The organism is Acinetobacter sp. 1130196 (assembly GCF_000588095.1).
In the GTDB taxonomy this organism is placed as follows: domain Bacteria; phylum Pseudomonadota; class Gammaproteobacteria; order Pseudomonadales; family Moraxellaceae; genus Acinetobacter; species Acinetobacter nosocomialis.
The window spans coordinates 1-53330 of the sequence record NZ_JFWX01000028.1; the positions used below are offsets into that span (position 1 = coordinate 1).

The following is a 53330-nucleotide window of genomic DNA, read 5'->3' on the forward strand; positions in this document are numbered from 1 at the left end:
GAAATGTCTTTAAACGCTTTGCTATTTGCTGAGGAGACCATAAACAACGGATCGCTTCAACAATAAATTTCCAGAGGATTGAATCGATTTTGAGTTTTCTGTGACCACGTCTACGTCTAGCGAAGGTGTTATCAGAAGCATATCGAGCTTGATAAACGTCATTGATGCTATTTCTTTTAAGCTCACGATAGATCGTACTAGGATGTCTTTTAATGAGTTCAGCAAATTTTCTGGCTGAAAAGCCTTCTTTTCTTGACTCAAGCATTAATGCAGTACGATCTTCAAAGTTAAGATGATGGTATGACAATTTTATATACTCCATAAACCCTTTAAATTAATTAGGTGGTTTATGTCGCACTTCAAGTTTTACTCTGCCCTTGTTTAAGCAGCAGACAACTTTTTAAATCTTATTATTTTGCAATTTTTCAGCTCCCGATTCTGCCCGAACTTTTATTTAAAAAGATACCGAAATTAGGCCGTAAGTTTCTAAAGTCATCAGACATGACCGAACAGCAAATTGAAATATTCGAGACTGAGTTTATAAAAGAAAATAGGCTAACTACGGCGTTAAACTGGTATCGGGGCTTTTTTTGGGACAAGCCTGAAAATCCTTTTAAATCAATAGACGTCCCCACTCTTTTTATTTGGGGTAAGCATGATATTGCAGTAACAGAAAAAAGTGCCAAGTTAAATTCAGGCTATTTTAAAAATAATTATAAGGCTATTTTTATGGATGCCTCTCATTGGATTCCTTATCAAAATGCACCTGAACTCGTACAATACTTTTTAGAATCTATACATGATCAAGCATAATCTTATAAATAAAAAAACCTCTCTATAATGAGAGGTCTTTTTATTTAAAATTCTTTTTAAATCGAGAACGAAGAACCACAACCACAGGTTGTTGTCGCATTCGGGTTTTGCACAATAAAGCGTGAACCTTCAAGGCCTTCAACATAATCAACCACTGAGCCAACTAAATATTGATAGCTGAGCGAGTCAACCAGCATCTTTACATCGCCATTTACAAATTCAGCATCATCTTCATTTACGCTTTCGGCGAAATTGAAGCCGTATGAAAACCCTGAACACCCGCCTCCGGTTACATATACACGTAACATGAGATCGTCATTCCCTTCACTATCACGGAGTTGGCGTACCTTATTGGCAGCATTATCTGTCAAAACTAGAGCTTGGGCATTCATGATGATTGTTCCTCGGATTTTGCTGTGCCTTTCAAAATAAAAAAGACCCTATATTGAGTATAGCATAATCAATATAGGGTCTGTCTTCGAAGTTTAAAGCGAATCTTGAGTATTTTTATCAAGATTATTTGTAATTCTCATCTTGTAAGCCACATTCAAAGTTTTTCGCGTCTTGCTTACAACGGAATTGCCATAATAGTTTCATCATCCGTTTATCATAAACGCCGCGCTTTGTAAGGTTAATTCGTGATTCACGCATAAGCTTTTGATAGCCTGGTTTATCCGCAGCAGGTACATCCATCCAGTATTTTTGCGGAATATCCGCTTTCATTTTACCTAAGATAGTAAAGGCACGTGGTAACTGGCCTGCCACCCACTCTCTAGATTTTTGACCAAATCCAGTTGGGAATTTATCTGGACGGATAATAATATTTCCAGTCACCTGTAAGATTGGATAGTTAACGATTGCTCCTTTCGTACCTAAGCCTTTTTGTAGTTCTAAAGGTTTAAAAGCTGCTGCTGGGGCACCAATAATATCAACCTGATGATTATTAAATTTAGCTCCAAAGTTAGTCACATCAGCACTCACAGCCTGTGCCCCTACCTGCTGAACCATAATTTTTTGCGCTTCATCGTAATCTAGTACAGCAATTTTTTTACCCGCAGCTTTCGCCACTGTATTAATACTACGGTCGTTTACTAAAAGGTAAGCGTCCCCTACCGGAATAACACCAACGACTTCATAGCGCCCATTCACCATATATTTACTAAAGGTTGGACTCGCCAAACCTTGCATGACTTTAACAGCAAGTTTGAGATCGGGAATCGCACCAATAGCATCTAATGAACCTGTAAATGAGTTGAATTGACGCCCACGCATACCCGATACGCTAATGCCATCACACTTACCAGCTTTAAAATCTTCAGCAATCACTGCTTCGTTTTGATTTACTTTGAGTTCGATATCAGCTCCCCAGTTTTTCGCTGCAAGCTGATAATCTTTCATGAGTGCATAGACGTCACCATTTTTACCAACGAAGTCAAAAACACAAATAGTTTGTTTGGCTTCGGCTGCAAATGAAATTGTTGTGAGTCCCATCGCAAGTAAAAGCGTTTTGGAAAATCGCATATTCTTTTCCTTTCCTTGTAGATTTTTTGTTTTTAGCATCAAGAAATTTCACGCTGGTCGGCATGATTCTCATGAGATATGCTTCATCTAAAATTTGCGTTTAAGATATTTTTACGAGCAATTCTGTTTATATGAGCTCAATTAAAGAAAAATAGATATTTAAATATCGATAGTACTTCTTTGATCACTCACATCCTTGTTCAGTTTTTATACCTTCATATATCCAGATGAAGTTTTATCTTCAAATTAGATTAGCGACTTTTCAATTCACCACAATGGCTGAATTGACAGCCTATATAAAGCAAAAAAGCCTAGAACTAAGTCTAGGCTTTTAAGATCAATATGAATTATTCACCAGGCATTGAACATTCAAAGTTAGCTTTGTCTACAGAACAACGTGCTTTTTTCAATACAGACATCATACCAGCATCGTAAATACCACGTTTAGTTAAGTCCATACGGCCATCACGTAACATTTTTTGATACTTAAGTTTGTCTTCAGCACTTAGGTTCATTTTATATTTACCTGGAATTTGCGCTTCTAAACGGTTAATCATTGCAAAGTTTTTAGGTAATTGTTTCACGAACCAGTCACGAGACTTTTGGCCAAAGCCAGCAGGGAATTTATCAGCACGTAATACTAGGTCAGCAGTTACATGTAATACGGGGAAGTTCCACATTACACCATTTGCACCCAAACCTTTGTTTAATTCTAATGGTTTGTATGCATAAGCAGGCGCACCTACCATATCTACCTGACCATTGTTAAATTTAGCAGCAAAGTTTGAAATATCAGAAAGAACCGCCTGAGCACCTACACGCTGCACCATAATTTTTTGTGCATCGTCATAGCCTAACACGGCGAATTTTTTACCCGCAGCTTTTTCAACAGAGTTGATGTTTTTGTCACGTACGAAAATGAATGCTGAACCTAGCGGAGAGATACCAGCAACTTCGTATTTTTTACCACCAAGGTTAGTTGTCATTTTGGCAGCATTACGTGCATCTAATACATAAGTAATAGCACGTTGCGCGATTTGGTTATTAGGAACACCACCAAGCGAGTCGATTGATCCTGCGAATTTGTTATATTGGCGTGCACGCATAGCAGTCATTGCTACAGCATCACATTTACCAGCTTTGAAATCATTATCTGCAACAGCCTCGTCCTGACGAGGAACCAAGTTAATTTCAGTACCCCAGCCTTTTGCAGCTAGAGCCCATTCTTCCATCATTTTATATGAGTCGCCTGCTTTTCCTAAGAGGTCGAATACACACACGGTACTCGCTGCTTGCGCTGAAGCAGAAAAACCAACAACAGAAGCGGCAGCCATAGCAAGTACGATTTTTTTCATTTTCTTCATCCTTCCACGGAACAGATTTTTTGTTTGAAGTTTCCTTTCAAACACAGATATTAATCATGTTTTTTAGAAAAAAATAGAGCTTTTACTCAAATATTTTTATCTCATTGGATCATTGTTTGTGCTATTTAAATTATTTATCAAAATTAAAAACTACTAATTTTCCGTAAGTTACTTTTTATATTCACAATTTTCATACCCATATTCAGCTTTGAAATATGTGTAGCGATTTTGTGATTAAAAAACAAACTACTCACCATTGAGCGTACATTCAAAATTTGTTCGTTCAATGGTACATCGTGCACGTTTTAGTACACTCATCATGGTTGCGTCATATACTCCTTGCTTTGTAAGGCCAAGGCGACCTTCTCGTAATATTTTTTGATATTTCAGTTTATCTTCAACTGAAAAATTGATTTTAATTTTAGAGGGTACTCCAGCTTCCAACCGTTTCACCATCGCAAAATTTTGCGGTAATTGCTTAATGAACCAGTCACGAGACTTCATTCCAAAATTGGCTGGAAACCTATCACTTCTTGCAATTAAGTCCCCTGTAACGTTGACTACGGGAAAAGTAAACATTGCCCCATTTGTTCCAATACCTTTGCCTATTTCTAATGGTTTATACGCATAAGCAGGAGCGGCAATGGCATCGACTTGGCCATTATTAAATTTTTTCACAAAATCTGTAATTTCTGATGGGATAGGATGCGCACCTACACTTTCCACCATAATTTTTTGGGCTGCGTCATATTGTAAAATAGCAAATTTAGTACCGCGTACTTTTTCAATTGAGTTGAGGCTTTTATCTCTTACAAACAAATAAGCCAAACCAATCTGGACAATCCCCACCACCTCGTAGTTTGTTCCATTTTGTGCAGTTACCATACGATGTTTATTACGTTGGTCTAAAACGTAACTAATTGCCTTTTGAGCAATTGCATTACTTGTCACCCCACCAATAGCATCAATCGAACCTGCAAATTTATTGTAATTTCGCGCTCGCATTGAGGTCATATAAGCTGCGTCACATTTGCCCTCACGCAGTCTACGATCTACCAAAGCTTCGTCTTGAAATGGAATTAAAGTAATGTCGGCCTGCCAACTTTTCGCTGCCAGTGCCCACTCTTCCATCATTTTGTAGGATTCACCTGATTTTCCCAATAAATCGAATACACATACATTTTGCCCAGCATGTGCTGTTCCCATAGCACAGCAAAATACTGCACCAATTATCCCCAATCCTTTTTTCATTTGACTTTCCTTAGTCTAGTTTTATTAGGAGTTCATTTATCAACCAAGTTTTAAATTGTTTTTATTTTAGCCATATTTTTTAGAATGTGGTCTATCTCGTTAAAAATTTAGATATTTTCAGACGAATAGCTTTAATAAAGATAGGTTAAGCCATGCAATCTCAACATTTAGAAACTAAAACTCTGAAAGTTTTGTTTTCAGGTTCAGTTCTCTTTAAAATACAGCATCCCTAACTCACCTCGATAAGACAAGATGATTCAATTTGACCAAGTTTCTTTACGCCGCGGTGGACGTGTTCTCTTTCAAAAAGCGTCTATGCAATTACACCCAGGTTGGAAGATTGGTCTGACTGGGGTCAATGGTGCAGGTAAATCAACATTATTTGCAGCATTACTAGGCAGTTTAGGCGCAGATGAAGGTACTCTTACTCGCCCTTCGGTCTGGACAGTGGCGCATATGGCACAAGAAGTTAAAGCTCTAGACATGCCTGCCATCGATTTTGTTCTTTCTGGTGATGAAGAATATTGGGATATTCAAAATAAGCTTGCTCATCCAGATCAACTCACAGATTCAGACTTGGCTAAACTACATGGCCGCTTTGATGAAATTCACGGTTATTCAGCACCATCTAAAGCTGCCCAGCTTATGGCTGGGTTAGGGTTTTTTGAACATCAATTACGTTTAAACGTTGCTAGCTTTTCTGGTGGATGGCGTATGCGCTTAAACTTGGCGCGTACATTAATGAGTCGTTCTGATCTACTGTTACTAGATGAACCAACAAACCACTTAGATTTAGATGCAATTTTGTGGTTAGAAGACTGGCTTAAAGCCTATGAAGGTACCCTCATCCTCATTTCGCATGACCGCGACTTTTTAGATGCAATTACAGACCATATTCTCCATATTGAGAATCAGGAACTCACGCTTTACACCGGTAATTACTCCACATTTGAAACAACTCGAAGTGAACGTTTAGCACAACAACAGCAAGCTTTTGAAAAGCAACAAGAAACACGTGCTCACCTACAAAAATTTATTGACCGTTTCAAAGCAAAAGCAACTAAAGCTCGTCAGGCACAAAGTCGTATAAAACAACTTGAGCGTATGCAGCAACTCGCACCTGCTCATGTAGATACACCGTTTACTTTTAGTTTTCGTGAACCGACCAAAATGAGTTCACCGTTGCTGACGTTAGATAATGCCAGCATAGGTTATGGTGAAAAGCTAATTGCTGAAAAAATCAGATTACAAATTACACCAAATTCGCGTATTGGTTTACTTGGTATGAACGGCGCAGGTAAATCAACTTTGATTAAGAGCTTGGTCGGTGATTTACCACTTCTAGCAGGTGAACGTAAAGCTTCAGAGTTACTTAATATTGGTTACTTTGCACAGCACCAAATGGATGCTTTAGACGGCCATGCCAGCCCGATGCTTCAACTTGCCCGTTTGGCAGATAAACAAATTAGTGAAGCCACTTTACGTTCATTTCTGGGGAGTTTCGGGTTTAGTGGTGAACGCATGGATACACCATGTGAAAGCTTTTCTGGCGGTGAGCGCGCTCGTTTGGCCCTAGCACTGATTGTATGGCAGCGTCCAAATGTTTTAATTCTCGATGAGCCAACAAACCATTTAGATCTTGATATGCGTCATGCACTGAGCATGGCTTTACAAGATTTTGAAGGTGCTGTTGTTCTGGTTTCCCACGAACGTCAACTTATTGCCAGTGTGTGTGATGAGCTTCTTTTAGTACACGGCGGCAAATGTACCGAATTTGAAGGTGATTTGCAGGATTATGCTAAATGGCTACGTGAAGCGCGTCAGCAGCAGATCAATGCTCAGACTGCTATAGCAGCAAATAACTCATCTGCTGCTGCCCCTGCTCCAACTAAAGTTGATAAAGAAGCACAGCGTAAGGAAGCCGCACGCCGTCGCGAACAGACTCGTCCTATTCGTAAAAATATTGAAAAAGTTGAGTCACAAATTGAAAAACTTCAACCGCGACTTGCTGAAATTGAAGAAGCTTTAGCAGATAGCTCATTATATGAAGCGAATCGTAAAGATGATTTGCTTAAGCTGATGAATGAACAGACTGAGTTGAAGGCGAAGCTTGAACAACATGAAGAGCAACTTTTAGAACTCATGATGGAACTTGAGGAAATGGAAGCTTCTTTCGAAAACTAAGTTCTTACCAGTACTGGTATTTTTAAGTACCAGTACTGGCTTTTAGTTCAAATTAGAGCTTTATTTGCACTACTATATAAAAATTTGAATGACTTCTAATAATATTTCATTCAGCTGTTAAATTTTTGAGATAGATTCAAATTTGATAACATATAAAACTTAAGCTACATCTTAAGGGTTGCCATATACAGATAATTTAACTAAATTCTGTAACTTCGTTTTTACCCTTCTTGAGTAGGTATTTAATTCGGGATCAGACAAACTGAATGAATTTTATTGATTTTATTACTAATTTTGAACATTTTTTACCTATTTTAATTCAGGAGTATGGCGCATGGGTCTATGCCATACTCTTTTTGATCATTTTTTCTGAGACAGCTTTTGTTTTTATGTTCTTTTTACCAGGAGATAGTTTACTTCTAACTGTAGGGGCACTTTGCTCAGTAATTGAAATGATGCATCTGGGTTATATGATTACTTTGCTTACCATAGCTGCCACCCTAGGCTATATTGTGAACTACTCTATTGGGCGTCATTTTGGTAACCGTATTTTTGAAGCAAAATCACGTTTTATTAAGAAAGAGTATTTAAATAAAACCAACCGTTATTTCTTACAACACGGTGGCAAAACCATTCTTCTGGCACGCTTTATTCCTTTTGCACGCTCTTTTGCACCATTAGCTGCTGGCTCTAGCAATATGAGTTATGGAAAGTTTTTAATCTATAATGTCGCTGGAGCTATTTTGTGGATCTGCCTTTTGTTAACTGCTGGATATTTGTTTGGCCACGCACTCATTCAAGTTACAGACTTAGTAGAAAATTAATCTTTTTCAAGTTAATCCACTCAAATAAACCAAAAAAATAAAGGGAATGAATCAATCATTCCCTTTATTTTATTTAGATCAAAATGAATCTATCTAAATTTTTTATGGTTTTCATTACGAATATTAACCAGATTTATTGCTTCAGTTTTGGCTTGGTCTAATTGACCTTTATCAACCAATACAGTAACGCGATCAATTTCAGCAACCAACTGATCTAAACCCGCTTGATATTGCTTTACCTGTACATTTTCCGGCGGTAAACCTTCTAACTTATGAGGTAAAGATTTTTTTGAAGATAATGCAGCCTGACGCATAATCACAAGCTGCTGTTTTGCGTTATTGAGATCTTTCGCTTCAGCAAAGGCTTTTGTGCTCTTTGCTAAAGTTTTCATGTCAGCTTCCAAGTCAGCTGCAAATGCAGAATGACTCACTAAAGCTGCACATGAAATCAGCATACTTGCTATAAACTTTTGACTCATCATCTTCTCTCCTTAGACTGATTTAGAATCTAGCTATCAATTAAGCATCAATATCTGCATTTAATGCATTTTCTTCAATGAAGGCACGACGTGGTTCAACGTCATCACCCATTAAGCATGAGAACATACGATCGGCTTCGATTGCATCATCAATAGTCACCTGTAACATATTACGGTTTTCAGGGTCCATTGTGGTTTCCCAAAGCTGTTCAGCATTCATCTCACCCAGACCTTTATAGCGCTGGATCATCATACCGCGACGCGAATCTTGCAGAATGTGCTGCCATACCTGATGGAAGTTAACCACTTGAATACGACGATCACCCTTCTGTAAATATGCACCATCTTCAATTAAATTGAACCAACTCTTAGAGTTCTTCAATAAACGCGCATATTCTGCTGAGTTTAATAGGCCAGCATCAAGTAAGTAAGCATGTGGCAAGTTATGGACATATACAGTCACACGTGGCCAATAATGTGCTGTTTTCTCGCCTTGAGCATTTTCACGTTCGAAGGTTTCAAGCGTAATTTCAGGGCGCAAACTTGGCTGTAGTCTTTGTACAGCTTCGCGTACTTGATCTGCCCATTGCTGTACATAAGCCTGGTCATGGTTCTGATCAGCTTTAAAGGCATCTACTTCAAGTAATGCATCAAGTAAGCTTGCTGGATAACGCAACGTTAAACGTTGTAAGCTCTTTTGTGAAACTTGATAGTCTTGGATCACTTTTGCTAATGCTTCGCCTGTAATTGCAGGTGCTTCTGCACTAATATGCAAAGCAAGCTCATCAATTGCATTTGAAATTAAATAAGTTTCCAAAGCATCATTATCTTTAATATATTGCTCTTGCTTACCTTTTTTCAGTTTATACAAAGGTGGCTGTGCAATATAGATATGACCACGTTCAACTAACTCCGGCATTTGACGGAAGAAGAACGTTAATAACAATGTACGGATGTGCGAACCATCGACGTCGGCATCGGTCATAATAATAATTTTATGATAACGAAGCTTGTCAGGGTTATATTCTTCACGGCCAATACCACAGCCAAGTGCTGTAATTAATGTACCGACTTCCTGACTCGAAATCATTTTGTCAAAGCGGGCACGTTCAACGTTCAAGATTTTACCTTTCAAAGGTAAAATAGCTTGCATTTTACGGTTACGACCTTGCTTAGCACTACCACCCGCAGAGTCACCCTCGACAAGATATAATTCAGAAAGTGCCGGATCTTTTTCCTGACAGTCAGCCAATTTACCTGGCAAGCCTGCGATATCTAATGCACTCTTACGACGTGTCATTTCACGCGCTTTACGCGCAGCATCACGTGCACGAGCAGCGTCAATAATCTTACCAGCAATTGATTTTGCAGCTTGCGGGTTTTCTAGTAAGTAAGCAGAGAACTCTTTGTTCATTGCCTGCTCTACTGCTGGTTTTACCTCACTCGATACCAATTTTTCTTTCGTTTGAGAAGAGAATTTTGGATCAGGAACTTTAACCGAAATAATAGCAGTTAAACCTTCACGCGCATCATCACCAGTCACATTCACTTTTTCTTTCTTGAGAATGTTTTCATTTTCAAGGTATTGGTTTAAGCCACGCGTTAATGCCGCACGGAAACCTGCTAAGTGTGTACCACCATCTTTTTGTGGAATGTTGTTTGTGAAACAACGAACATTTTCTTGATAACTATCATTCCACTGCAATGCAACTTCTACAGCAATGCCGTTATCTGCATCAGCCGTGAAATGGAAAATTTCGTTCAGATGATTTTTACCTTCGTTAATGTATTTAACAAACTCAGATAAACCACCTTCATAGTCATAAACATGTTCAAGATTAATACGCTCATCACGTAAAACGATACGTACACCAGCATTTAAGAAAGAAAGTTCACGTAAGCGGCGCGCTAAAATTTCAACGTTAAAAATGGTTTGACTAAAAGTTTCTGCACTTGGCCAGAAGCGTACAATCGTACCTGTGTTATCCGTTTCACCAATCACACGTAATGGATATTGCGGATCACCATGATGGTATTCTTGTTCATGAATTTGGCCAGCACGATTAATAATTAAATGTAATTTACTAGACAGTGCGTTTACGACTGATACACCTACACCGTGCAAACCACCTGAAACTTTATAGCTGTTATCATCAAACTTACCGCCTGCATGCAGAATGGTAAGAATAACTTCTGCTGCAGATACACCTTCTTCAGGGTGAATATCAGTTGGAATACCACGGCCATTATCTGAAACACTCACCGATTCATCTTCGTGAATCGTGACAATAATTTCGTCACAGTGACCCGCTAAGGCTTCATCGATTGCGTTATCGACAACCTCGAATACCATATGGTGTAAACCGGTACCGTCGTCTGTATCCCCAATATACATGCCCGGACGTTTACGAACTGCATCTAATCCACGTAATACTTTAATACTAGAGGAATCATAAGCCTTTTCATTGGTTTGTTCTGTTTGAGAGGCTGATTGAGACTCTGAACTCATGGTTTCTCCCTAGCAAATATAGGTTTATTCAAAGATGGTTAACATCAAAAAATTATGGTGAAGCAAGACTAACTTGACCGGATTCAACACTGAATAATTGATATGAAATAGACAGATCACGTAAATGTTTTTTTACCGATGCATGATCTAAAGTTGTCATAAAAACCTGGCTACCAAGTTGGCTTAATCGTTCAATTAAACGTTGTTGTGCGGTTAAGTCTAATTCTGCTGTCAGATCATCTAATAATACCACAGTTTCCTTATTACTCGCATGCAACATTGCAATTTGTGACAGTTTTAAGGCAATAATCAGGAGTTTTTTCTGACCTCTTGATAAAACATCATCGGCGTGTCCAAAAGGTGTTTTTAAGCGCAAATCTGCCCGATGTGGACCATACTCTGTATAACGTCTTTCAATGTCTTTTTGATGCTGATTCAGCAAGTCTTGCATGAGCCCCTGCTCTGTATGAAAACCGGGGCTATATTCCAGCTCAATCTCTAAATCAGGCAGTAACTGTCTTAAATCATTTTGGAAATATACATTCCATTGTTCTACGATACTTAAACGCTGTGAGTGTAAAATTTCACCATAATCACTCAACATTTTGTTCCACGGCTCTAAGTCAGCCAAAGAAAGATTGCGTCTTGTTTTGAGTAAGGTATTTCGCTGTTTTAAAGCTCGAGAGTAATACTGCCAAGCAAAATAAAACTCAGGTTCCACGTGGAACATTAGCCAATCTAAAAGCTGACGTCTTGGCTTAGCACCATGGTCAATAATATCTGTACTTTGTGGATCAATATGCTGTAAAGGGAGTAATTTGGCGAGTTGACCTTGGGTTGCAACTGTATCTCCATTTACTTTCATCAACTGCTCGCCAGAAGCGAGTTTCTGCATACCAATTTTTTCAGTTGCTGACTGAGCAAACACAATCGCGTCGTCAGCCTCATATTGAATATAGTTTTTTAGGATATGTGTGCGGAATGAGCGACCTGTTGCAAGTAAATGGATCGCTTCCAAAATTGATGTTTTACCCGAACCGTTAGCGCCATAAAAAACATTAAACGGTTGCAAACCATGGAGTGCAACCGTTTTTAAATTACGCACGCGTTCTATGTTTAAGCGCGTAAGATGCATAGAATTAAACCAGTTTAGACACGCATCGGCATAACAACATAAGTCTGGTCAGGATGAGCAGGATCTTGTACTAATACTGATTGGTTCGCTTCAGTCATGCTCATATTTACATCATCGCCATCTAATACACCCAACACATCAAGTAAATATTGAGCATTAAATGACATTTCTAATGGCGTATTTTGATATTGGATTGCTAAATCCTCAATCGCTTCATCTTGTTCAGGGTTATTTGCACGAAGCTGTAAAGAATCCTGATTAAAGTTTAAGAACACACCACGTAATTTCTCATTACTTAAAATTGCGACACGTTGTAATGATTGTTTAAATACGTCATGACCAATCAAAACATGTTTATCACCACCACGTGGAATCACACGGCGGTAGTCTGGGAATTTCCCATCAATCAATTTTGTCGTAAAACGAACTGTAATATCACCTTGTTCTTTATCACGGCTTGGCGTATTAATCGTTACATTTAATAATTCACGACCAATAAGCAAAGTGAGTTGCTCATCTTCAATACTAAGTAAGCGTTGTAGTTCACCAACAGCTTTACGAGGCACAATTGCTTGTACTAATTGAGACGAACTAGAAGAGGCCAAAATTTCACATAGGGCAAGACGGTGGCCATCAGTTGTGACTGCACGCAATTGATTTTCATCAATTTCTAACAAAGTACCAGTTAAATAAAAACGTACATCTTGTACAGCCATTGCAAAAGCAGTTTTTTCAAATAAACGCTTTAGTTCACGTTGAGTCACCTGTACTTGCGTACCTTGGCTATTCTCAGTATTTAACAACGGGTAATCTTCTGCTGGTAAAGTACCTAATACAAAACGGCTATTACCAGACTTTAAAATACATCTTTGATCTTCAGTAATTTGTAAATCAATCAATGCAGCGGTAGGCAAAGATTTACAAATGTCCATTAACTTACGAGCAGGAACAGTCGTTTCACCTGCTTCAAGACACGCCCCTTCTGATAAAGCAGTGCTCGCCACCAGTTCAACTTCTAAATCCGAACCAGTAATGGTGAGTGCTTGACCATTAGTCTGAATTTTGACGTTTGAAAGAATATTCAAGGTATGACGACGTTCTACCGCACCGACAACATGCGATAAAACATTGAGTAAACTTTCTTTAGCGATTTTCAAACGCACGATTCATTCCTCTAGCAACTTGGAGCAAACATTTCATTTTTTAGCTGTGTACTATGCTGCACTTATGGAGACTTTGCAACAACGTCTTATGATTTCATTAACTCTGAAGAAGACGTAGTAAATTCTTATAATCTTCGTCAAAGATAGGATCTTCTTCCCGCAAACTGACCACTTTTTCACAAGCATGCATCACGGTACTATGGTCTCGCCCACCAAAAGCCATTCCAATTTCCGGAAAACTATCACCAGTCAACTCACGGGCAAGCCCCATTGCCAATTGGCGTGGTCGAGCATAAATTCGTGTCCGTTTTGGACCTACCAGTTCTTTTAGAGGAATACGGAAATATTCACTCACTACACGTTGGATATTTTCCACACTGATTGTACGAGCACGGATTGCCAATACATCTTTTAAAGACTCTCGCACAACATCAAGGTCGATTGGAGCACCTTTAAAACGTGAAATTGCGACAACTTTATTAAGAGCACCTTCAAGTTCACGTACGTTTGCTACCACTTGTTGTGCAATAAATAATGCGCAGTTTCTAGGCAAATCAACGCCACTATTCTCAGCTTTTTTAAGTAGAATTTCGATTCGGGTTTCAATATCTGGTGGCTCAACACCTACTGATAGTCCCCATGAAAAACGAGAAACCAATCGTGGATCAAGTTCTGTTAATTCTTTAGGATATCGATCAGACGTTAAAATAATTTGTTTAGATTCATCAAGTAAGGCGTTAAATGTATAAAAGAATTCAACAAGACTAGCTTCTTTACCAGCCAAAAGGTGAATATCATCCACTAATAACAAATCTAAAGAACGACAATTTTTCTTAAACTCTTCAACCTTTCCTTTTTGTAATGAACTCACAAAATCTTGTACAAAACTTTCCGAAGTCATATACATGACTCTCGCATTCGGCTTAGCTTGCAGTAAAGCATTACCAACCGCTTGCATTAAGTGAGTTTTACCAAGACCCGTTGGACCATATAAAAACAAAGGGTTATGTTGAGAAGCACCTAATTGTGTTAATACTTTTCTACAAGTTTCCGCTGCCATTTGGTTAGAACGGCCTTCAACAAATAACGAAAAAGTAAATTGTGGGTTTAATAGTTTCTTTTTTGAAGTTTTCGAACTAACTGCAGGGTTAGCAACAGGTTCTGGTTCTCTTTTAACCTTAGTAGGTTGTGAAACTGGTGCACTTTGTAAAGCAGCTGTAGTTGTTGCTGGTTGTTCATTAGAAGACAAAATACTACCAGGACGCGAATCGACCAAGATTTCAACCTGACGTACACGTCCCTCAGACAATTGTTCCGCCAATATAGATATTAACTCTAAATGATTCTCTTGAATATAACGTGTCCAATAAGGATTAGGGGCATATAGACGTAGGATACCCTCTACTTCTTCAGCTACTAAAGGGCGAATCCACATCGCAAAGACGTTATCAGAGAGCTCTTGTCGCAAGCGAGTTAAGCAGTCTGTCCAAAGCATGTGTATCCCCTATGTCTGCGTTTTAAATTCAAATCATTTAAAGATTAACCCTTCCTGATGAGAAGGGGTCGCCATTCTACCCAAGTTATCCACATCTGTCATGACGAATTCGGTTGATTTTGACTAAAAAGAAATCTCTTGTGAATAAATTTAAATTCAAAACCAATTGTGTATAACTTTTTGCACATCCTGTGGATAAATTATCACATAAACTTATCCACAATCCATAAAGATAATAAAAACAGAGTTATCAACAGTTCAAATATATGTTTTTTAAATTTAAAACCATCAAATCCACAGAAAAAGTCCACACTAATAAGAATAAATTTAAATTTTAAAATTTGAATTTATTTAATAGGGTCACTCCCAATTGTGGATAACTAAAAAATATGAATTTAAATTCAAATATACCAAATCCAAACTCATTCCACATCAAGGTTTGTTGATAAGTATGTAAATAAGAAGTGTATATCTTAAAAGTCATAATAAAAATAAACAATTACTTTGTGTATAACTTTTAAATGATAAAAATTGACTTAATATAAAGAGAGGATGAAGAACTAAAAATTTGACTTAAATACAAAACTTTCTCTGTTTATCATTGACAGAGTAAACATTGCACAATAAAATCGCGGACCTTTATAGAAAGATCATTTTTGGGAGTTTCGATATGAAACGTACTTTCCAACCATCTGAATTAAAGCGTAAACGCGTTCATGGTTTCCGTGCTCGTATGGCAACTAAAGCTGGTCGTCAAGTATTAGCTCGTCGTCGTGCAAAAGGTCGTCATAGCTTAACTGTTTAATTACTGTTACGCTGACCAGACTTGGGTGTGATGGCACTTTACAGTTTTAGCACAGATCGTCGTGTACGCTGTGCTGCAGATTATAAAAGTGTATTTGATGGTGCGCTTTTTAAAGTGCATCAACCCCATTTTTTATTTCTTGCAAAATTCACCGAACAGCCTAATAGCCGTTTGGGTATTGTTGTTGCTAAGAAAAAAGTGCGCCGTGCGCATGAAAGAAATCGAATAAAGCGTCTTGCTCGTGAGAGCTTTCGTCTAAATCAGCCGAAATTTGGGTTAGACATAGATGTTGTTGTAATGCCTAAAGTTGGTATAGAAACGATTACGAACGCTGAGCTATATCAACAATTAGATTTTGCTTGGCAAAAATTACAACGCTTGGCAAAAAAACATTCTAAAGTTGTCCCAACCTCGCAAAATTAAGAGATGACCAATGGTTCGTATTTTGCGTTGGTTCATTCGACTGTATCAAATTGCGATTAGTCCGCTTCTTGGACCCCGTTGTCGTTATATCCCAACTTGTTCCCAATATGCGATAGAAGCATTACAAACTCATGGTGCAATCAAAGGCGTTTGGCTATCTTCTAAACGTATTTGCAGATGTCATCCATGGGGAGGCTCCGGATATGATCCGGTACCGCCAAAAGCAATTCGTTTTATTTCGTTTCATCAAATAGATTCTCAAACGCATCATGTTGCTGTACCCTTTCGTGATCGTTTAATGAAGCAAAATCTCTCTAACCATTTGGGGTAATAGATATGCAACAATGGGCCAGGTTTGCAATTCTCGGGGCCATGTTTGTCACCGCATATTTGCTCATTTTGGCTTGGCAAAAAGATTATGGAAATGCTGCAACTGCACCGCAACAACAAGCGGCGGCTGTAAGTTCACATGAAATATCTGCTGATTTGCCAAATGCTAAAACTGCAACAGTGGCTTCCGATGTGCCACAAGCAAATATTGCGCAGTCACAAACCACAGATGCGACAGCACCTGTGAATCAACAGCTTATTTCAGTACAAACTGACCTTTATCATCTTTGGATTAATCCAAAAGGTGGTGATATTGTTCGTATTGAATTACTCTCTCACGACAAAAGCAAAGACAGTAATCAACCTTTTGTTATGCTTGAAAATGATGCCAAGCGTACATATGTTGCTCAGTCTGGCTTAATTGGTTTGAATGGACCAGATAGTAGTCGTGGTGGTCGTCCGTTATATGCGGTTGAAAAAACATCATATACTTTGGCTGATGCTAAGGGTGTGCAGGATCAAAAGGGACAGTCTGAAAAAGTTTTAAGCGTACCAATGGTATTTAAAACACCAGAAGGCGTTGAAATTATTAAAACTTTCACCTTTTCCCAAGGTCAATACCCGATTGTTGTAAGCCATCAAGTGATTAACCGTAGCCAACAAAACTGGCAAGGTCAGATGTTTGGACAGTTAAAGCGTGATAACTCTGAGGATCCTGGTAAGTCTTCTCAAGGTATTTTTACTCTAGGGACGTTCTTAGGGGGAGCTTGGGGTACGCCTGATTCACACTATAACAAGCTTAAGTTTGCTAATTTCTCAGAAGAAAAATTAAATGCTGATGCTAAAGGTGGGTGGGTTGCGATTGTTCAGCACTATTTTGTAAGTGCTTGGATTCCAGGAAACCTTAAACTGACTCAAGCAAATGGTCAGCCTTATGTTGCTAAGCTTGAATCACGTCAGTCTGCGGATCATATGAATATTATTGGCTTTACTTCGCCAGTAATTAATGTTCCAGCTGGCACTTCAATGGAAGTAGATGCAAAGCTTTATTCAGGTCCTAAAGTACAATCTGAATTAAAAGATTTAGCTGTCGGTCTGAACCAGACTGTGGACTATGGTTGGTTATGGCCAATTGCGAAGTTATTGTTCTTAGGTCTTCAATTCTTCCATAGCATTGTAGGCAACTGGGGATGGTCAATCATCTTACTTACCATTATGGTGAAGATGATCTTGTGGCCTTTATCTTCAAAAAGTTATCGTTCTATGGCGAAAATGCGTGTGATTGCACCAGAAATGCAACGCATGAAAGAAGAGTTCGGTGAAGACCGTATGCGCTTCTCGCAAGAAATGATGGCGCTTTATAAACGTGAACAAGTGAACCCATTGTCTGGTTGTTTGCCGTTATTGCTACAAATGCCAATTTTCCTTGCGTTGTACTGGGTACTCATGGAAAGTGTGGAATTACGTCATGCACCATGGTTAGGCTGGATTCAAGACTTATCTGCAATGGATCCTTGGTTCATCTTGCCGTTAATTATGGGTGCGACAATGTTTGCTCAGCAAATGTTGAACCCGCAACCAGCTGATCCAATGCAAGCGAAAGTATTCCGCATTATGCCGATTATGTTCACGGTATTTATGTTGTTCTTCCCTGCGGGTCTAGTGTTGTACTGGATTGTGAACAACAGTATTACTATTTTACAGCAATGGTTTATTAACAAGAGTGTTGAGAAAAGTCGTCTAAACAAGACTGAATCAGCATCTTAATCGTTGAACTTTTGCTGAATCAATCCGCTTAAGATGGTAATCTTAGGCGGATTTTTCTTTGGCTGTATTTTAGGTTTTTTAGGTGAATAATATGCAAAGTCAAACCACAATTGCTGCAATTGCAACGCCACCAGGGCGTGGTGGAGTGGGCGTGATTCGCTTATCTGGACCTAAGGCCTATGATATTGCTCAGAATCTGACACAAAAAAACTTGCCTGAAGCGCGTATGGCAGGTTTTCGTAAGTTTTATGATGCTGATGGAAGCATTATGGATGAAGGCATTGTCCTATGCTTTCCAAATCCGCATTCGTTTACTGGTGAAGATGTTGTCGAATTACAGGGGCACGGCGGTCCCATCATTCAAAATGCTCTCCTTGGCCGTTTATTTGAGCTAGGTGCAATTGCTGCGAAAGCTGGGGAATTCTCCATGCGAGCTTTTGAAAATGGCAAAATGGATTTGGTACAAGCGGAAGCTATTGCCGATTTAATTGATGCCACCTCTCAAGCTGCGGCTCGTTCGGCAGTTCGTTCTCTGCAAGGTGCATTTTCAACAAAAATTAATACAGTTTTAGAAAAACTGATTCATTTACGTTTGCACGTAGAAGCTGCGATTGATTTTCCAGAAGAAGAAATTGATTTTTTGGCTGATGGCAAAATTTTAGCTTTACTGGAAGATGTTAAACAGTCGGTGCATGCCGTTCAAACTTCTGCACGACAAGGACAATTACTCCGTGAAGGTCTACAGGTTGTTATTGCGGGTAAACCAAATGCCGGTAAATCGAGCTTGTTAAATGCGCTTGCTGGTGTAGAACGAGCGATTGTAACGGACATTGCTGGTACGACTCGTGATGTTTTGCATGAAAAAATTAGCTTAAATGGTTTACCAATTACCTTAACTGATACAGCAGGTCTTCGTGAAACTGGAGATGTGGTCGAGAAAGAAGGTATTCGCCGTGCAATCAAAGAAATTGAGCAGGCCGATTTGCTGTTATTGGTCTACGATTTAAATCAAGGTGATGACCCATTACAACTTGCTCAAGAATACTTTGCTGAACATATTGAACCGCGTCGTCTCATATTAATCGGCAATAAATGTGATTTAACTGGTCAATCTGCCGAAATAGGCGATTATCAAGGATTCCGTCATATTACAGTTTCAGCAAAACAAGAGATGGGTGTACAAGGCCTCGTAGATGCGATTACAGCGCATGCAGGCTTTCACCCTGAGGAAGATACATTTATTGCGAGAACTCGTCATTTAGACGCAATGAAGCGCACTCAGCTCTATTTGGCAGAGGCACGTGAGCAACTTGTTGTATTTAACGCTGGTGAACTCGTTGCTGAATCACTACGTCTTGCTCAAAATGCTTTAGGTGAAATTACTGGAGACTTTAGTGCCGATGATCTATTAGGCAAAATCTTCGGTTCTTTCTGCATTGGAAAATAATTTTAAATAATCTGGATGATACATATTGTTGTGTCATCCAGAACTTTCTTTTAGCCATATCTTTTTAAAACTTTTAAAAATTCTTCTAGCTCATTTTGATCGATTTCTGCACCTTTAAGCACATGATGATGTAAGTGCTGTTCCATTAATTCACTCATTAAACCGTTTATAGCACCTTTTATGGCTGCAACTTGCTGCAAAATATCGATACATGAAGATTCTGCTTGTTCTATCGCATTTTCAATGCTGTTGATTTGTCCTTTTAACCGTTTTACACGATTAAGAATTTTTTTATCCTGACCAATGTGACTCATCTGTTTTCTCTTGTAGAATTTAATATACTGGTAGGGAGTATATTGGGTTTAAATTTTATGCAGGATCATAGTGTATCACGTCATCATCAACATCAGTTTGATGAAGGAAATCCCTTAGCACAAAAACGGATTTTGATTGCAACCATTTTAACGGCGTCCATGATGGTACTGGAAGTATTTGGTGGATGGTTCTTCAATTCAATGGCACTATTGGCCGACGGTTGGCATATGAGTTCACATATGTTGGCCCTTGGTTTAGCTTACTTTGCCTATCGTGCAGCTCAATATTATTCAAAAGACCATCGTTTTAGTTTTGGGACGTGGAAGATTGAGATTTTAGCCGGCTATAGCAGCGCAATTTTGCTGATGGTTGTGGCTATTTTTATGGCTTTTCAGTCAGTTCAACGTTTATTTAACCCGGTGGAAATTTTTTATAATGAAGCTATTCCAATTGCAATTTTAGGTTTAGTTATTAACTTGATTTGTGCCTGGTTACTTCATGATGATGGTCACCATCACCATCACCATCACCATCACCATCACCATCACCATCACCATCACCATCAGCATGAGCATGAGCATGAGCATGAGCATCGGCCTCATCACCATGATTTGAACCAAAAAGCTGCATTTTTACATGTGGTTGCAGACGCTGTAACTTCTGTTTTTGCAATTGTTGCGCTTTTCGCAGGTAAATATTTTGGATGGGATTTTTTAGATGCCCTTTTAGGGATTTTAGGTGCTATTTTAGTTGCAAAGTGGTCATTTGGTTTAATGAAAGAGACAGGAAAAACTCTTCTAGATGCTGAAATGGATCATCCAGTAGTTGAAGAAATTCGGGAAGTAATAGCCGAATTTCCAAAACATGTTGAAATTACAGATATTCATGTCTGGAAAGTCGCGAAAGGTAAATTTTCTTGTATTTTAGCGCTAGAAACTGATGATATTTCTTTGAATGCAGACCAGATTCGTCATGCTTTATCGATTCATGATGAAATCGTGCATATATCGGTAGAAATTAATACTTTAAAACCTATTTATGTTCCACGTGAAACATTAGCATAACTGGGTAGAAGTTTGGTTATATCTCGGTAATCAGTTCTGTTTTCATTAACGGAACTGACTAAAATGTTCACTCTCCTGTCCTCGAGTCGGTTTTATGCTTAAAAAATTAGGAATATTGGCATTATTTAGTCTAACAACAAGTTTGAGTTTCGCTAATGTAGATACAGTTCGGGAAAATATTAAAAAACAATATCCTAATTTAAAAATTAGCAATATTCAGAAAACCGAAATGCCTGGGTTATATAGCGCCAATCTAGATCAACAAATCATTTATCTTGGTGAAGATGGTCAGCATATGCTGGTAGGCTCTATGATCCGCTTAAAGGACCAGAAGAATTTAACCAAAGACTTAGTTCTAGGACAAAACTCAATTGATTGGAAGCAATTACCTTTAAAAGATGCCATTAAAACGGTCAAAGGTAATGGTCAGCATGTTTTAGCGGTATTCTCCGATCCGAATTGCCCTTATTGTAAAAAACTTGAACCTGAACTCGATAAACTTAAAGATGTAACAATTTACACGTTTATTTACCCTTTAAAACCTCAGTCTATTGTGGTTTCTAGACAAGTTTGGTGTGCACCGAGCCAGTCATACTCTTGGAAGAAACTGATTGAACAAGGTGTAAAACCAACAGTTGCGAGCTGCGCAAACCCAATTGATCGGAACTTGGAACTTGGAAGAAAATTAGGTTTTAATGCTACTCCTACCCTAATTTTTGCAAACGGTTTTAAACTAGTAGGTGCAAGGTCTGCTGAAGAAATTCAGGAAGTTTGGAAAGAGCTAGGCCTGTAAATAAAAAAAGCACCATTAGGTGCTTTTTTTATGAATGAACTGAAGTTTAGCTTTTTCGTACAATCAAGTTGTAAATAAACAAAATGATGACTGCACCAATTACGGAAGCGATAAAGCCCGCAGCTGAATTTTCTCCGTAAAGACCAAGTAAACGACCACCATAAGTGGCTAAAAGTGAACCTGCGATACCAATTAAAGTAGTAACGATAAAACCTGCTTTATCATCACCAGGATGTAAAGCACGTGCAATTAAGCCTGCGAAGAAACCAACCACAATAGCAACAATAAGTGACCACATATTTGTTCTCCAGTTGTTTTTTTGATGAAGTTAATGATTTTGCTTCATATTCTATCGTGCGACAGAGCCAACTGTTTTGTCTGTAGCAGATTGCGACTTTTTGTGTCTTTTTTGTTCAAAGCTAAAACGTTATATAAAAAAATAGCACCTTATGGTGCCATTTTTATGAAATTTATAAACCAATCTCACCAATAAATGGCAAGTGACGATATTTCTGGTCGTAGTCTAAGCCATAGCCTACAATAAACCGATCTTCAACTTCAAAACCTAAAAACTTAACTTCGAGATCAATTTCACGGCGTGATGGTTTACTCACTAATGTGCATAATTGAATCGAATTTGGTTCGCGAGTTTGCAACATTTCCACAACTTTGCTTAAGGTGTTGCCAGAGTCAATAATATCTTCAACCACCAGCACATCTTTACCACGAATTTCACCGTCAAGATCTTTTAAGATTTTAACGTCTCGACTTGAAGTGGTACCGCCGCCGTAACTAGACACTGTCATGAAATCGAGTTCGTGCGGTTTGGTAATGGTACGGCATAAGTCTGCCATGAAAATAACAGAACCACGAAGTAGACCAATCAGAACCAATTCTTTGTCACTATTTGCATAATGAGAATTGATTTGCTCGCCGAGCTCTTTGACTTTTGCTTGAATTTCTTCGGTTGAAATCATGATGCTCATTGCAACAGTCATGGCAGATTCCTACAAGATATAAAAGAAAAAATAAAAAAGGTGTTGACCTGCAACACCTCGAAAATCTGAGTTAATGGTAAAATTTTAAAGCAAAATGACGTTTCATGCACCCTTTGATGGCTGTGAAATTTTATCATTTTGCGGATTATGTCGATCACGCTTTAACGCAATAGCACATATTCCAAATAATAACAAAAACTTAACAATGCCTTTTTTATTTGGCTGTTTCTTTTTGATAAGCACGGTTTCCATAAATATAAGTCGCCTCAATATTACGGTCATCACCTAAAGTGAATAATGCAAACAGCGAATCTTCAACAGACTTAGATTTAGACTGGCGAAGTTCCTGTAATGCTGTTGGCTTTAGGTTGAGTACCACAAAGTCTGCTTCTTTACCGACGTTGAAGTTGCCTAACTGATCCTGCAAATCGAGTGCTTTTGCTCCGCCTAGGGTTGCATGATAAAGCGCTTCATAAGCTGAAAGTTTATCACCTTGTAATTGCTGAACCTTATAAGCTTCGTTAACAGTTTGCAGTAAGCTAAACGAAGTACCTGCACCAATGTCTGTCCCCAAACCTACTTTGACTTGCTTTTCCCAAGTTTTTTTCAATGGGAATAAACCACTACCTAAGAAAAGATTTGAAGTTGGGCAAAATGCGATAGCCGATTGTGTATCATGCATACATTGCCATTCTTCATCTTCTAAGTGAACACAATGCGCAAACACAGAACGTTTACCAGTTAGGCCATAGTGTTGATAAACATCTAAATAGCCAGCTTGTTCCGGAAATAAAGATTTCACCCAAGCGATTTCATCTTTGTTTTCACTTAAATGTGTATGGACATAAACATCTGGAAATTCTTGTTTTAGCTGCCCTGCTCTTTCTAATTGCTCAGGTGTAGAAGTCGGTGCAAATCGTGGCGTAATCGCATACAGAGCACGGCCTTTACCATGCCATTTTTTAATGAGTGCTTTAGTATCGCTGTAAGCTGTTTCTGGCGTGTCACACAGCGCTTCAGGGGCATTACGGTCCATGAGTACCTTACCGGCAATTAAACGCATCTGAACGCGCTCTGCGGCTTCAAATAAGGCATCAACAGACTCGGGATGAACAGTACAGAACACCAGTGCTGTGGTTGTGCCGTGTTTTAAGAGTTCCTGAATAAAGAACTGGGCAATTTCGCTTGCATATGCTTTGTCTTGAAACTGGATTTCGGTTGGGAACGTATAGGTGTTGAGCCAGCTTAAAAGTTGTTCGCCGTAAGCTCCAACCATTTCGGTTTGCGGGAAGTGAATATGCGTATCAATAAAGCCAGGTACAATCAATTGTTCTGGATAATGTTGAACCTCAACTCCAGCAGGTAGATGCTGCTCTGCATCTTCCCATGCACCAAACCATTTGATCTTTCCATGTTCACTAATCAATACACCATCTTCCAAATAACGTACTTGATTTGGAATATCAGTTGGCTCAGAGACAGTTTGTTGAATATCTAAAAAACGACCACGCACAACGGTGGTATTTGCGATCAATGACATGGATAGCCTATATATTTTCACTTTTTTCGATTGATTGTACCCCAGTTAGCCAAGATTTAAACGGTATAACGTTTACTTAGTCCCCATTCAGCCAAAATCCGTCGATAAGTCGTTGATGAACGGTCTGCTTCAAAATGTGCTTCCATCATTAGATCGAGCGGTAGTTCTTCTGGTTTTTGTGATTCGACCATGTCTTGGTCTTCGGCAAAAATTTGCGCATTAAATGCATATACTTTTTCTAAATCACCTGTTTGGTCAAAGTTACGTGTGAGTGGAACAAATAAACGGGTCTTATTACTTGAGATAGGACAACAGACGTTCAAAATTTTTAAGACTCCACTTTCTGGGAAATTGACAGTAAGCACGGCAGAAAATGGCGGATAAACCTCAAAAGTACGCTTCCACAAAAAGCCTTCTGGTTCGAGATGTTTTAGCTCATGCGGATAATTACTGACATTGCTGATATAGACCGTTTTTAAGCCGTAGTTGGTACGTTCAGTGTGATATTTAGGGACGATGGGATTATCACGATTCGCAAAGGCGTTGTGATGCACCCATGCAAAATGAGCGACATCGATAAACCCTTCAAGCTGACGACCGCTAGAGCCACCAATATCCACAAAAGGTGGCAAAATTGCTTGATGCTCTGCATCATCCCAAGTATCTAATACAGGAATATTGGCTTGAGTAATATCACGACCATGAATACTGGTCCAAATGAGACCGTATCTTTGCACAACCGGAAATTTAGTTAGAGAAAAACGATCAGAAATTTTGGTTAGCTCAGGTTGAGCTGGTATTTGGGTACATTTCCCTTCGGTGTTGTAACGTAGACCGTGATAAGGACACACAATCTCCTCACCATCAACCCAACCTTTGGTTAAAGGCACGCCACGATGGGGACAAATATCTCGGACCAGATGAATTTCACCACTTTCTGTCTGGTAGAGTGCCATATTGACGTCTAGTAGTGTGACTCGTTGAGGCGCAGTAGAGACATCTTGAATACGCGCTACCGGATACCAATGGCTCGATAAAATTTCCCAATCTTTTGCATCAAAACTGCTGTTACATGGCATGGCAAGGGGTGTTAAAGTTGGAATCGCATTCATGGCATCACTCCTTAAAAAAATCAGGGCTCTCACGAGCCCCTAAAATCTAGGCTTTTTTCTTTTTTGGAGATGCAAAGAGCTTGCCAATATTGACTTTTAAGAAAATAAATTAGATAAAAATTTTAAAATACATGTGGTTAATTAATATTTTTTTTGAATTTTTGTTCTAATTTAGCTTTAAAAGCTAAAGTTTATTATTCGCTATGTACTTAGAATGCACTGATTGATTGCGTTGAGGGCACAATAAAAAAGCACCTAAAAAGTGCTTTTTTATATCTGTCTAGGTGTTTATTAATCGACAAAATAATGCGCTGCAAAATGGGCGTCATTACCAATAATGTCATAGCAATCTTCACGAATAGACATGCCGGCACATTGATGTCCGACCATCCATAAACCGAGTGTAGGCAGTTGTCCTGAAAATAATGGGGTATCTACCCATTTCTGTACGACATAACCATATTTGTCATAGTCATCAAAATAAAAGCTACCAGAAGCTGCACCTTGGTCATGGCCGTCTTGTAAAACCCGAATATTGGCACCTTCCCTTGCCAAAATCGGCTTTTTCACCCATTTGCCAGACAAAGCTTGTTGCGGGTCATAGGTATGGGTTTCGACCAATAATGGATGGTTTGGATAACGCTTCCAAAGCTCAACCAGAATTGCTTTATTTGAAAGTAGCATTTTCCAGCAAGGTTCAATCCATTGTGTTTGTGGGTGAATATATTGAGAAAATGCTTCTTCCCAGATCCATTCCCATGGATAGAGTTTAAATATGTTTTGAATGGGTTGGTTATGAAGGTCAACAAAATCTTGCCCATTCCAGCCTATGTTCTCCATAGAAAGCTCGGAAACTTGTAGATGAGCTTGATAAGCGGTATCCATCAAGTACTCTAAATTGCCCCAGTCTTCCCTTCCCGCTTCCTGACTGGCAGCAAAATGCACGTGGCTACCACGCGGTAAAATTGTCTTCCAGCGTTTAATCAGGTCTTCATGAATGCTATTGAACTGGTCCCGGTTTGCAATGCCCGAGACTTGTTCTATCCACAGCCACTGCGCTACAGAAGCTTCAAGTAAGCCAGTCGGTGTGTCGGCGTTATATTCCAGCATTTTGATATTTCGCCCATCGTAAGCGAAATCAAAACGGCCATACAGCATCGGAGCATTTTGTTTCCATGAGTATTCAATATGGCTTATAGCGGTTTCGGGAATTTGAAAGTAAGCAGGATAGTCACCCCGTTGAATGAGATCTCCTACTATCGATAAACACATCTGATGCAGTTCATTTGCTGCATCTTCAAGTTGTTCAATCTGCTTAAGCGTAAATTCATAAGCAACCCCTTCAGACCAGTAAATTGAGCCATCGAGAGAAGGTAAATTAAAATAATCGAAACCAATATGTTGATGCTCCACTTGCCAGTCTGGACGTGGAGTAAATATTTTTCTTTTCATATTCAGTGAATGCCTGAGGAGTTAGCCGCCGAAAGAGAAGCCGCTACGACCAAAACCACCACGAATTGGGGATGAAGAAGATGCGCTTTTCGCCGTACTTGAAATAATGGGGTGACCTACACTCAAATTGCTGTAAGGATGTAAGGTATTGCCGTGATAAGAAACTTCCCGATTGTTTCGATAATACGCGGGACCTAAATAGCGGCTACCAACATAGCTAGAACCATGTCCACTTGAGCTATTTTCTTGTTTACATGTTTCGTTATTCCAGTCGCGAGCACAGTCATATTGGTTGTTATATACATCTTGTACTAAAGGACCATCTTTATGGCTACATGCCGTGAGTAATAAAGGGACCACGACAAGATTAATTTTTTTAGAACGCATGAGACTCCACACATTTTAATAAATATGTTCGGCATGAAATACCGAATTGCTGTTATCTATTATGTTTCTGATTAGGAAAGATAAATTTTTAGTTGGCATATGATATTGATCAGCGCTTTTAAAGTACAGAGCTTCTATGTACTATTACATGGTGGATGTCTTTAGCATTTTTCAAAATATGACAAATATATATAATAATTATCAACAAGATTTTATTGATTTGGTGATGAAATCTCCTTGTTTATTAAAGATATTAGCTATCATTTCTCAATTGCATCCAAAAGTTTATTTAAGTGCTGGTGCGGTGAGAAACACTGTTTGGTCATATTTACATGGCAAAACTTATGATTTAAATACAAGTGATATGGATGTGATTTATTATAATGCTAATGAATATGATGATAGTTATCAAAAAAAGTTGCAAAGTGATTTAAAAAGCAAATTTCCAAATCAAGATTGGGATGTTGTTAATCAGGCTTTGGTACATACATGGTACCGTAAAGATAATGGTGAAAAAATTCAACCATTAACTTCGATTGAGGAAGCATTATCATTATGGTCAGAAACAGCAACAGCTATAGCAATACGTTTCGACACATTCGGTAATTTAGAAATAATTGCACCTTTTGGCTTATCAGATTTATTTGAATTGAATTTACGTTGGAATTCAGCTCTAGTTAGTTATCAGACTTTCAAAAATCGTGTAGAAAGCAAAAATTGGTTACAACAATGGCCAAAATTAAAAATAGTCAATTCCTAATTTAAAAAGGGCTTTCTATGAAAGCCCTTTAATATTATGTAAGTAAAGATTCTATGAGATGTGTCGCTTATTGTGTCGTAAAGAGAGGTAAGCAGTGATTGCTAATACTATGACAATAAAGCTTAACGAGATCCAGATTGGCATATGGAATACATCAAGCAACAACATTTTTGCACCAATGAACAATAAGATAATGCCTAAGCCATACGGTAAATAATGCAGTTTAGAAGCAGCGCCAGCAAGTAAGAAGAACATTGCGCGTAAACCTAAAATTGCCATTAAGTTTGCCGTTAAAACAATAAATGGATCACTCGTTACCGCGAAAATAGCAGGAATAGAGTCTACCGCGAAAATTACGTCTGAAGCTTCAACTAAAATTAAAACTAGAAATAACGGCGTTGCCCACAATAAACCATTTTGACGTACAAAGAATTTGTCACCTTCAAGCTGCGGCGTAATACGCATGTGCTTACGTAGCCACTTTAAAACTTTGATATCTTCGATATTGGTTTCTTCTTCTTGGCCTTTTAAGAACTTGAAGCCTGTATATACCAAGAACGCACCGAAAATATAAAGCACCCAAGAGAACTCTTGAACGAACCATGCACCAATGAAAATAAAGAGAGTACGCAGTACGATTGCGCCTAATACGCCGTAGAGCAAAATTTTACGTTGTAGTGCCGCTGGAATAGCAAATGCCGCAAAAATCATTAACCAGACGAAAACGTTGTCAATCGCGAGGGACTTTTCAAGTAAGTAACCTGCAAAGTATTCCATGGTTTTTTGGTTTGCTAAGATCACCCCAACCGTTTGTTGAAGATAAAGCCATAAACCGCCACCAAATAAGACCGCGACGCTTACCCACGCCACACTCCAGTAGGCAGCTTGCTTAATTGAGACATCCTGGCCCTGCTTTTGTTTAAAGCCCAAGAAATCAATTAGGAGCATGACAATGACTATGCCAAAGAATGCTACGTACAGCCATAAATTGCCGATTGTTTCCATAAATCCTCCCTACATCCGGCAATTGGGCATAAAAAAACCTCGACCAGTTGCCAGATGAATTAAACATCTGTATCAACATGATCAAGGTCTTGCCTACATCATGAATTTCACGATGCTCAGATACCGACTTTTTAATAAAAGTGTATTGACGATATCTGACACATAACATTGCTGTTATGTTTGGAGGAGGCTACTCCCCTTGTCAAACTAAATTCTGTATTGGATAAAACCTATCCAATTTCACATAGAATGGCAGATTTTTTTGTATTACGCAACTGAACTTAATGTCGTAGCGTGAATACCAAAAGTTCTATGGATTATTTAATCAAACCACGATCTAAAAGTGGTTTACATATAATCTGGTAAAGGTGAATAAAGAATGCGGTCAAACTTGTACCGTAAGCATTCCAAAAGTAATAACCTGCTGTATTGACCAATAGCGCGACAATAAAAGCACCCAACATATCTAAAGGGAAATGCACACCTAAATAAATACGTGACCACGCCACCACAAATGACAAAAATAAAAGAATCATTCCAATTATTTTGCGCTGAGCAAACAAATAAGATAGCGAGATGGTGCTAAAAATTAGCATATGATTACTTGGAAAAGACGCTGTTGGTGCATGTTCAATAAACGTGGTGCCCACACCCATCACAAACGGTCTTGGATGGTGATAAAACAGAGAAATAATATAACCCACCAAAAGTGATATGCAGGTTAAAAAGACAGATTTAATGACCCTATTTTTTAAATCTTGATCGCCATAAAACCATAAAAATGTAAGTATGAATAAAAGAATATACAGGAGATCATTAGCAAAAAAGATAGCAAGACGAATGATAAATTGACTCGCATCCTGAGCACCATTGATGACATGGAATAAGCTAAGGTTGAGTGGTTCTAAAGACATTCATATTCCAAACGAGAACAATAAAACGTGGGCTATGATAAAGAATTAAGCCTATTGTCTTGATAAAGAATTGTCACAAAAATGAAATATAGTTTATTGATGAGTAAAGATTAATCATCAGACCTGAATAATTTTTAATGCGTGATCTGGACGTTAATATTAAAGTGTTAACGTGTTGGCACTTTATTCGAGAACGTTAATTTTATGACTACTCAAGAAAAACAGAAAAAATTAAGTTTGAGGCCTTTATCTCCAAGAGATCCAAAACAGCCGCATAGAGCAGCGACTCCCTTTAATTATTGTTCGATTTAATTTTTGTGGTTGCGATTGCCACAGCGGGTCAGCAGTTACATCATGCGATTATTGAAAATCATCTATGGCATGCTCTGCCAAGCTACCTGATGGTATTTTTTGCGCTGTGGTGGGCATGGATGAATTTTTCATGGTTCGCTTCAGCTTACGATAATGATGATGCATTGTATCGGTGCCTTACTTTTGTACAGATTGTAGGTTCATTGGTGATGGCCGCAGGTATACCTGATGTGTTTCGTAGTCAGGACTTTGACATCATTATTGTGGGCTATGTGATTATGCGCTTGGCTTTAGTCACCCAGTGGCTCCGAGCAGCAAAACATGATCCTGAACGGCGAGTTACGGCTTACCGCTATGCGATAGGTATAGTCTTAGTACAAATTGGCTGGCTTGTAGCTAACTTTGCTCATGTCCTTTCTATACCTCTATTTTTATGTCTAGTTGTGTTCGAGTTATTTGTTCCCATCTATGCAGAAAAACATTCGCCTACGCCGTGGCATCCTCATCATATTGTAGAGCGCTATGCTCTCCTCACTATTATTGTTTTGGGCGAATCAATCGTAGGTAGTTTTAATGCCATACGTGATGCGCTTGCGGCTCAATCTATCAATATTCCAGCCGTTTTCTTAATGATTGGTGGATTGATGCTCATGTTCGCAATGTGGTGGGCTTACTTTGATCGTAGTGAACAGCATCATCATTTTAAAGGTGTACGCCCATTTGTATGGGGTTATGGCCATTATTTTGTTTTTGTAAGTATTGCTGCGGTGGGTGCTGCGCTTGCCGCCGCCGTGGATGTCACGACCCATCATGCACATATCTCTGATTTATATATGGGTGTGATTGTTGCTGTGAGTGTGGTGCTTTATACCACCTGTATCTGGATGTTATACGAGTTTGAGTGTTTAGCTGGAATTTCTAAATGGTTTTATCCTATTACCGCGCTTATTATTTTATGTATTCCATTCATTTGTAATAACGTGGGATATAGCGTGTTTGCAATGGGTATCGTCTATACCTTACGTTTATTCATCTCGAATAAATTTATAGAAGATATAGAGCCAAAGCAGGTTTAAAAACCATTAAACTAAAAAAACGGGTTTCAATTTGAAACCCGTTTTTTATTGAATCATCTAGAGCGAAAGTTAAGCAGCTTTTGCTTTTAATGCGCTTATAAGTTTTTGATGTAACCCACCAAAGCCGCCATTAGACATAATCACCACAGCATCGCCCTCACCTGCTTCATTGACAATACGGTCAATAATTTCATCAAGTGAACGGCTGACTTGAGCACGGTTTGAAGCAGCTTCAATTACAGGTTGTAAATCCCAGTCTAAACCTTCTGGCTGGTACCAGATAACGTCATCTGCTAAGCGTGCTGAATGTGCCAAGCCATCTTTATGGCTACCCATGCGCATGGTATTTGAACGCGGTTCAATAATGGCCCATAAACGACGTTCGCCTAAACGTTTACGTGCGCCATCCAAAGTCGTGTCAATTGCTGTTGGATGGTGAGCGAAGTCATCATAAACCTCAATACCATTCACTGTACCGAGTAACTCCATACGGCGTTTTACACCGCCAAAGTTAGATAAAGCGTCACAAGCCTTTTCAAGCGAAACACCCACATGTTGAGCGGCTGCAATGGTTGCCAAAGCATTTGCTACGCTGTGTTGCCCTGTCATGTTCCATTTCACTTCACCAACAACATGACCATTTTCGAGGACTTTAAAATGGCTGCCATCAATTGAAATTAATTCGGCAGATAAAGCAGCTTTTTCATTTGCTTCTAAACTTGTACGAATCACTGGTGTCCAGCAGCCCATTTCAAGTACTTCATCAATATGAGTTTCGGTAATTGGAGCAATAATACGGCCTTCACTTGGAATAGTACGAACCAGATGATGGAACTGTTTTTGAATTGCTGCTAGGTCATCAAAAATATCGGCATGGTCAAATTCAAGGTTATTTAAAATCGCCGTTTTTGGGTGATAATGAACAAACTTAGAACGTTTATCGAAGAAAGCTGAGTCATATTCGTCGGCTTCAACGCAGAAGTATTTGCCACCGCCTAAACGAGCACTTTCACTAAAACCAAGTGGCACACCACCAATTAAAAAGCCTGGGTTTAAACCAGCCTGATCAAGTACCCAAGCCAACATGGTTGTTGTGGTTGTTTTTCCATGAGTACCCGCCACCCCAAGGACATGTTTGCCTTGTAAAACGTGGTCAGCAAGGAACTGTGGACCAGAAATATATGGCAGGCCTTCATTGAGCATGTATTCGACGGCATCAATACCACGTTTCATAGCGTTGCCGACAATGACCAAATCTGGATGAGGCTGTAAATGACTACGGTCATAGCCTTGCATGAGTTCAATACCTGCATTTTCTAACTGGGTAGACATTGGCGGGGAAACATTTGAATCGGAACCTGTTACCTTATGTCCTAAATCACGAGCTAAAAGTGCTAAAGAGCCCATAAAAGTGCCACAAATACCCAAGATATGCAGATGCATTGCTCGCCTTCTCCACTGCTTTTGTACACAGTATTAATGTGAATTACTGTGTTTTCATTATTGATAAATTTGCCAGCAACGATAGCAAGGCTCAACTGGAAAAGATAGTCAAAATTCGTTGTTGTTCTATGTGTTTGAGGCACTCATAAAAGTACAGCTTTATTTTTTAGATTTAAGCTGAATTATAGTTTTATCTTTTATAATGTTTTTGATCCATATTAATACTTAAATCATCGTGACGATGAAGGATGTGCCTTTGAGCCCAACGGTTTTAGCTTTTGTGCTATTAATTATTTCGAACTGTTTTATGACACTTGCATGGTATGGGCATCTTAAGTTTTTGCACCATGCTCCATTCTGGCAAGCGATTTTATTCGGTTGGATTATTGCCCTACTGGAATATAGTTTTATGATTCCAGCAACTCGAATCTTGAGTGATCAAAACTGGACTTTGGGTGAAATGAAAATTACCCAAGAAGTGGTTACCCTCATTGTATTTGTACCATTTATGGTGTTGCTGTTTAAGCAGCCGTTTAAATTAGACTATGTTTGGGCCATGTTATGCTTGTTTGGTTGTGTCTATTTTGTATTTAGAAGCCAGTAAAATTATTTGAAATTGGGTTTTCAGACAGATCGTTGTTAAATCCATCGGATTCACGCTTTTTCCTCATAAACTTGGGCTTTGGGGTGAGTGAAAAAACAGCTATAATATTGGCCTCATCTTTTTCTCTCATGCTTGGCTTGGTACAAGTCGAGTTTTTACCATTTTTACGCTTTGGAAATGCCAATGAACGCGGTCGCAACAGATACCCAACCTTTAGTCGGAATTATCATGGGTTCCCAGTCCGATTGGGCAACGCTTGAACATACTGCCAATATGCTTAAACAGCTTGGTGTCCCATTTGAAGCGGAAGTGGTATCTGCTCACCGTACGCCAGACCGTTTATTTGAATACGCAGAAACTGCGCGTGATCGCGGTATTCAAGTGATTATTGCAGGCGCTGGTGGCGCTGCGCATTTACCGGGTATGTGTGCGGCAAAAACTGACTTACCTGTGTTGGGTGTACCAGTTAAATCATCAATTTTAAATGGTGTAGATTCATTACTTTCAATCGTACAAATGCCAGCAGGTATTGCAGTCGGTACTTTGGCAATTGGCCCAGCTGGTGCGACTAATGCTGCGATTATGGCTGCTCAAATCTTAGGTTTAACTCGTCCTGAAATTGCAAAAAATGTTGCAGATTTCCGTGCTGCGCAAACTGATAAAGTTGCAAGCAACAATATTCCGGGACAGGTTTAAGAGGCTGAAATGGATAAAACTATCGGTATTTTTGGTGGTGGGCAATTGGGCCGTATGATGGCGCAAGCAGCTTTACCATTAAATATTCAATGTACTTTTTTTGAAGCAAATACAGATTGTCCAGCAGGTGTTTTAGGCCAAGTTTTTTCTAGCCAAGATGAACAAGGTTTAAAGCAGTTTATTGAAAGTGCTGATGTTTTCAGTCTTGAGTTTGAAAATACGCCGGTTGCGGACGTAGATGTTTTAACACAAACCAAAACATTGCACCCTCCCCGTATTGCTTTAGCAACTGCACAAAATCGTTTGTCAGAAAAAGCATTATTTGATGAACTTGCGATTCCTGTTGCGCCGTATCGTGCTGTAGACAGCCTAGAAAGCTTAAAAAAAGCTGTTGCTGAGCTTGGTTTACCAATTGTGCTCAAGACAGCAACTGGTGGATATGACGGCAAAGGTCAGTTTGTACTTCGTTCAGAAGACCAAATTGATACAGCTTGGGCAGAGCTTGGTCCTGCAAAAAGCTTAGTTGCTGAAAGCTTTGTGAAGTTTTCTCGCGAAGTTTCGATTATTGCAGTACGTGGTCAAAATGGTGAAGTGAAGACTTGGCCATTAGCTGAAAACCACCATCACAACGGTATTTTGTCGCACTCAATCGTGCCTGCACCGAACAGTGAAGCTCTACAACCAGTTGCTCAAGACTACATTACGCGTTTGTTGAATCATCTCAACTACGTTGGCGTGTTAACTCTCGAGCTATTTGTGACAGAACAAGGCCTATGTGCAAATGAGATGGCACCACGTGTGCATAACTCAGGTCACTGGTCAATTGAAGGCGCTGTATGTTCGCAGTTTGAAAACCATGTTCGAGCTGTTGCAGGGTTACCATTAGGTTCAACAGACGTTGTTCGACCAACGGTCATGATCAATATTATTGGTCAGCATCCTAAAACTGAAGATGTTTTAGCACTAAATGGCGCTCATCTGCACCTTTATAACAAATCAGAACGTGCTGGCCGTAAGTTAGGCCACATTACGTTAATGCCTGTGGATAGTAATGAATTGACGAATTTATGCCGTCAATTAGCGAAAATTTTGCCAGAACCACTCGCATTAACAGCTGATATGACCATTTAATTCAGTTAAAATTTGCAAAAAAGCGATCTTCGGATCGCTTTTTTTGTCTTTTAAATTTAAAAAATATTAAAAACCTGTTATTTGCTCACTGTGGATAACTTTTGTTGAGCTTTTAAATTTAAATGAAGGTCCTGATTTTGAATTTAAAATAAGTTATCCCCAATACCTAAAGTTTGAATTTAAATCGGGTCTCTAGCTTATGTGCGTTTTGAATTTAAAAAGATGCATGTTATCTGAGTGGTATTTTGAATTCAAAACTATATCTAACTTTTAAATTTAAAACATGTATCCATGAGTGGTGAGGGGCTTGTAGCGTATAAAGATGATGAAAGATACAGAGAATATAGGGATTTCGGCAGTTTTAGTGTGTGGTTTTATAAGTTATCCACAGTTGGTTTATGGTTTGAATATTTAAATTTAAACTGATGTTTTGAATTTAAAGTATGGACGCGATTTTTGAATTTAAAAATAATTAATCTGATGTTGGAAGTTTTAAATTTAAAACTGGATGCAAAATTTGAATTTAAAACTCCGGAAATGAATTTAAAGAAGGAATTATGAATTCAAATTTACGATTTCTCTCTGAAAATTTTGAGTCCATAATGGTATGGTAAAGACAAATTTAAATTTAAAAATTGAACTAGGATAATATGCGACGTTTTTCTTGTATTGTTGGGTCTATATTTTTGACAATGACTCAGGCTCAAGCAGAGCTGATAATTAATGGTTCTACTTCTACAATATCTAGTAATGCAACAGTTCCTGTAACGAATAGCAATACTTACACGCCTAATAATAATTTTCAGAGTTGTTTGGCAAATTTACGTTCGCAAGCGATTGCTGCGGGTGTTTCGGGTAGCACGTATGACCGTTATACACAAAATTTAACGCCGGACTACTCAGTAATTGATAAGTTAAATTATCAGCCAGAGTTTTCGACACCAATTTGGGACTATTTATCTGGTCTTGTAGATGAAGAACGTGTTGAGCTTGGGAAACAAAAATTAGCGCAATATCGTGATGTTTTAAATCGTGCCTCTCAAGTTTATGGCGTACCGCCTGAAACAATTGTGGCAGTGTGGGGCGTTGAAAGTAATTTTGGCGATATTTCTGGAAAATATCCTTTATTGCAGGCACTTGGAACATTAAGTTGTGAAGGGCGCCGGCAAAGTTATTTCCGGACAGAATTTTTTGCCACTATGCGTATTTTGCAACGCGGTGATTTAACCGAAGATCAACTTAAAGGTTCATGGGCTGGCGCTTTTGGACATACACAGTTTATGCCATCAACTTATGAACGCTTAGCTGTTGATTTTGATGGTGATGGTCGTCGTGATTTAGTATCTAGCACAGCAGATGCATTGGCATCTACGGCTAATTTCTTGAATAAAGCTGGATGGCAAACTGGTATGCCTTGGGGCTTTGAAGTCAAAATTCCATCAGGTATGTCAATTGATGGAGAAGGGCGTCGCTCTAAAAAGCCATTGAGTAGCTGGAGTTCACGTGGGGTAACCCGAATTGATGGTACACCATTAATTCAAGGTGCATTATCTGGTAGCACACCAGCTGGGTTAATGGCGCCTGCAGGAGCAAGTGGTCCAATCTTTTTAGTATTTAAAAATTTTGATGCTATTTATAGCTATAACGCAGCAGAAAGTTATGGACTTGCAATTGCACATTTATCTGATCGTTTAAAAGGTGGGAAACCATTCGTTGCTTCTTGGCCAACAGATGACCCTGGTACTTCTCGCGCAGAGCGTCGTGAGATTCAGCAATTTTTGATTAATCGTGGTTATGATATTGGTGCTGTTGATGGACTGATTGGAGATAAAACCCGTGTTGCTATACGTCAGGAGCAAACCCGTTTAGGTTTAAATCCAACAGGACGGGCAGGGCAACAAATTTTACGTGCATTCCGTCAGGAACAAGCACGAAAAATGATGCAATAAGGCATTAAATAAAAAGGTCTGCATATGCAGACCTTTTTTATTGAATAACTAAATTATGGATTGATCTAGCTTTACTGCTTCTAAAATATCAAAAATAACTGAAGTGACATCTTGGCTTAGGTCGCGATCATTAAAGATTTCATAAGCAGTAATAGTGACATCAGTGTCACTTGGTAATTGCTTCTGTTCTTCTTCAATTAAATGTTCGATAGGCAGTAAAGTCTGTTTAACTTCAAGATGTAAAATATCTTTATATTCAATATTTTCATCTTCAAGCTCAATTTCTTGCTCGTTAAAGTAAGGCAACAAAATAGAATGAAGGTACGGTTTAAGTTCAATAATATCAAATAGTTCGATATCTCGAGTTTGTTCAATCGTACTAATGTGGTCATTTACTTCAATCAGGATATGATAATAACTCATCTTGATCTCCATTCTATTTTAGACGGCTCTTACAACCACAATAACATGACTTTGACATGAATTTCGATGTATCTATTTATAAAATAGATACATCGTTATGTCTCATAACTAATTATTGAGGTAAAGCGTTTAATAGATCACGATCAGCATCAGTTAAAACATTACTTTTTTTATCGCTGTCTTTGCGAACTGAGTACATTAGGGCACCCGGTTGATCGCTATGTTTTAAGCCTAGTGCATGGCCTAATTCATGAGCAATCGTTAAACGTAAATCATCAATTGAGCTATACTCATAAATTGTGATTTGTTTACCGTTATAAATCCCTTTCTTAAATACATCAGCTTGGGCATTTTGCTTAAACTGATTTAAAGATTGATTGAACTGATCGTTAATCTGATTAAAGTGATTAACCTTTTTGTTTAAATCTGCAGCTTGCTGATTATAAGCGGCAATATCTTTCTTCAAAGAAACAGTTTGCTTCTGTAAATCTTTCTGAGTCTTCGCAAGAGATTTTGCTGTGTATTCAGGTGCTAATTTACCTTCGTTAAACTGCATCATTTGTTGATCAAAATTTTTCAACTTCTCATTTAAGATCTGTTTTTTGTTTTCAAGATCAGATTGAGTTTGACTAAAATTTTGCTTCAACTGCTTAATTTGCTGCTGTTCATCAATTACACGTTGTTGATCTTGCTTAAACTGAGCAGAAATTTTTTGACGCTCTGCTGAACGATTTTGGCTATCATCGTATACAAGACGAATTTCTAACTTTGCATTTGGGTCATAAGTAAAGTAATTTTTACCTGTACCTTCTTTCCAGATATCAGCAGCTTGCTGAGTAATCTGAATCAATTGATCTTGACTTAAACCAAAACGAGGATCAACTTCAGCAATTCTATATGTTAAATGTTGAGCATTTTTTTGCTGAACTTGAGTGTTTACAGGAGTTGCAAGATGAGCATTGGCCTGAAAATTAGAAAAAGCAAAAGCCAAGCCTAATAACAAAGATGTTAAGCGCAGAGTCGTCAGGGGGGAGATTTTAAAAAAAACGTATTATAAGAAGATAAAATGAAAAATCAATCAAAAAATATACAATTTCGATAAATAAATGAGACTTTGGTCTCATTATTTTTTACCATTTGCCAAATTATTTGTTAGTAAAATTTGAACAGTTTTTATTTTATTTAGTTTATTTAATCAGTTAGTTTTAATGATTTTTGTCATTTGAACTATAAGTTGAACTCAGTAAATCTAAATCTGAATGTGTTAATTTGAAGTTATGAATATCTTGTTCCTTTAAACGAGGGTACATCAAAGATTTAGGGTCAGTAGTGTGTTTTAGTCCCAATGCATGTCCAAATTCATGGGCAAGTGTTAAACGCAAATCATCAAATGAATTAAAGCCATAAATCTGAATTTGATTTTGACTAAATAAGCCTTTATGAAAAGTCTCAGGACGATCAGTTGTGCTTAAATTAAATTCCTTGATAGCTTGATTAAGCATGTTTTGTTGTTGATTTATTTGCTTAATTTGCGCATTAAGAGTTTCTATTTTATTACTATGATGAGAAAATTTTGTTTTTAAATCTAATGATAATCTGGTTAGCTCAGCTTGACGTTTAATTAAATCAGCTTGATTAAATTTCCCAACATTTCCTTGGTTAAAGATAGTTACATCCTTTTGATATTGTTCAAATCTATTATTAAGCTGGACTTTGGCTTCATTCAAAAGAGTAGTTTCCTCCTCTATTTGTTGTTTAGATAAAAGAACAGCTTTATTTTTCTCCCGCCATTCTTCCTGCTGCTGTAATAACTTATTTATATTAATTTTTCTTTCATTTTGAGCAGTTTGATAATCATCAAATACTAAATTAATTGTAAGCTCTGCTTGTGAGTCATAAATAAAATAAGTTTTTCCAGTTTCTTTCTGCCAAATTTCAGCAGCTTCTTTGCCAATTTGAACAAATTGTTCCTTGGTAATATGAAAGCGTGGATCTATATAATCAATCTTGTATTTTAGAGGTTGATTAAAAGAAATAGTTGATAAATGGCTTTGAGCTAAAGCAACTGTGTGTAAGCTCATACTTAAGTAAAAGCTCATTCCCCACCATAGAAATTTTTTCATGGCAAAAATAAAAATACAAATAAATTCTTATTGTTAGTAAGTAATTCGGATCCGTCAAAGTGATAAAGGAGACCAAAGGAGGCGATCATTTTGTGATCTTGCTAAAGAAAGGGAAGGGATAAATCTATTTATTTGGCACTAATGGAAAATTTAATGGATTTAATAACAGTGATTTTAATTTTTTAAAATAATTATAAATAATAAAAAGTTAATTTTAATAATTGACTATTTTGACTGCAAAATAACCAAATTGATATAAAAACAATAATTGTTTCTTTTTGTAACTCATAAAAAACCGCGCTTTCGCGCGGTCTTTTTAAAGAGACAAATTATTTTTTGTCATCTTTTACTTCTGTAAATTCAGCATCTACAACGCCATCATCAGCTTTTTGTTGACCAGCATCACCGCCTTGGAATGCATTAGGATCAAAACCTTCAGCACCACCAGCTTGTTGTGCTTGTTCATAAGCACGTTGAGTGATCGGCATCAAAATGTTTTGTAAAGCTTCAGTTTTCGCTTTAATTGCGTCAACGTCATTTTCTTTAGTTGCTGCTTCAAGTTCAGAAACTGCTGTGCTTACCGCTGTTTTTTCATCTTCAGTCACTTTGTCACCAAGATCTTTAACAGCTTTGTTCGAGCTTGAAATTAATGCATCAGCTTCGTTACGAGCTTTTGCAAGTTCTTCAAACTTACGGTCTTCTTCAGCATTCGCTTCAGCATCTTTAATCATTGCTTCGATTTCAGCATCAGACAAACCTGAGTTTGCTTTAATCTGAATCGATTGCTCTTTACCAGTGCTCTTATCTTTCGCAGATACTTTCAAGATACCGTCAGCGTTGATGTCAAACGATACTTCAATTTGCGGCACACCACGTGGAGCAGGTGGGATATCGCCTAATTGGAAGTTACCCAACAATTTGTTTTGTTGAGCCATCTTACGTTCACCTTGGTAAACTGAAATATCTACAGCTGGTTGGTTATCAGCAGCAGTAGAGAACACTTGTGATTTCTTCGCAGGAATCGTAGTGTTTTTCTCAATGATTGGTGTTAATACACCGCCCATTGTTTCAATACCTAAAGTTAATGGTGTTACGTCAAGAAGTAATACGTCATTCTTGTCACCAGATAATACAGCACCTTGAATTGCAGCACCGATAGCAACTGCTTCGTCAGGGTTCACGTCTTTACGTGGCTCTTTACCGAAGAATTCTTGTACTTTTTGTTGTACAAGCGGCATACGAGACTGACCACCAACCAAGATTACGTCAGAGATGTCAGAAGTCGAAAGACCAGCATCTTTAAGTGCAATCTTACAAGGTTCAATCGTACGAGCAACTAAATCAGCAACTAAACCTTCAAGTTTTGCACGTGTTACGTTGATCACTAAGTGTTTAGGACCAGAAGCATCAGCAGTGATGTATGGAAGGTTGATTTCAGTTGCATTTGATGAAGAAAGCTCGATTTTTGCTTTTTCAGCAGCTTCTTTCAAACGTTGTAACGCAAGTGGATCATTTTTCAAGTTCACACTTTGTTCTTTCTTGAATTCTTCAACCAAGTATTCAATTAATGCGTTATCAAAGTCTTCACCACCAAGGAAAGTATCACCATTAGTTGATAACACTTCAATTTGTTGGTCGCCATCAAGATCCGCGATTTCAATGATAGATACGTCGAATGTACCACCACCTAAGTCGTAAACTGCAACTTTACGGTCGCCTTCTTTTTTATCCATACCGAACGCAAGTGCAGCAGCAGTTGGTTCGTTAATGATACGTTTAACATCTAAACCAGCGATTTTACCCGCATCTTTAGTTGCTTGACGTTGAGCATCGTTAAAGTAAGCAGGAACGGTAATTACCGCTTCAGTTACTGTTTCACCTAAGTAATCTTCTGCTGTTTTCTTCATCTTTTTCAAGATTTCTGCAGAGATTTGTTGAGGTGCTAATTTTTTATCGTTTACTTCAACCCAAGCATCACCATTATCTGCTTTAATGATTTTATATGGTACAAGACCGATGTCTTTTTGTACTGCTTGATCTTCATAACGACGACCAATTAAACGCTTGATCGCGAATAATGTATTTTTAGGGTTTGTTACTGCCTGACGCTTAGCACTTTGGCCAACTAAGATCTCGCCATCTTTATAAGCAATGATCGATGGAGTTGTACGTGCGCCTTCAGCGTTTTCGATTACTTTTACTTTATCGCCTTCAAGTACAGCAACACATGAGTTGGTAGTACCTAAGTCAATACCAATAATTTTCGCCATTTGGTGTGTTCCTCTAAAATTCTGTTGCAATGTTTTTGCTTGTTATTCGATATGAGAGTCAATCGGTTTTTTTCAAGCATTTTTATGAAAAAAAATCAAAAAACTCTCAAATTTTGTGCTTTTAGCGAAGCGATGCTTCGCTTTTGCTCATTTTATTGACCAACCATAACCATAGCAGGGCGCAACAAGCGACCATTTAAGGTATAGCCTTTTTGTAAAACGGTGCCGATTTCATTGGCTTTGGCATTTGGGTCAATGCCAACAGCTTGGTGTAAATCTGCATTGAAACCATTTTGAGTATCAGCTTCTACAACACCAAATTTCTCAAGAGTCGTTAACAGTGACTTTAAGGTTAACTTAACACCTTCAAGTACAGGTGTTTCTTCACCACCAGCTGCCTGAATTGCACGTTCTAAATTGTCGACAGAGTCCAACAATTCTTTGGCAAATTTTTCAAGTACAGTCTCTTTATGTTTCTCAGACTCACGTTGAATACGCTCTACGCTTTTTTGTGCTTCGTAAACTGCATTAGCAGTACGAGCTTTTTCAAGCTTAAGATTTTCTTCTAGTTTGGTGATTTGCGCTTGTAAAGATTCAACGGTAACGTCGTTTGCTTGCTCTACACTTTCAGCCTGAGTTTGCTCGTTAGATTGCTCAGCTTGCTCATTTTGAATGTCTTGAGCTTGCTCATTTTGCTCATTAGCCATTGATGATCTCCGTTTAAATGGGTTTTTAAACATGTACAGTCCTTTTTGGCATCAGTATTTACTGCGTAAAACCTGAACTGCCATGCATATGCTGTAATTCATTAATAGGGATGAAGTATGGGCATTGCCTAAAAATTCAAGCGTACACGGCAATTTAAAGCTTTAATTTTGCGGTTTTAAGTAAAAATCCAGCTTTTCAATCATAAAAGCTATAAATTCTTGAGTAATTCGAGGTAAATGCTGTCTAGAAGCATACACGACCGACAAACTTAACTCAGGGGCCGTAAAGTTTTTAAATAAAGGAGTTAGACGTTTTTCTTTTAAATCCTTCTCCACTAATAAAGTAGGTAACATTGCGACTCCCTGTGCGTGTAAGCACATATCGTAAAGCGCATTCACATCATTACTTTTAAAAGTGACATTTAAAGGATAGTTCTGAGGCTGTTGTTCATTATCAAAAAGTGTCCAGTATTGATGTTGGCTGTGATGAGCAATACATTCATGTTGAATAAGTTGACGAGGATGGAGCAGGGGACTGTGCTGTTTCAAATAATCAGGATGAGCACAGAACACAGACTCGATTTGACAAACGGGTCGTGCAATTAAACCATCGGCCACCTTTTGAGTGATACGTAACGCCAAGTCTACTTGTGCATCGATAAGATCCATGGTGTTTTCAGTTAAGTAAACATCAAAATCAATATGTGGATGTTGACGTTTAAACTGTCGAATACATTCTGCTACCCCCAGTTCAAACAAAAATAAACCGCACGTAAAACGAATTGTTCCATTATGCTGCTCAGGTGCAGCGAGTTCTTGTAAGAGTAACTGCTGTTGTAAAATATTTTCACAGTAGAGTAGAGCTTTCTCACCTGCTGGAGTAAGAGATATTTTTCGGGTATTTCTTTGGAAAAGTCGAGTTGAGAACGTATGCTCAAGGTGTTCAAGATAACGCGAAACCATGGCACGAGAATAATTAAGATGCTCGGCTGCTTTGGTCAAATTGCCATGTTGTGCAATAGAAACAAAGACCTGAATCGCTTTTAAAGTATCCATATGTCTAGCTATTATTACAATATATGCAACAGTTTATCTTAAATTAGTGCGTTTATCTTACATAAATTGCAATTTAAAGTGTTCTTCATGAAACAGGAGAATACCTAATGAAATTATTTAAATTAACCGCTTCCGCACTGGCTACTGCTACAGCATTAACCATGGCTCAGTCAGCTTTTGCTCAAGAATTGAAAATTCAGAGTTTTCTTGCTAAACCAGAACACTTCGGTGTGACTTCAACCTTAATAGAAGGGGATAAGGAAGTTTTATTGGTTAATGCACAATTTTCAAAATCTGAAGCTTTACGTATTGCTGCAAATATTCTTGATAGCGGTAAAACATTAAAAACTATTTTTGTAAGCTATGGTGACCCGGACTATTATTTCGGCTTAGACGTATTTAAACAGTATTTCCCGAATGTACAGATCATTGCTACGCCGGAAACAGTAAAGCATATTCAGGATACTCAAGCGCTTAAAGTTAAATATTGGGGGCCACAAATGGGTGCAAATGCACCTAGCCAAATTATTGTGCCTCAAGCTTACACTGCTAAAACTTTAAAACTTGAGAATGAATCAATCGAGATTAAAGGTAAAAAAGAGCTTACTTATTTATGGGTTCCTTCTGCAAAAGCAGTTGTGGGTGGTATTCCGGTATCTTCAGGCATTCATTTATGGATGGCCGATACCCCTAAAACCAAAGATCGTGTGGAAGTCATTCAATCTTTAGAAAGCATTAAAGCCCTTCAACCTAAAATTGTCGTACCTGCTCATATGGTAGAAGGCGCACCACAAGGCCTAGATGCTGTTAACTTTTCAATTAATTATTTAAATAGCTATGAAAAAGCAGCTAAAGCAACTAAAAATGCTACTGAGTTGAGCAAACTCATGCAAAAGCAATATCCAACACTTCAAAGCGTGGATAGCTTAGAGTTAGGGGCTAAGGTCGTAAAAGGTGAAATGCAGTGGCCATAATTTAACATTTAAGCCGTATTCACTTTTAAAAGAGCCGTGATCATTCGCGGCTTTTTTATGAAAAACCACTTTTAAGGGCCAAAAAGCTCTGTAACAGTCTATGTACCTTATATAGCGTTTCTATAAATGGAAAAATTTTAAATATAACGGCCAAGCAGAATGAAAAGAAAAAATTGATAAAATTAAACAATCGTTTATCTATGGTTTAATTTATAAATTAGGTTGGTCATATTAAAAAAATGAATTTAATAAAAAATTGCAGAATTTGTACTTCTATTACTACAAAAGACAACCAATGATACGCACGTCAGAAAAAAAAATTGTGAATTATAGGCAGCGCGAAGATGAACTTTGCATTTAAACGTTTGTCGTAATGAAAGGAAAGCAATCATGAAAAAATTAGGTCTTATCTCTGTAGTACTTGCTGGTGTTGCTCTTACAGCTGTTGGTTGTGCATCAGAAGCTGGTTTAAACGCTTCTGGTTCTGCTCAAACAAGTGCTAGCCCATCTGGCGTACATGCTGGTGCTGGTATCGATGCAGGTGTTTCTGGTCAAGCACAACCTGGTCAAGTAGACGCTGGTGCTTCTGGTTCAGTTTCAGGTTCTGCAACTGCTCAGTAATACACTGCTAAAAATAAGAGATATGAGTTTATAGAACATATATATTCATGATGCCGATACATATATGAAATGAGCTGCTACTCATTTTTCTATAAATTAGAGAGAATTTATATTCCTCAAAAAAGCCCCAGAAGACTTATCTCTTTGGGGCTTTTTATATCTTAGTGAGTTTAATCATCGTGACGATAATCTCGACGATCATGATCTCGATTTTCTACCCGTTTTTTATCCCAATCACGGTGCCTTTTTTCCCATTCACGACGATTTTTTTCTTGTTCACGAATGTCTTTACGTTGTTGTTCATATACTCGTTGACGCTCTTCCCAACGTTTTCGTTCCCAATCATTATATCGACGTTGATCATCACGATCATAGCGACGATCATGATCATGGTAACCATATCCGCCACCACGATAATAAGGATCATCTGGATAAGCAACACAGCCTACAGTTAAAAGACTGGTTGCTAACATAGTAACAACTAGTTTTGCTGACATAGCAGTCCCTCTTTTTGTCTGTTAACAATAATTGGCAAAAAAGTCCTGTTTTAATCGACAGATTTGTTAATGACATTTGCTATAAATCAGATTAGCGTAGATTGGTTTTTACCTTTGTATCTTGATTGCATGAGTTGTATGCGAATATAGTCAAACAACAAAGAATTCTGTAGAAAATATGAAGGATAAGAGGGATTCAAGGAGACAGGCATGACAGCATTTAATCAAAAAATTCAAACATTGCTAGATAAGGGACAAGGCCCTGCTGCTCGAGCACTTGATAGGTTACCCCGACTAGCCCAAGAGTCTCTCGCTAAAATTTTAGGATATTCTTATCAATACCCAGATCTCGATTCATTTACGAAATGCATGATGGCTGTGCAAATCAAACAGGGGAGAGTGGGTTTCATTGGCTCTGATCCGATTCAATCAAGAAGAATGTTTGATGCACAAATGCAGGCCATACGTCAAAAACCAACTTATATTGAATCAGTAGAAGATATTCGTCTTCCACTACAAAGCGGCACAATCTTTGCCAGACATTATCATCCGACTCCTAATAAGAAACTGCCATTAATCGTGTTTTATCACGGGGGTGGTTTTGTTGTAGGTGGTTTAGATACTCATGATGAAGTTTGTCGTTTATTAGCAAAATATGCAAAAGTACAGGTCCTCAGTATCGACTATCCTCTTGCTCCGGAAGTTTCACCACAACATTTAATTCAGTCATGTGAAGATGCATTAGCATGGGTTTATCAAAATCGCAGACAATTAAAAATATTAAAAAATAGAATTGCGGTTGCAGGGGACAGTGCAGGAGGAAATATTAGTACTGTTGTAGCGCAAAGATCAGTAAATAAAGCTTATGCACCACAAGCACAATTACTTATCTATCCAACAGTAGATTTTAAAAGCAGACATCCTTCTTTTTATGCCTATAACGAAGGATTGGTTTTAACAAATACCGATATTGATTACGTCACACAATATTATGCAACTCAGCATAATGTAGAACTTGATGATCCAATTATTTCACCCACCTATGGCAACCTAAAGAAAAATCCACCAGCTTTTGTGATTACAGCTGGACATGATGTCCTACATGATGAAGCGAAAATATATAGTCATAAATTAAGACAAAATGGCGTAAAAATGTATTACGAAGAGTTTCCGGAACAGACTCATGGTTTTATTAACCTGACTCCAATTTCTAGAAAAGCCAAACGTCATACTATCGAAATTAGTAAAAACTTCAGAAAATTTTGGGATAAAAATAGTTAAGTAAATTCAATAATCCATGTTTCACGTGGAACATGGATTAAATAAACAAATAGACTTAAAAATTCTTAATAAATAGTCACTAGAATTCTTCGCTGTAGATGATTAAATTTAATAATTATCTTTTTATAAAACTTATTGTAGGAAAATATGAAAAAGTTATTGATGTTGTTTTGTCTAGGTCTAAGTAGTCACTCAGTATGGGCTAATAGCTTAGTTGAGATGCAAACAAATTTAGGCAACATCGAAATAGAGTTGTATGACGATAAAGCACCGATTAGTGTGAATAACTTTAAAAGCTATATAAAGTCTGGTTTTTATAAAGAAACAATTTTTCATCGTGTGATTCCTGGTTTCATGGCACAAGGGGGTGGCATGACTGCAAATATGCAGGAAAAGACAACACGAGCACCTATTAAGAACGAAGCAGGAAATGGTATTGCAAATACACGTGGTACTTTAGCGATGGCTCGTACATCAGATCCAGATTCAGCTACTAGCCAATTTTTTATAAATGTCGCAGATAATAAATTTCTTAACCGTTCACCGGGAAATCCGGGATATGCCGTTTTTGGTAAAGTTGTAAAAGGAATGGATGTAGTAGACCGTATTGTTCAGGTTCCTACATCAAACTATGGCATGCATCAAAACGTACCAAAACAGCCTATAAAGATTGTAGATATAAAGATCAAAACAATGGGAAAATAAATTAAATATATGAATCAATAACTTAAATTATTTTTTAAATTTATTTGACTGAAAAAGAACCGGTCGAGCATGGATATTTATAAAAGTGCTTGCGTACCGGTTTTTTTTCCCTATAATGCACTCATCCCGACGCGATACACAAGAATATCTTAGCTTACAGGGTTAAGATAAAAGCTTAGTATTGTGTTGGATCTGTCTCTGACGAGGAGCAGAAAAATCATTAAGAGAATTGAAGAACAACTTGTGTGGATTTTTACTGATTGATTAATCGAAATAATTTTCATTGATTGATTGGTTTAAATTACTCGAAGTTTATTTGAGCGAAATTTAAGTCAGTAATTGATGAGCCAGAATTGGCACCTTGTCTATAAATAAGGTGCAAAATGATTTTAACTGAAGAGTTTGATCATGGCTCAGATTGAACGCTGGCGGCAGGCTTAACACATGCAAGTCGAGCGGGGGAAGGTAGCTTGCTACCGGACCTAGCGGCGGACGGGTGAGTAATGCTTAGGAATCTGCCTATTAGTGGGGGACAACATCTCGAAAGGGATGCTAATACCGCATACGTCCTACGGGAGAAAGCAGGGGATCTTCGGACCTTGCGCTAATAGATGAGCCTAAGTCGGATTAGCTAGTTGGTGGGGTAAAGGCCTACCAAGGCGACGATCTGTAGCGGGTCTGAGAGGATGATCCGCCACACTGGGACTGAGACACGGCCCAGACTCCTACGGGAGGCAGCAGTGGGGAATATTGGACAATGGGCGCAAGCCTGATCCAGCCATGCCGCGTGTGTGAAGAAGGCCTTATGGTTGTAAAGCACTTTAAGCGAGGAGGAGGCTACTTTAGATAATACCTAGAGATAGTGGACGTTACTCGCAGAATAAGCACCGGCTAACTCTGTGCCAGCAGCCGCGGTAATACAGAGGGTGCAAGCGTTAATCGGATTTACTGGGCGTAAAGCGCGCGTAGGCGGCTAATTAAGTCAAATGTGAAATCCCCGAGCTTAACTTGGGAATTGCATTCGATACTGGTTAGCTAGAGTGTGGGAGAGGATGGTAGAATTCCAGGTGTAGCGGTGAAATGCGTAGAGATCTGGAGGAATACCGATGGCGAAGGCAGCCATCTGGCCTAACACTGACGCTGAGGTGCGAAAGCATGGGGAGCAAACAGGATTAGATACCCTGGTAGTCCATGCCGTAAACGATGTCTACTAGCCGTTGGGGCCTTTGAGGCTTTAGTGGCGCAGCTAACGCGATAAGTAGACCGCCTGGGGAGTACGGTCGCAAGACTAAAACTCAAATGAATTGACGGGGGCCCGCACAAGCGGTGGAGCATGTGGTTTAATTCGATGCAACGCGAAGAACCTTACCTGGCCTTGACATAGTAAGAACTTTCCAGAGATGGATTGGTGCCTTCGGGAACTTACATACAGGTGCTGCATGGCTGTCGTCAGCTCGTGTCGTGAGATGTTGGGTTAAGTCCCGCAACGAGCGCAACCCTTTTCCTTATTTGCCAGCGAGTAATGTCGGGAACTTTAAGGATACTGCCAGTGACAAACTGGAGGAAGGCGGGGACGACGTCAAGTCATCATGGCCCTTACGGCCAGGGCTACACACGTGCTACAATGGTCGGTACAAAGGGTTGCTACACAGCGATGTGATGCTAATCTCAAAAAGCCGATCGTAGTCCGGATTGGAGTCTGCAACTCGACTCCATGAAGTCGGAATCGCTAGTAATCGCGGATCAGAATGCCGCGGTGAATACGTTCCCGGGCCTTGTACACACCGCCCGTCACACCATGGGAGTTTGTTGCACCAGAAGTAGCTAGCCTAACTGCAAAGAGGGCGGTTACCACGGTGTGGCCGATGACTGGGGTGAAGTCGTAACAAGGTAGCCGTAGGGGAACCTGCGGCTGGATCACCTCCTTAACGAAAGATTGACGATTGGTAAGAATCCACAACAAGTTGTTCTTCATAGATGTATCTGAGGGTCTGTAGCTCAGTTGGTTAGAGCACACGCTTGATAAGCGTGGGGTCACAAGTTCAAGTCTTGTCAGACCCACCATGACTTTGACTGGTTAAAGTTATAGATAAAAGATACATGACTGATGATGTAAGCTGGGGACTTAGCTTAGTTGGTAGAGCGCCTGCTTTGCACGCAGGAGGTCAGGAGTTCGACTCTCCTAGTCTCCACCAGAACTTAAGATAAGTTCGGATTACAGAAATTAGTAAATAGAGATTTCGATCTTGGTTTATTAACTTCTGTGATTTAAGTATCACGGTATTAAGCATGACCTGACGAAGGCATGTTTATTCATTAACAGATTGGCAAAATTGAGTCTGAAATAAATTGTTCACTCAAGAGTTTAGATTAAGCAATTAATCTGAATGAATTGAGAACTAGCAAATTAACTGAATCAAGCGTTTTGGTATATGAATTTAGATTGAAGCTGTACAGTGTTTAAATACACAGTGCTCTAAACTAAAATGTTGAAGTTACTAACTTGTAGGTAACGTCGACTGTTTGGGGTTGTATAGTCAAGTAATTAAGTGCATGTGGTGGATGCCTTGGCAGTCAGAGGCGATGAAAGACGTGATAGCCTGCGAAAAGCTCCGGGGAGGCGGCAAATATCCTTTGATCCGGAGATGTCTGAATGGGGAAACCCACCTACTTTAAGGTAGGTATTGCAACATGAATACATAGTGTTGCAAGGCGAACGAGGGGAAGTGAAACATCTCAGTACCCTTAGGAAAAGAAATCAATTGAGATTCCCTCAGTAGCGGCGAGCGAACGGGGATCAGCCCATTAAGTTATGTGTGTTTTAGTGGAACGCTCTGGGAAGTGCGAACGTAGAGGGTGATATTCCCGTACACGAAAGGGCACACATAATGATGACGAGTAGGGCGAGGCACGTGAAACCTTGTCTGAATATGGGGGGACCATCCTCCAAGGCTAAATACTCCTGACTGACCGATAGTGAACCAGTACCGTGAGGGAAAGGCGAAAAGAACCCCTGTGAGGGGAGTGAAATAGATCCTGAAACCGCATGCATACAAGCAGTGGGAGCACCTTCGTGGTGTGACTGCGTACCTTTTGTATAATGGGTCAGCGACTTATATTCAGTAGCGAGGTTAACCGTATAGGGGAGCCGTAGAGAAATCGAGTCTTAATAGGGCGTTTAGTTGCTGGGTATAGACCCGAAACCAGGCGATCTATCCATGAGCAGGTTGAAGGTTGGGTAACACTAACTGGAGGACCGAACCCACTGTCGTTGAAAAGCCAGGGGATGACTTGTGGATAGGGGTGAAAGGCTAATCAAGCCTGGTGATAGCTGGTTCTCCCCGAAAGCTATTTAGGTAGCGCCTCGGACGAATACCATAGGGGGTAGAGCACTGTTTCGGCTAGGGGGTCATCCCGACTTACCAAACCGATGCAAACTCCGAATACCTATGAGTACTATCCGGGAGACAGACTGCGGGTGCTAACGTCCGTAGTCAAGAGGAAAACAATCCAGACCGCCAGCTAAGGCCCCAAAATCATAGTTAAGTGGGAAACGATGTGGGAAGGCATAGACAGCTAGGAGGTTGGCTTAGAAGCAGCCACCCTTTAAAGAAAGCGTAATAGCTCACTAGTCGAGTCGGCCTGCGCGGAAGATGTAACGGGGCTAAAACTATGTGCCGAAGCTGCGGATTTGACATTAGTCAAGTGGTAGGGGAGCGTTCTGTAAGCCGATGAAGGTGTATTGAGAAGTATGCTGGAGGTATCAGAAGTGCGAATGCTGACGTGAGTAACGACAAAACGGGTGAAAAACCCGTTCGCCGAAAGACCAAGGGTTCCAGTCCAACGTTAATCGGGGCTGGGTGAGTCGACCCCTAAGGCGAGGCCGAAAGGCGTAGTCGATGGGAAATTGGTTAATATTCCAATACTTCTGTGTAATGCGATGAGAGGACGGAGAAGGTTAAGTCAGCCTGGCGTTGGTTGTCCAGGTGGAAGGATGTAGGTATGTATCTTAGGCAAATCCGGGGTACTCTATACTGAGATCCGATAGCAAGCTGTACTTGTACAGCGAAGTGGCTGATACCATGCTTCCAGGAAAAGTCTCTAAGCTTCAGTTACACAGGAATCGTACCCGAAACCGACACAGGTGGTCAGGTCGAGTAGACCAAGGCGCTTGAGAGAACTCTGCTGAAGGAACTAGGCAAAATGGTACCGTAACTTCGGGAGAAGGTACGCTGTTGTTGGTGATGGAACTTGCTTCCTGAGCTGATGACAGCCGCAGAAACCAGGCCGCTGCAACTGTTTATTAAAAACATAGCACTCTGCAAACACGAAAGTGGACGTATAGGGTGTGATGCCTGCCCGGTGCTGGAAGGTTAATTGATGGGGTTAGCGTAAGCGAAGCTCTTGATCGAAGCCCCAGTAAACGGCGGCCGTAACTATAACGGTCCTAAGGTAGCGAAATTCCTTGTCGGGTAAGTTCCGACCTGCACGAATGGCATAATGATGGCGGCGCTGTCTCCAGCAGAGGCTCAGTGAAATCGAAATCGCTGTGAAGATGCAGTGTACCCGCGGCTAGACGGAAAGACCCCGTGAACCTTTACTGCAGCTTGACACTGAACTTTGACCTTACTTGTGTAGGATAGGTGGGAGGCTTTGAAGTTGGAACGCTAGTTCCAATGGAGCCGTCCTTGAAATACCACCCTGGTAATGTTGAGGTTCTAACTCTGTCCCGTTATCCGGGACGAGGACCGTGTCTGGTGGGTAGTTTGACTGGGGCGGTCTCCTCCTAAAGAGTAACGGAGGAGTACGAAGGTGCGCTCAGCGTGGTCGGAAATCACGCGTAGAGTATAAAGGCAAAAGCGCGCTTAACTGCGAGACCCACAAGTCGAGCAGGTACGAAAGTAGGTCTTAGTGATCCGGTGGTTCTGTATGGAAGGGCCATCGCTCAACGGATAAAAGGTACTCTGGGGATAACAGGCTGATACCGCCCAAGAGTTCATATCGACGGCGGTGTTTGGCACCTCGATGTCGGCTCATCTCATCCTGGGGCTGAAGCAGGTCCCAAGGGTATGGCTGTTCGCCATTTAAAGAGGTACGCGAGCTGGGTTTAGAACGTCGTGAGACAGTTCGGTCCCTATCTACCGTGGGCGCTGGAAATTTGAGAGGATCTGCTCCTAGTACGAGAGGACCAGAGTGGACGAACCTCTGGTGTACCGGTTGTGACGCCAGTCGCATCGCCGGGTAGCTATGTTCGGAAGGGATAACCGCTGAAAGCATCTAAGCGGGAAGCCTACCTCAAGATAAGATTTCCCTAGGAATTTATTCCTCTAAAGAGCCGTTCGAGACTAGGACGTTGATAGGTTGGATGTGGAAGCATAGTGATATGTGAAGCTGACCAATACTAATTGCTCGTGAGGCTTGACTATACAACACCCAAGCAGTTGTATATAAAGCATCAATCGATTCATAAATCTACAAAGCAACTTGATTTAGTTATTCCACTAGATAAAATGAACACAATCAGATTCAATCAGCCCAATCTGTAAAGATTTGGAAAACGCTTCGGCAGTCAATAAGACCAAAGCAAGTATCCATAAACAGTTGTGCTGGCG

Annotated in this window: 43 protein-coding genes, 2 tRNA genes, 2 rRNA genes and 4 pseudogenes; 24 read left to right on the forward strand and 27 right to left on the reverse strand. The window is 39.2% G+C overall.

Annotated features, from left to right (window positions below; genetic code table 11):
• The coding region (locus J671_RS17595; RefSeq protein WP_236767318.1) for a helix-turn-helix domain-containing protein at positions 1-265 on the reverse strand (265 nt) is incomplete at its 3' end.
• A gap of 113 nt (positions 266-378) precedes the next feature.
• On the opposite strand from J671_RS17595, the pseudogene J671_RS17600 reads away from it, so the two are divergent.
• A pseudogene (locus J671_RS17600) lies at positions 379-813 on the forward strand (alpha/beta fold hydrolase); the annotation flags it as partial.
• Positions 814-869: 56 nt separating this feature from the next.
• On the opposite strand, the gene erpA reads toward J671_RS17600, so the two are convergent.
• From erpA to J671_RS17620, 4 genes are all read right to left on the reverse strand, one after another.
• A complete protein-coding gene (gene erpA, locus J671_RS17605) occupies positions 870-1205 on the reverse strand; it encodes an iron-sulfur cluster insertion protein ErpA (RefSeq protein WP_000993572.1) in 336 nt (111 codons plus the stop codon).
• 124 nt (positions 1206-1329) lie between these two features.
• Positions 1330-2334, reverse strand: a complete 1005-nt coding sequence (locus tag J671_RS17610) for a putative solute-binding protein (RefSeq protein ID WP_004882610.1) — start codon at positions 2332-2334, stop codon at positions 1330-1332.
• A 347-nt stretch (positions 2335-2681) separates the two neighbouring features.
• Entirely contained in the window at positions 2682-3689 is a 1008-nt protein-coding gene (locus J671_RS17615) for a putative solute-binding protein (protein ID WP_002051905.1), read from the reverse strand.
• Positions 3690-3944: 255 nt separating this feature from the next.
• Positions 3945-4949 carry a putative solute-binding protein gene (locus J671_RS17620; RefSeq protein ID WP_004882608.1) on the reverse strand — a complete coding sequence of 335 codons (1005 nt, stop codon included), beginning with the start codon at positions 4947-4949 and terminating at the stop codon, positions 3945-3947.
• Between the two features lie 252 nt (positions 4950-5201).
• On the opposite strand from J671_RS17620, the gene J671_RS17625 reads away from it, so the two are divergent.
• Both J671_RS17625 and J671_RS17630 read left to right on the forward strand, forming a co-directional pair.
• The gene (locus tag J671_RS17625) at positions 5202-7133 is read left to right on the forward strand and encodes an ATP-binding cassette domain-containing protein (RefSeq protein WP_031982977.1); all 1932 of its coding nucleotides are present in this window, start codon (positions 5202-5204) and stop codon (positions 7131-7133) included.
• Positions 7134-7399: 266 nt separating this feature from the next.
• On the forward strand, positions 7400-7957 hold the full coding sequence (locus J671_RS17630; protein WP_004711274.1) for a VTT domain-containing protein: 558 nt from the start codon (positions 7400-7402) through the stop codon (positions 7955-7957).
• Positions 7958-8046: 89 nt separating this feature from the next.
• On the opposite strand, the gene cybC is transcribed toward J671_RS17630, so the two are convergent.
• From cybC to dnaA, 5 genes are all read right to left on the reverse strand, one after another.
• Entirely contained in the window at positions 8047-8439 is a 393-nt protein-coding gene (gene cybC, locus J671_RS17635) for a cytochrome b562 (RefSeq protein WP_004711273.1), read from the reverse strand.
• A gap of 37 nt (positions 8440-8476) precedes the next feature.
• Positions 8477-10945 (reverse strand): DNA topoisomerase (ATP-hydrolyzing) subunit B, encoded by a 2469-nt coding sequence (gyrB, locus tag J671_RS17640; RefSeq protein ID WP_004882604.1) that lies wholly within the window; start codon positions 10943-10945, stop codon positions 8477-8479.
• A 52-nt stretch (positions 10946-10997) separates the two neighbouring features.
• Positions 10998-12080, reverse strand: coding sequence for a DNA replication/repair protein RecF (gene recF, locus J671_RS17645; protein WP_031982979.1), 1083 nt, complete (start codon positions 12078-12080; stop codon positions 10998-11000).
• A gap of 14 nt (positions 12081-12094) precedes the next feature.
• The gene (dnaN, locus tag J671_RS17650; RefSeq protein ID WP_002051938.1) at positions 12095-13243 is read right to left on the reverse strand and encodes a DNA polymerase III subunit beta; all 1149 of its coding nucleotides are present in this window, start codon (positions 13241-13243) and stop codon (positions 12095-12097) included.
• A 97-nt stretch (positions 13244-13340) separates the two neighbouring features.
• The gene (gene dnaA / locus J671_RS17655; protein ID WP_002051932.1) at positions 13341-14738 is read right to left on the reverse strand and encodes a chromosomal replication initiator protein DnaA; all 1398 of its coding nucleotides are present in this window, start codon (positions 14736-14738) and stop codon (positions 13341-13343) included.
• Between the two features lie 670 nt (positions 14739-15408).
• On the opposite strand from dnaA, the gene rpmH reads away from it, so the two are divergent.
• From rpmH to mnmE, 5 genes are all read left to right on the forward strand, one after another.
• On the forward strand, positions 15409-15543 hold the full coding sequence (rpmH, locus tag J671_RS17660; protein WP_000831329.1) for a 50S ribosomal protein L34: 135 nt from the start codon (positions 15409-15411) through the stop codon (positions 15541-15543).
• Positions 15544-15573: 30 nt separating this feature from the next.
• Entirely contained in the window at positions 15574-15966 is a 393-nt protein-coding gene (gene rnpA, locus J671_RS17665) for a ribonuclease P protein component (protein ID WP_004706196.1), read from the forward strand.
• Positions 15967-15976: 10 nt separating this feature from the next.
• Positions 15977-16297: a membrane protein insertion efficiency factor YidD gene (gene yidD / locus J671_RS17670; protein WP_002051924.1), complete on the forward strand. Its 321-nt coding sequence runs from the start codon at positions 15977-15979 to the stop codon at positions 16295-16297.
• 5 nt (positions 16298-16302) lie between these two features.
• Complete coding sequence (yidC, locus tag J671_RS17675; RefSeq protein ID WP_031982981.1) at positions 16303-18063, forward strand: membrane protein insertase YidC; 1761 nt, start codon at positions 16303-16305, stop codon at positions 18061-18063.
• A gap of 91 nt (positions 18064-18154) precedes the next feature.
• Positions 18155-19510 (forward strand): tRNA uridine-5-carboxymethylaminomethyl(34) synthesis GTPase MnmE, encoded by a 1356-nt coding sequence (gene mnmE / locus J671_RS17680; protein WP_004884265.1) that lies wholly within the window; start codon positions 18155-18157, stop codon positions 19508-19510.
• Between the two features lie 50 nt (positions 19511-19560).
• Here the strand turns inward: mnmE and J671_RS17685 are convergent, their stop codons facing one another.
• A complete protein-coding gene (locus tag J671_RS17685) occupies positions 19561-19824 on the reverse strand; it encodes a metal/formaldehyde-sensitive transcriptional repressor (RefSeq protein ID WP_002051959.1) in 264 nt (87 codons plus the stop codon).
• 42 nt (positions 19825-19866) lie between these two features.
• On the opposite strand from J671_RS17685, the gene dmeF reads away from it, so the two are divergent.
• On the forward strand, positions 19867-20889 hold the full coding sequence (gene dmeF, locus J671_RS17690) for a CDF family Co(II)/Ni(II) efflux transporter DmeF (protein WP_081404926.1): 1023 nt from the start codon (positions 19867-19869) through the stop codon (positions 20887-20889).
• A 94-nt stretch (positions 20890-20983) separates the two neighbouring features.
• Positions 20984-21682, forward strand: coding sequence for a DsbC family protein (locus J671_RS17695; protein ID WP_004884261.1), 699 nt, complete (start codon positions 20984-20986; stop codon positions 21680-21682).
• A gap of 46 nt (positions 21683-21728) precedes the next feature.
• Here the strand turns inward: J671_RS17695 and J671_RS17700 are convergent, their stop codons facing one another.
• The 6 genes from J671_RS17700 to J671_RS17730 all read right to left on the reverse strand — a co-directional run bounded on the left by J671_RS17700 (position 21729) and on the right by J671_RS17730 (position 27171).
• A complete protein-coding gene (locus J671_RS17700) occupies positions 21729-21980 on the reverse strand; it encodes a GlsB/YeaQ/YmgE family stress response membrane protein (protein WP_004884259.1) in 252 nt (83 codons plus the stop codon).
• A gap of 172 nt (positions 21981-22152) precedes the next feature.
• The gene (gene hpt / locus J671_RS17705) at positions 22153-22680 is read right to left on the reverse strand and encodes a hypoxanthine phosphoribosyltransferase (RefSeq protein ID WP_002051884.1); all 528 of its coding nucleotides are present in this window, start codon (positions 22678-22680) and stop codon (positions 22153-22155) included.
• A gap of 214 nt (positions 22681-22894) precedes the next feature.
• A complete protein-coding gene (gene guaD, locus J671_RS17715) occupies positions 22895-24220 on the reverse strand; it encodes a guanine deaminase (protein ID WP_004884255.1) in 1326 nt (441 codons plus the stop codon).
• Between the two features lie 56 nt (positions 24221-24276).
• Complete coding sequence (locus tag J671_RS17720) at positions 24277-25332, reverse strand: aromatic ring-hydroxylating oxygenase subunit alpha (RefSeq protein ID WP_004884253.1); 1056 nt, start codon at positions 25330-25332, stop codon at positions 24277-24279.
• Positions 25333-25623: 291 nt separating this feature from the next.
• Entirely contained in the window at positions 25624-26784 is a 1161-nt protein-coding gene (locus J671_RS17725; RefSeq protein WP_004884251.1) for a glutathionylspermidine synthase family protein, read from the reverse strand.
• 21 nt (positions 26785-26805) lie between these two features.
• Positions 26806-27171 carry a hypothetical protein gene (locus J671_RS17730; protein WP_004711255.1) on the reverse strand — a complete coding sequence of 122 codons (366 nt, stop codon included), beginning with the start codon at positions 27169-27171 and terminating at the stop codon, positions 26806-26808.
• Between the two features lie 136 nt (positions 27172-27307).
• Here J671_RS17730 and J671_RS17735 point away from each other — a divergent pair, with 136 nt between their 5' ends.
• The gene (locus J671_RS17735; RefSeq protein ID WP_004884249.1) at positions 27308-27931 is read left to right on the forward strand and encodes a nucleotidyltransferase family protein; all 624 of its coding nucleotides are present in this window, start codon (positions 27308-27310) and stop codon (positions 27929-27931) included.
• A gap of 51 nt (positions 27932-27982) precedes the next feature.
• On the opposite strand, the gene J671_RS17740 is transcribed toward J671_RS17735, so the two are convergent.
• Together J671_RS17740 and J671_RS17745 are read right to left on the reverse strand one after the other, a co-directional pair.
• A complete protein-coding gene (locus tag J671_RS17740) occupies positions 27983-28936 on the reverse strand; it encodes a TerC family protein (protein ID WP_004884247.1) in 954 nt (317 codons plus the stop codon).
• 317 nt (positions 28937-29253) lie between these two features.
• Positions 29254-29850, reverse strand: coding sequence for an undecaprenyl-diphosphatase (locus J671_RS17745; protein WP_004884245.1), 597 nt, complete (start codon positions 29848-29850; stop codon positions 29254-29256).
• Between the two features lie 137 nt (positions 29851-29987).
• Between J671_RS17745 and J671_RS17750 the strand changes: the two are divergent.
• A pseudogene (locus J671_RS17750) lies at positions 29988-31238 on the forward strand (low temperature requirement protein A).
• 69 nt (positions 31239-31307) lie between these two features.
• Here J671_RS17750 and mpl read toward each other — a convergent pair.
• Complete coding sequence (mpl, locus tag J671_RS17755; RefSeq protein WP_031982986.1) at positions 31308-32681, reverse strand: UDP-N-acetylmuramate:L-alanyl-gamma-D-glutamyl-meso-diaminopimelate ligase; 1374 nt, start codon at positions 32679-32681, stop codon at positions 31308-31310.
• 241 nt (positions 32682-32922) lie between these two features.
• On the opposite strand from mpl, the gene J671_RS17760 reads away from it, so the two are divergent.
• The 4 genes from J671_RS17760 (at position 32923) to J671_RS17775 (ending at position 37061) form a co-directional block, all read left to right on the forward strand.
• The gene (locus tag J671_RS17760; protein WP_004711246.1) at positions 32923-33285 is read left to right on the forward strand and encodes a DMT family protein; all 363 of its coding nucleotides are present in this window, start codon (positions 32923-32925) and stop codon (positions 33283-33285) included.
• A gap of 183 nt (positions 33286-33468) precedes the next feature.
• A complete protein-coding gene (gene purE, locus J671_RS17765) occupies positions 33469-33981 on the forward strand; it encodes a 5-(carboxyamino)imidazole ribonucleotide mutase (RefSeq protein WP_000994663.1) in 513 nt (170 codons plus the stop codon).
• Positions 33982-33990: 9 nt separating this feature from the next.
• Positions 33991-35112 carry a 5-(carboxyamino)imidazole ribonucleotide synthase gene (locus J671_RS17770; protein ID WP_004884239.1) on the forward strand — a complete coding sequence of 374 codons (1122 nt, stop codon included), beginning with the start codon at positions 33991-33993 and terminating at the stop codon, positions 35110-35112.
• Between the two features lie 650 nt (positions 35113-35762).
• The gene (locus J671_RS17775) at positions 35763-37061 is read left to right on the forward strand and encodes a lytic murein transglycosylase (RefSeq protein WP_004711242.1); all 1299 of its coding nucleotides are present in this window, start codon (positions 35763-35765) and stop codon (positions 37059-37061) included.
• Positions 37062-37109: 48 nt separating this feature from the next.
• Here J671_RS17775 and J671_RS17780 read toward each other — a convergent pair whose 3' ends face one another.
• The 6 genes and pseudogenes from J671_RS17780 to J671_RS17805 all read right to left on the reverse strand — a co-directional run bounded on the left by J671_RS17780 (position 37110) and on the right by J671_RS17805 (position 43640).
• The gene (locus J671_RS17780) at positions 37110-37496 is read right to left on the reverse strand and encodes a hypothetical protein (protein ID WP_006581484.1); all 387 of its coding nucleotides are present in this window, start codon (positions 37494-37496) and stop codon (positions 37110-37112) included.
• 100 nt (positions 37497-37596) lie between these two features.
• A pseudogene (locus J671_RS17785) lies at positions 37597-38608 on the reverse strand (M57 family metalloprotease).
• A gap of 81 nt (positions 38609-38689) precedes the next feature.
• Positions 38690-39607 carry a matrixin family metalloprotease gene (locus J671_RS17790; protein ID WP_004884233.1) on the reverse strand — a complete coding sequence of 306 codons (918 nt, stop codon included), beginning with the start codon at positions 39605-39607 and terminating at the stop codon, positions 38690-38692.
• 329 nt (positions 39608-39936) lie between these two features.
• Entirely contained in the window at positions 39937-41877 is a 1941-nt protein-coding gene (gene dnaK / locus J671_RS17795; RefSeq protein ID WP_004884231.1) for a molecular chaperone DnaK, read from the reverse strand.
• Between the two features lie 152 nt (positions 41878-42029).
• Positions 42030-42584, reverse strand: coding sequence for a nucleotide exchange factor GrpE (grpE, locus tag J671_RS17800; protein ID WP_002051954.1), 555 nt, complete (start codon positions 42582-42584; stop codon positions 42030-42032).
• A gap of 128 nt (positions 42585-42712) precedes the next feature.
• A pseudogene (locus J671_RS17805) lies at positions 42713-43640 on the reverse strand (LysR family transcriptional regulator).
• Positions 43641-43747: 107 nt separating this feature from the next.
• Between J671_RS17805 and J671_RS17810 the strand changes: the two are divergent.
• Together J671_RS17810 and J671_RS17815 are read left to right on the forward strand one after the other, a co-directional pair.
• On the forward strand, positions 43748-44614 hold the full coding sequence (locus tag J671_RS17810; protein WP_004711232.1) for an MBL fold metallo-hydrolase: 867 nt from the start codon (positions 43748-43750) through the stop codon (positions 44612-44614).
• A 390-nt stretch (positions 44615-45004) separates the two neighbouring features.
• Positions 45005-45235 carry a hypothetical protein gene (locus J671_RS17815; RefSeq protein ID WP_002051903.1) on the forward strand — a complete coding sequence of 77 codons (231 nt, stop codon included), beginning with the start codon at positions 45005-45007 and terminating at the stop codon, positions 45233-45235.
• A gap of 170 nt (positions 45236-45405) precedes the next feature.
• Here J671_RS17815 and J671_RS17820 read toward each other — a convergent pair whose 3' ends face one another.
• Positions 45406-45732: a hypothetical protein gene (locus J671_RS17820; RefSeq protein WP_002051871.1), complete on the reverse strand. Its 327-nt coding sequence runs from the start codon at positions 45730-45732 to the stop codon at positions 45406-45408.
• A 210-nt stretch (positions 45733-45942) separates the two neighbouring features.
• Here J671_RS17820 and J671_RS17825 point away from each other — a divergent pair, with 210 nt between their 5' ends.
• The 6 genes from J671_RS17825 (at position 45943) to J671_RS17850 (ending at position 53144) form a co-directional block, all read left to right on the forward strand.
• Positions 45943-47013: an alpha/beta hydrolase gene (locus tag J671_RS17825; protein ID WP_023188037.1), complete on the forward strand. Its 1071-nt coding sequence runs from the start codon at positions 45943-45945 to the stop codon at positions 47011-47013.
• 147 nt (positions 47014-47160) lie between these two features.
• Entirely contained in the window at positions 47161-47718 is a 558-nt protein-coding gene (locus tag J671_RS17830; protein WP_004711225.1) for a peptidylprolyl isomerase, read from the forward strand.
• 390 nt (positions 47719-48108) lie between these two features.
• Positions 48109-49646, forward strand: a 16S ribosomal RNA gene (locus J671_RS17835).
• A gap of 59 nt (positions 49647-49705) precedes the next feature.
• Positions 49706-49782, forward strand: a tRNA-Ile gene (locus J671_RS17840).
• A gap of 55 nt (positions 49783-49837) precedes the next feature.
• Positions 49838-49913, forward strand: a tRNA-Ala gene (locus J671_RS17845).
• Between the two features lie 340 nt (positions 49914-50253).
• Positions 50254-53144, forward strand: a 23S ribosomal RNA gene (locus tag J671_RS17850).
• The 16S and 23S rRNA genes sit together here with 2 tRNA genes alongside, the layout of an rRNA operon.
• The last annotated feature ends 186 nt before the right edge of the window (positions 53145-53330 follow it).

What these genes read in the sequence shown, in the direction of transcription:
- erpA (WP_000993572.1), bottom strand. Translation starts at nt 1,205, where the DNA reads ATGAATGCCCAAGCTCTAGTTTTGACAGATAATGCTGCCAATAAGGTA.
- J671_RS17610 (WP_004882610.1), bottom strand. Translation starts at nt 2,334, where the DNA reads ATGCGATTTTCCAAAACGCTTTTACTTGCGATGGGACTCACAACAATT.
- J671_RS17615 (WP_002051905.1), bottom strand. Translation starts at nt 3,689, where the DNA reads ATGAAAAAAATCGTACTTGCTATGGCTGCCGCTTCTGTTGTTGGTTTT.
- J671_RS17620 (WP_004882608.1), bottom strand. Translation starts at nt 4,949, where the DNA reads ATGAAAAAAGGATTGGGGATAATTGGTGCAGTATTTTGCTGTGCTATG.
- J671_RS17625 (WP_031982977.1), top strand. Translation starts at nt 5,202, where the DNA reads ATGATTCAATTTGACCAAGTTTCTTTACGCCGCGGTGGACGTGTTCTC.
- J671_RS17630 (WP_004711274.1), top strand. Translation starts at nt 7,400, where the DNA reads ATGAATTTTATTGATTTTATTACTAATTTTGAACATTTTTTACCTATT.
- cybC (WP_004711273.1), bottom strand. Translation starts at nt 8,439, where the DNA reads ATGATGAGTCAAAAGTTTATAGCAAGTATGCTGATTTCATGTGCAGCT.
- gyrB (WP_004882604.1), bottom strand. Translation starts at nt 10,945, where the DNA reads ATGAGTTCAGAGTCTCAATCAGCCTCTCAAACAGAACAAACCAATGAA.
- recF (WP_031982979.1), bottom strand. Translation starts at nt 12,080, where the DNA reads ATGCATCTTACGCGCTTAAACATAGAACGCGTGCGTAATTTAAAAACG.
- dnaA (WP_002051932.1), bottom strand. Translation starts at nt 14,738, where the DNA reads ATGCTTTGGACAGACTGCTTAACTCGCTTGCGACAAGAGCTCTCTGAT.
- rpmH (WP_000831329.1), top strand. Translation starts at nt 15,409, where the DNA reads ATGAAACGTACTTTCCAACCATCTGAATTAAAGCGTAAACGCGTTCAT.
- rnpA (WP_004706196.1), top strand. Translation starts at nt 15,574, where the DNA reads ATGGCACTTTACAGTTTTAGCACAGATCGTCGTGTACGCTGTGCTGCA.
- yidD (WP_002051924.1), top strand. Translation starts at nt 15,977, where the DNA reads ATGGTTCGTATTTTGCGTTGGTTCATTCGACTGTATCAAATTGCGATT.
- yidC (WP_031982981.1), top strand. Translation starts at nt 16,303, where the DNA reads ATGCAACAATGGGCCAGGTTTGCAATTCTCGGGGCCATGTTTGTCACC.
- mnmE (WP_004884265.1), top strand. Translation starts at nt 18,155, where the DNA reads ATGCAAAGTCAAACCACAATTGCTGCAATTGCAACGCCACCAGGGCGT.
- J671_RS17685 (WP_002051959.1), bottom strand. Translation starts at nt 19,824, where the DNA reads ATGAGTCACATTGGTCAGGATAAAAAAATTCTTAATCGTGTAAAACGG.
- J671_RS17695 (WP_004884261.1), top strand. Translation starts at nt 20,984, where the DNA reads ATGCTTAAAAAATTAGGAATATTGGCATTATTTAGTCTAACAACAAGT.
- J671_RS17700 (WP_004884259.1), bottom strand. Translation starts at nt 21,980, where the DNA reads ATGTGGTCACTTATTGTTGCTATTGTGGTTGGTTTCTTCGCAGGCTTA.
- hpt (WP_002051884.1), bottom strand. Translation starts at nt 22,680, where the DNA reads ATGACTGTTGCAATGAGCATCATGATTTCAACCGAAGAAATTCAAGCA.
- guaD (WP_004884255.1), bottom strand. Translation starts at nt 24,220, where the DNA reads ATGTCATTGATCGCAAATACCACCGTTGTGCGTGGTCGTTTTTTAGAT.
- J671_RS17720 (WP_004884253.1), bottom strand. Translation starts at nt 25,332, where the DNA reads ATGAATGCGATTCCAACTTTAACACCCCTTGCCATGCCATGTAACAGC.
- J671_RS17725 (WP_004884251.1), bottom strand. Translation starts at nt 26,784, where the DNA reads ATGAAAAGAAAAATATTTACTCCACGTCCAGACTGGCAAGTGGAGCAT.
- J671_RS17730 (WP_004711255.1), bottom strand. Translation starts at nt 27,171, where the DNA reads ATGCGTTCTAAAAAAATTAATCTTGTCGTGGTCCCTTTATTACTCACG.
- J671_RS17735 (WP_004884249.1), top strand. Translation starts at nt 27,308, where the DNA reads ATGTACTATTACATGGTGGATGTCTTTAGCATTTTTCAAAATATGACA.
- J671_RS17740 (WP_004884247.1), bottom strand. Translation starts at nt 28,936, where the DNA reads ATGGAAACAATCGGCAATTTATGGCTGTACGTAGCATTCTTTGGCATA.
- J671_RS17745 (WP_004884245.1), bottom strand. Translation starts at nt 29,850, where the DNA reads ATGTCTTTAGAACCACTCAACCTTAGCTTATTCCATGTCATCAATGGT.
- mpl (WP_031982986.1), bottom strand. Translation starts at nt 32,681, where the DNA reads ATGCATCTGCATATCTTGGGTATTTGTGGCACTTTTATGGGCTCTTTA.
- J671_RS17760 (WP_004711246.1), top strand. Translation starts at nt 32,923, where the DNA reads ATGAAGGATGTGCCTTTGAGCCCAACGGTTTTAGCTTTTGTGCTATTA.
- purE (WP_000994663.1), top strand. Translation starts at nt 33,469, where the DNA reads ATGAACGCGGTCGCAACAGATACCCAACCTTTAGTCGGAATTATCATG.
- J671_RS17770 (WP_004884239.1), top strand. Translation starts at nt 33,991, where the DNA reads ATGGATAAAACTATCGGTATTTTTGGTGGTGGGCAATTGGGCCGTATG.
- J671_RS17775 (WP_004711242.1), top strand. Translation starts at nt 35,763, where the DNA reads ATGCGACGTTTTTCTTGTATTGTTGGGTCTATATTTTTGACAATGACT.
- J671_RS17780 (WP_006581484.1), bottom strand. Translation starts at nt 37,496, where the DNA reads ATGGAGATCAAGATGAGTTATTATCATATCCTGATTGAAGTAAATGAC.
- J671_RS17790 (WP_004884233.1), bottom strand. Translation starts at nt 39,607, where the DNA reads ATGAAAAAATTTCTATGGTGGGGAATGAGCTTTTACTTAAGTATGAGC.
- dnaK (WP_004884231.1), bottom strand. Translation starts at nt 41,877, where the DNA reads ATGGCGAAAATTATTGGTATTGACTTAGGTACTACCAACTCATGTGTT.
- grpE (WP_002051954.1), bottom strand. Translation starts at nt 42,584, where the DNA reads ATGGCTAATGAGCAAAATGAGCAAGCTCAAGACATTCAAAATGAGCAA.
- J671_RS17810 (WP_004711232.1), top strand. Translation starts at nt 43,748, where the DNA reads ATGAAATTATTTAAATTAACCGCTTCCGCACTGGCTACTGCTACAGCA.
- J671_RS17815 (WP_002051903.1), top strand. Translation starts at nt 45,005, where the DNA reads ATGAAAAAATTAGGTCTTATCTCTGTAGTACTTGCTGGTGTTGCTCTT.
- J671_RS17820 (WP_002051871.1), bottom strand. Translation starts at nt 45,732, where the DNA reads ATGTCAGCAAAACTAGTTGTTACTATGTTAGCAACCAGTCTTTTAACT.
- J671_RS17825 (WP_023188037.1), top strand. Translation starts at nt 45,943, where the DNA reads ATGACAGCATTTAATCAAAAAATTCAAACATTGCTAGATAAGGGACAA.
- J671_RS17830 (WP_004711225.1), top strand. Translation starts at nt 47,161, where the DNA reads ATGAAAAAGTTATTGATGTTGTTTTGTCTAGGTCTAAGTAGTCACTCA.